Genomic DNA, 54,544 nt, shown 5'->3' on the forward strand with positions numbered 1-54,544 from the left:
AGCAGATATAGCGCCTGCATTGCCCTGTCTGTCATGGTTGGGATGCCCAGAGGGCGTTCCTTTCCATTTGACTTCGGAATAAACACACGCCGTAAAGGCCGTGGCTTATATCCGTGCCGCTTCAACCCATTCGCCGCTTTCCATTTGGCATCGGGTGTATCCCAGAGCACGCGGTCGACTCCCGCCGTGCGCTTGCCCTGGTTTTCAGTAACTCGTCGTACGGCCAGGTACCTAGCCGAACGAGAGCGGGTCAACATTCGTTGCAAGGCTTTCACTCTGCGCCAATTGTTTTCCCGACAAGCCTTCGCAATCCGCACCTGCATCACCCGGACATTCCGCTGAACGCGACACCAGTCGATGTCGTGCCATTGCTGCGGAGCACCGGAAGGCGCAGGCACGGCCGTATGGCTGTGTACTAGCATGCTGCCTTCCTCTCAATTTGCCTGAGCTGAAGACGTACGCATCCCCTGACGGGAATGGACGCTCCCGTCAGGGCTGGATAAATGTGAAATCCAAACCTCGGATTTCTAAGATTGTTGAGACAGGTTCACTCAGAGTTCATGCGACGAAAGACCACGCAGAAGTCTGCCCGGTTTCCCGTGAGGTAATGTTCCAACCCCTATCCGGTCCATTACAGTCCGGCTTTCGCTTTCTCTGCGATCCCATACCCGCACAGCCAACAGTTCACCTTACGGATCCCCTGCCCTAAGGCAGCTGTACGGGCTTACCACGTTCCCCACCTGTCACACGATTGGTTTAGGGCCTACCTTTTCGCCGGTGACCTTGATGACGACGTACCCCCAGCCTCTACAGAGGTATCCGATCACTTTGCCTTTTGGCTCAAGCCTGGTAGCAGTTTCGGCTTGTTTATAATTACGACGTTTATCAGCAGTTCACATATGTTGCCCATGCCAACCAGCCTGGCGCCTCAACCCGGTACTGCTCCGAGCATCTCTGCATTGCCTCGCAGCAAGTGCAGACCCGTTTGGGGGCTACGTTGTTGGAAAAGCTTCACACCTCATCGTTGCCAATGACGCATGTTTTCCTAGGCTATCGTTGGTCGTACAACGAGTCCGCTGCTAACTTGGAGTCAAGCTAGATGGACAATGACAGGCAGAGCTTTCGCTCGAGTCTTCAGATAGATGGGAGCAAGAACTGACATCGCAGCATGCCCTGAGAAGTGTTTCCTCCTGTTTCAAAAGGAGGAGAAAACCCCTGCGGGAATTTTCTCCCGCGCGGGTTGGGTCCTAAAAGGACCGAGGATTTAGTGGGCACTCCAGAGCCAGGTGAACTGGTTCTGTGGTCGAACTTCCGAGCGCTGATCGACCTTGGGCTACCACCGCCGCAGCGGCAAGTCCTTGAAGGTAATGGACTTCTGGGCCGGTTTTGTTTCTCGAGACTGGGTACCCGAGCTTTTTGGTTTTCTTATGAAAACCCTTCAAGATGACCAATACACCTTGAAGCTGAAGACACGCTACGCGTGTCGCACAGAGGCGCTTATAGTAACGGCTTTTCGCCCGTCAGGCTGCCCAGACGTGCGCCATGAATATGTTCGAGAGCCTTTCATGTCCTTATCCGCCCATGTTTCCAACGCCCCGGTAGCCCGAAAGGACGCCGGTGTCGACCCGTATGCCTGGCTGCAGGAACGCGACACAGACGCCGTGCTCGACTACCTCAAGGCCGAAAACCGCTTCCAGGAAGATCAACTCGCCGACCAGGCCGAACTGCGCGAAACACTGTTTCAGGAAATCAAGGGCCGGATCCTCGAGACCGATCTGTCCCTGCCCTCGCCCTGGGGTCCTTACTTGTACTACACCCGCACCACGGCCGGTGACGAGTACCCTCGCCACTACCGCTGCCCGCGCCCGGCGGACGACAGCCTGACCGTGGACGAACACCATGAACAATTGCTGCTGGACCCGAACGCGCTGGCCAATGGCGGTTTCTTTTCCCTGGGTGCCTTCAGCATCAGCCCCGACCACCAGCGCCTGGCCTACAGCCTGGACACGACGGGCGACGAGACCTACACACTGTTCGTGAAAGAACTGTCCAACGACAAAGTCAGTGAACTGTCCTTCGAAAACTGCGACGGCAGCATGACGTGGGCCAACGACAGTCTCACGCTGTTTTTCGGCGAACTGGACGATACCCACCGCCCCCACAAACTCTGGCGCTATCGCCTTGATGGCACCGCCGCCGAAGAAGTGTTTCATGAACTGGACGGGCGTTTCTTCCTGCATTGCTACCGTTCGAGCTCCGAGCGGCAGTTGATCCTGTCTTTGGGCAGCAAGACCACCAGCGAAGTCTGGGTACTGGATGCCGCCCAACCCCAGCAGTCCTTCACCTGCCTGGCGCCACGGGTTGAAAATCACGAATATGACGTCGATCACGGCCTGCTCGACGGCCAATGGACCTGGCTGATCCGCAGCAACCGCGACGGGATCAATTTCGCGCTGTACCAGGCCCCCGACACGGGCGCGGCGCCGACCGAGGCCGACTGGCAAAACCTGATCCCCCACAGCGACACGGTAATGATCGATGGCCTGAGCCTGAATGCCGGCGCCATGACGCTGAGCCTGCGGGAGGGAGGCCTGCCGATCATCGAGGTTCATCCGCAGGACTTGCCGGCTTATCGCGTACAACTGCCGGATGCAGCCTACAGCCTCCATGTGCAGAACAGCCTGGAGTTCGCCAGCGAACACATCCGCCTGCGTTATGAAGCCCTGAACCGCCCGGCGCAGATCCGCCAGTTGGACCTGGCCAGTGGCGAACAGGTGGTCCTCAAGCAAACCCCGGTACTGGGTCCGTTCGATGCCGATGGCTACGTCAGCCAGCGACTTTGGGCTACGGCACCGGACGGCACGCAGGTGCCTATCAGCCTGGTGGCCAAGCGCGAGGCCCTCGGCCAACCGGTGCCGCTGTATCTGTATGGCTACGGCGCCTATGGCGAAAGCCTCGACCCATGGTTTTCCCATGCGCGACTGAGCCTGCTCGACCGCGGCGTCGCCTTTGCCATTGCCCACGTGCGAGGCGGCGGCGAGCTGGGGGAAGCCTGGTACCGCGCCGGCAAGCAGGAGCACAAACACAACACCTTCAGCGACTTCATCGCTTGTGCCGAGCATCTGATCGGCAATGGCTTTACCACTGCCGGACAACTGGCGATCAGCGGCGGCAGTGCCGGTGGCCTGCTGATCGGCGCGGTCCTCAATCAACGCCCGGAGCTGTTCAAGGTCGCGATAGCCGAAGTTCCGTTCGTCGATGTGCTCAATACCATGCTCGACCCGGACCTGCCATTGACCGTCACCGAATATGACGAATGGGGCAATCCGGAGGAGCCGGACGTTTATGATCGGATCAGGGCCTACGCGCCGTACGAAAACGTCCGCGCCCAGGCGTACCCGGCGCTATTGGTGATCGCCGGCTACAACGACAGCCGTGTGCAGTATTGGGAAGCGGCCAAGTGGGTCGCGAAATTGCGCGCCACCAAGACCGATGACAACCCGTTGCTGCTCAAGACCGAACTGGGTGCCGGCCACGGCGGAATGAGCGGTCGCTATCAGGGGTTGCGTGACGTAGCACTCGAATACGCATTTGTGTTGAAGATTTTGGGCAAGGCTTGAGGAACTCTGCTTGAGGGCCGGGTCTTAGCTCCATGAGCTGGGCCCAGCCTTGGCACAATTCAGAACTGTGGGAGCCTGCTCGCTCCCACAGGGATCATCCCACTCTTGCAAAGAACACCAAAAAAGACCGTAAGCCATGCCAGAACCGACCTTACTGAACAATGAAATCCGCGACTGGCTGATGGACTGCGGCCTGTTCGATCAATTGCTGCCTGTCGACTTCGCCGCCGCGTCGGGCTACTTCAGCATCAGCGCCATCGCCCAGGGTGAAGCGATTTTCCGTGAGGGCGATGCCGGCAGCTTCATGTGCATCATCCACACTGGCCAGGTGGCCGTGCAAAAGACTGGTCCCGACGGGCAACCGGTGACCATCGCCACCCTGCGCAGTGGCAGGGCGTTCGGTGAAATGGCCGTGCTGGATGGCGAACGGCGTTCGGCCAGTTGCATCGCCGCCAGTAATTGCCAACTGCTGAACCTGGGCAAGGACTCCCTGGAAAAAATGCTCAACGATGCCCCCAAGGTCGCCGCGAAAATCATCCGCGCCCTCGCCGTCTCCCTCTCCAAGCGCCTGCGCATGGCCGATGGGCAGTTGTTGTCGCAGCAGGTCTAGCGGCACATCTCCCCTGTGGGAGCGGCATCCAAACCGAATGAAGTTCAGCCCCCCGGCGACTTGGCCTTGGGCGGCTTCACCTCCATCCCCGGTAGCGGTTGATCCGGCGGCGGCCTGGGTATCTCGATCGGTGGCAGCAAGGGTGGCCCGTCATTGCCGGAACCAGCCTTGGGCACGCTGCTGGGTGCGACCGGTGGGTAGGGCATCGGAGTGGGGGTACCGGGCGAACCAGGAATGCTGGGTGGGCTGACCGGAATCGTCGGCTGCTGGGCCTGTGCACAACTTATTGAGAGCACCGCCAGGGCAATGGCCGTTAGAATGATGCACTTCATCAGTGGCTCCGTGGCTACTGTCACCTTCAGGCTAGACCCTACCGCACCGGCCCGCCCTCCCTCATGAGATTTCCATGAAACGTTTCGTTCTGCTCGACACCACTCCCATCCCCGACAATGGCGGTGCCCTGTGCCTGTTCGAGTACGGCGAAGACTTCGTCATCAAGATACAGGGCGGTGACGGCGGCCAGCTGATGAACACCCGCATGCACGGCTCCGAGGATGCCTTGGCGCAGATTCCCTGCCGCAAGGTCGCCGGGCGTCCGGACTCACGCGTGCTGATCGGCGGCCTCGGCATGGGATTCACCCTCGCCTCGGCCCTCAAGCATCTGGGCAAGAACGCCGAAGTCGTGGTGGCCGAGTTGGTACCCGGCGTGGTGGAGTGGAATCGCGGCCCCTTGGGCGAAAAGGCCGGGCGACCGCTGGAGGACCCACGCACGGTGATCCGCCTGGAAGATGTAGCCAAAGTGCTGCAAGCTGAGCCCCAGGGTTTCGACGCGATCATGCTCGATGTCGATAACGGCCCCGAAGGCCTGACCCAGAAAGCCAACAGTTGGTTGTATTCGGCCGGCGGCCTGGCCGCCTGCGCGAAGGCCCTGCGTCCCAAGGGTGTGCTGGCGGTCTGGTCGGCCAGTGCTGACCGGCAGTTTTCCGACAAGCTTAAAAAGGCCGGCTTCAAGGCCGAAGAGGTGCAGGTGTTCGCCCATGGCAACAAAGGCACCCGCCACACCATCTGGATTGCCGAGAAACTCAAGGGCTGAGCTAAACTTCGTTCAACCGTCATCAGTCTTATCTACAAAGGTGAACCCATGAGTTCGTCAACACCTCCTTCCAATACCGCGAAGCTGGATCGCATCCTCGCTGACGCCCAGCGCGACCGGGAAATGGGTTACCGCGACAAAGCCCTGAAAATGTACTCCCACGTCTGTGGCCGCTGCGCCCGTGAGTTCTCCGGCAAGCGCCTGAGCGAACTGACCGTTCACCACCGCGACCACAACCATGACAACAACCCGCAGGACGGTTCCAACTGGGAACTGCTGTGCCTGTACTGCCACGACAACGAGCACTCTCGCTACACCGACCAGCAGTACTTCGGCGACGGCTCCCTGAGCACCCCGAAAATCGCCAAGGCGACTCACAACCCGTTTGCGGCGCTGGCCGGGCTGATGAAGAAAGACGAGTAACCGGCAAGGTACCGAGCGCCTGTCAGGCCCTCATCGCGAGCAGGCTCGCTCCCACATTGGAATGCGGTTTCCTGTGGGAGCGAGCCTGCTCGCGATGGCGATGCTACCTTCACCACCCATATTGAAACTGACCCCCTCCCCCATTCCCCGTATAATCGCGCCTTTTCCCAAAGGCACCCCGCCCGTGGCCAACAAACGCTACAGCTGCATCGGTCTGTTCAACCCAAAATCACCGGAAAACGTCGGTTCGGTCATGCGTGCCGCCGGTTGCTACGGCGTGGCGTCGGTGTTTTATACCGGCAAGCGCTATGAGCGGGCCGCCGACTTCGTCACCGACACCAAGAAAGTCCACTACGACATTCCGTTGATCGGCATCGACGACCTGAAGAAGATCCTGCCCCTGGGCTGTGTGCCAGTGGCCGTGGAGCTGGTGGAGGGTGCCCGCCCCCTGCCCGAATACACCCACCCGGATCGGGCACTGTATATCTTCGGCCCCGAAGACGGCTCGCTGGACAAGGACATCCGGGACTGGTGCGAAGACGTGGTGTACATCCCCACCACCGGCTGCATGAACCTGGCAGCTACCGTCAACGTCGTGCTGTACGACCGCATGGCCAAAGGCAACAACACCCGCTCGGGGCCACAATTCCGCTGACCGGTGGGAAATTCCATGGAACGACGGATTCCCTCGGGCAGTCAGTTTTATACCAATTCCCACACTGGAGACAGACCATGAGCGATAACAATCCGTTCGAGCCAATCGAGAGCACGCCGTTCCAATCCCGCCCAGCGCAAAACGTCCACGGTTGGGAACGCGCCGGCTCCCTGGCGGGCGGCGTGCTGATGATGGGCAAGGGCTTGCGTCGTGGCGGCATTATCGGTCTGGCTCAACTGGCAATCGGCGGCATGGCGCTGGCGCGGGGCATCACCGGGCATTGCTCGGCCAAGACGCTGCTGGAGAAGAGCCGCCAGAACCTGAGCGACGCCCGTGTCCGGATCGAGCAGGTCGGCGATGAACTGAGCCGCATGAAGGCCAACGCCGAGGCGGCAACCGGCACGGCTACGGTGACCGGGAATGATTCGTTGGATTCACCGAAGACCGGGCTTTGAACTTGTAGCGCAGCTAAAGGCCAATCGCGGGCAAGCCTTGCTCCCACAGGAACCCCGCTGCCTGTGGGAGCAAGGCTTGCCCTGATGCCAGTCAGGCAAGAATCAGACAGTGCAAAACCTGTGGGAGCAAAGCTTGCCCTGATGCCAGTCAGGCAAGGATCAGACAGTGCAAAACCTGTGGGAGCAAAGCTTGCCCTGATGCCAGTCAGGCAAGGATCAGACAGTGCAAAACCTGTGGGAGCAAAGCTTGCCCTGATGCCAGTCAGGCAAGGATCAGACAGTGCAAAACCTGTGGGAGCAAAGCTTGCCCTGATGCCAGTCAGGCAAGGATCAGACAGTGCAAAACCTGTGGGAGCAAAGCTTGCTCGCGATGGCGGTATTACTGGAGTAACCGGTTATCCAGCACCGTAGACGCACCGCCCAGAATGCTCTCGCTGAGCTGCACGAATTCGCGGGTGTCGACCGTTTCCAGGCGCATCGCCGCCTGCAGCACATCATCGAGCGAGCGTTTGTTACGGGTTTTCAAACGAATTTCCCGATCCAGCTCCTGCAGCAACAGCACCGCCTTGGCGATCATCGCGGGGCTGACCTGTTCGCCGCGCAGGGTCGTCACACCCTGACTATCCCGGGCCAGTCGCTCTTCCAGGGTCTTGTAACGCTCGTCGCTCATGCCGCCGGCGCGGCGCAGCAGCTCGATGGCGTAGTACTCAGCCAGGCCTTCGCTGATCCAGTCACTGCGTTCACGGTCGTGGACACGGGCAAGGGTCTGCACCAACTCCCGCAGCAACGGGCTGGTGCCCCGTTCGCTGACCAGCGGCGGACGGCTGTGCAGGTAAATCGACTCATGGCCGGCCAGGGCACCACGCCACAATGGGTCTTGGGCACCAACGATCAGCAGTTTCGTGGGGTGGCGCGGTATCAGCGCCTGCACCTGCGGCCAGACGAAGGTCAGCAGCGTCAACACGTCCATCCGACGCATGCCCTGGCCCAGGGGCGAGGCCACAGTGACTTCGGTTTCACCCAACCGCGTTCGGCGGCTGCCGAGCTTGCCGGCCAGCATCCACCCCGTGGGACGGTCGAATAACCGCGAAGGGTTGTCGATACGAAAACGTCGCTTGCCGATACGTGGCCAGGGCGTTTCGACGCTTTTCCAGCCGGCGGGCAATTCAACGTCCAGGCGCGCCACCAGTTCGACGCCGTCTTGCTGGTCGAGCCGGGCTGACGGCACCAGGTCATCACCACGTAGCAAGGCCCAGGCAGGGGTCATGCGGGTTTCGAAGGTGCCATTCTTGCGCCCATGGCTGATGCGCACCCGGTAGGTCAAGCTGGACTTGTCGGCGCTCGGGCGCCAGAGGCCTCGCGTGGTTTTACCTGAAGTCAGTTGCCACTGACCGTCCGCCATGAAATCGCTGTAGCGGCTGCCGTCGCCGAGATCGAAATCCAGGCTGCGCACCGCCGAACCTCGAGCCAGGGTCAAGCGCACCTCGGCCTGATCGCTCTGCGGCAACAGGTGCACGTGATAATCCAGATCGACCTTCTGTGCCGCCCATAGCGGGCCGCACACCGCCAGCAGCCCCCCGATCGCCAGCATCCGTTTCAACCCTGCATCCATGGGCTCTCCCGGTGATGCAACGCCCGACGATTCAGCCGGCGCGAAAAATCAGATGATCTTCCCAATCGTCTTCAGGCACGCTGCCTTCGGCCAGCATGCGCCCGGACTGGGAAATACGTTCGTGGTGCACGGCATCGCGGTCGCCACAGACCAGATGGTGCCACAGCGGCAGGTCCTTGCCCTCGCTGACCAGCCGGTAAGCGCAGGTCGGCGGCAACCATTTGAACTCATCGGCCTTGCCCGGCGTGAGCTGGATGCAATCGGGAACGGACTCGCGGCGACGCGGATAATCGGTGCACTGGCAGGTTTTCAGGTCCAGCAGTTTGCAGGCGATGCGGGTGTAGTAGACGCTGTTGTCGTCTTCGTCTTCGAGCTTTTGCAAGCAGCACAGGCCACAGCCGTCGCACAGCGATTCCCATTCCTGCGCATCGAGCTGATCGAGGGTCTTGCGTATCCAGAAAGGTTCGACTTTGGCGGCCATGGCTCAAGTATCAACATCAGGTGGTGAAAAGGCCGACAGTCTAGTGCCGGGACCTCTTCAGGCCAAGCGGCGGCGACTGTCGGTAAGGCGATTGGCCGGAGGCAAACTCCACCCTGTAATCCTGCACAGATCGAAGCCCGCTCCCACAATGGATTTTTTGGGGGGGGTCAATAGCCCCGGGTGAAATCCACTTCCCCGCGCAAGGCCTCGCCGGCCTGGTAGGCACGCAGGTTTTCCAGGAACAGTTGCGTCATCAGCGGCGGCGACGTCGGTGCCGAGCTGTGGCCGGTCAACAGCAAGCCCCATGCCGTCCAGAACGGATGACGCTGCGGCAGCGGTTCCTGACGACAAACGTCGATCACTGCGCCGGCCAGGTGCCCGTCTTTCAAGGCTTGCACCAGGTCCGCGTCCACCACGGCGACGCCGCGTCCGGCGTTGATGAACAATCCGGTGGGCTTGAATTGCTTGAACAGCGCCGCGTCGTACACGTCATGGGTATGCGGCGTATTGGGCAGCAGGTTGATGACGTAATCCACTTCGCCGACCAGACGCGGCAGATCCTTCATCGCCCCGACCTCGACAAAAGGGGCCAGCTCCCTGGCCTCGCTGGCAATGCCATAGAGTTGCACACCAAACGGCACGAGGAACTGCGCCACCCGTTGACCGATATCACCGGTCCCGACGATCAGCGCCTTGCGCCCCGCCAGCCCCTGCCCCTGGCGGTTGTCCCACTTGCGCTCGACCTGGCTGACCAGCCGCGCCAACACCTCGCGCTCATGGCCAAGCATGTAGGTAAGCACGTACTCAGCCATCAACTGACCGAAAATACCTACCGCCCGGGTCAACCGGTAATCGCGTGTCAGCCCCTCGGCCAACAGTGGCGTGATGCCCGCCCAGGTCGATTGCAGCCACTGGGGCCGATGGCCCTGGCGCAGCAGGGTAGCCAGCAGATCGGGCTGGCCAAACCAGACCGGGCAATCGGCGGCCAGCCGGGATAATTCAGCGGAGTCACCGCTGGTCAGCACTTCAATATCGGGCGCCGCCTGGCGCAACAGTTGGGCATATACCGCGTGGTCGTGTTCGGCAATCAGAACGCGCATGAATCAAACCTTTAAAAACAGTGCAGACGAACGCCGACAGAGTGTCGCTCCATCCATGCGGCGATCGTCAAAAAATTCCAATGTGTCTCCAGGGATCCCTGGACGGGTACCCCGGTACGGCGTCAGACCGGGTCGTTGCGTCGCAGCAACTCTTCAGGCAAATGCTCGATGTACTCTTCTTCGGCCGGAGGCATCTGCAGGTGATAACCCTGGGTGTCCAGGTTCTCCAGCACCTTGTTGATGTCCTCCCGGGACAACTGCCGCTCAGGACTCAAAACCAGATCGAAGGCATGGGTCGCCTTGCCAAAGGCCGCCATCAACGGCTCGGGCACGCGCGCCAAGGCATCACTCTTGAGCACATACAGGTACATCTCGTTTTTCTTCGAGCTGCGGTAAATGGAGCAGATACGTTTCAAGGCTGTTCTCCGGCAGTGGCCAGGCTGTCGAGCAACGCCTGGCCCATCAGTTCGCGACGCCAGCCACGCAGCGAATCAGGCAATTGATAAGGTCCCTCGGGGAAGCCGCTCTTGATCAGCGCTTCGAGGGTTTTCTTGCGCAGCATCAGTTCCGGTGCAATGCCCAGGCGTTCGGCTTCAGCTTGCCCCAGGGCCCGCAGACGCTTGACCAGTGCCGCGGCCTCGATGGGCAACGGCTCGGCCACGGCCGGCGGCCATTGCTCGGGCGGCACACTGGCAGCGCGCTTGATCAGATCCAGCAGAAACTCGCCGTCCTGACGCACGGTGCGCGGGTGCATGTCTTCGATTTTCGCCAATGCGCCAAGATTATCCGGCTGGGTGCGGGCCAGGGGCCACAGCGAATGTTCGCGAATGATGCGATTACGCGGCAAGTCACGGGCCCGCGCCTCGCGCTCGCGCCAGGCGCAGAGCTCTCGCAGTACGGCCAGTTGTGCGCGGGAGAGTTTCCAGGCCAGCTTGGCTTCGCGGTACACCTCATCGGGATCGACTTCGCGGCGCAGGTTGGCGACCAGCTCAGCACCATCCTCCAGGACCCAGGCGTACTTCTCATCCGAAAGCCTGGGACGCAGTTGTACGAAAACTTCAGCCAGATGCACCGCATCTTCTGCGGCATAGCTGATCTGTGTTTCGGACAGCGGCCGCTGCAACCAGTCGGAGCGAGTCTCGCCCTTGGGCAACTCGATGCCCAGAACCTCCTGCACCAGCCGCGAGTAACCCATGGAGAAACCCAGGTTCAGGTACGCGGCAGCCAGTTGAGTATCGAACAACGGCGCGGGCAGGCTGCGGGTCAGGCGCAGCAGGACCTCAAGGTCTTCGCTGCAGGCGTGCAGCACCTTGAGCACAGCCGGGTTTTCCAGCAATGCCGCCAGGGGCTGCCAGTTGTCGATGGTCAAGGGGTCGATCAGGAAGGCACGCTTGCCGTCGCCGATCTGCAGCAAACCGGCGATGGGGTAAAAGGTGTCGACCCGCATGAATTCGGTGTCGAGGGCGACGAAGGGCAACTGCTGCCATTCGGTGCAAAACCGACCGAGGCTATCGTTGTCGCGAATCCAGTGAATATCGATGGCCACACGGCTCTCCCTTGAAGAATGGCGCGCAGTATATATCGCCGTCAGCGATTGCGAGCATCCATAGAGCATGAGCCTGAGAGAAATCGCCTGCGCAACGGCAAGAATAGTCCTACATTGAAAACTAACTGGTCTTACGCAACACATAAACCCGCGTCAACGCAAAACCAGGCAGGAAGTCTTGGTGCCACAGCACGTTGAAACCGGCCTGGAGGAACTCGGCCTCGACATCGGCCTTGCCTGCCAGGTTTCGGTGTGGCGGGTGACCAAGTTTGAAACGCCCGTCGATTTGTACCGACACGATAACCGTGTCGCGACTGACCCGAGCAAACTCGCGCAGCAGCGCCAGGCGATGCTCACTGGCACTCACGTGGCGAAACAATTGCAGGCAACAAATACAATCCACCGCGTTTTCCGACAGCCCGATGGTAAACGCCGAACTCGGAAAGGTCTTGACCCGCTTGAGCAATGCGCCGCCATGGTGGGTAAGCGCGTGTTCGAGCATGTCCGCAGATGGGTCCGCCGCCAGGATCACCCGGTTGGCATGTTCGGCCAGCACTGGCCAGAACCGCCCCGCCCCGCACGCCACGTCCAGCACCAGTCCCGGCTCACCGGCCACCTTCAGGGCGTTGCGCACCATGTGCTCATCGCGCCAGAACGCCAGGCGCAGCCGTCGAGGCGCCGGCCGGGAGCAGACTTGCGCATGCTCTTGGTCGTGATGCCTGGCGAACTCAAGTTCGACGGTGGAGGGGGGTAGCCCGGACATACAAACGGCTCTTGGAAAATGGACAGATGACAGGTTAAACGACGCGGCGTGAAAAAAAGGTGTAGGCGATCACTTGCGCGCCAACACACCATCAATCACCGCGCCGCGGCAACCAGCGAACAGATCCAGGTCCCGGTTATAGACCTTGCTGTTGACCTCCAGCAACCCGAGCATCGAGTGGAACAGGTTGTCCTGGCTCAAGGGCTTTTCCCGACTCGACTGCAGGCAATGCGTATCCACTGCGAAGGACTTCTGATAGGCGTCGGAAAACCAGGCGAGCATCGCCACATGTTTCTGCTGCTCCGGAGCAAGCATGTAGGGCGTGCCATGGAGAAACAGGTTGTATTCGCCCAGGGACTCACCATGGTCCGACAGGTACAGCATGGCCGTATCGACCTTGTCCTGATTGGCCCGTAGCAGATCGATCAGGGTCGAAAGGACGTGGTCGGTGTACACCAGCGTATTGTCGTAACCATTGACGATACTTTCGCGACTGCAATTGTTCAGCGCGTTGCTTTCGCAAACCGGCGTGAAATGCTCGTACTCCTTGGGATAACGCTTGAAGTACTCAGGCCCGTGACTGCCCATCTGGTGGAGCACCAGCACGGTGTCCTTGTCCAAGGTGTCGATGAAATGCTGCAGCCCCTGAAGCAGGATCTCATCCCGGCACTCGCTGTTGGCACACAGGGTCGGGTCCTTGAGATTGCTCACATCCTGCAGGGTAACCCGGTCGCAGGTCCCTTTGCAGCCGGACTGGTTGTCCCGCCAGATCACGTCCAGACCGGCGCGCTGGAGCACATCCAGCAGGCCTTCTTCATGCTTGGCCTTGCTGGCGTCGTAGTTCTTGCGGCCCATATTGGAAAACATGCACGGCACAGACACGGCGGTTTCGGTACCGCAGGAATGCACGTCAGTGAAAGCGATCAGGCCGGCCTCGTGATTCAACGTCGGCGTGGTGTCACGGTTATAGCCGAGGATGCCGAAGTTCTCGGCGCGAGCACTCTCCCCTACTACCAGTACGGTCAGGGACTTGCGAGCGTGGGTCTGCCAGGCCGGATTGCGCCTCGCATCCTCGCCCAGCTTGATGAACGGTTGCTTGGCCGACACGACCTGCTCGCGCAGGTAGCCGACCGAAGCACCAATGTAGTTACTTGGCACGATCATCAGGCGCAATTCGTGATGGTTGCGAAACAGGGAAGACAGCCCCTGGTAATTCGCCAGGGCAACCACGCCAATCATCGCCGCCGAAGCCACACCGACCAACAGCTTACTTAACAACTCTTTGGGCCAGCTACGGTACTTGATTGGTGTCTTGAACAATAACCAGGAAGGCAAGATGCCAAGTAACCCGAGATAGGCAAATAACTTCAGCGACAACAGGTCACGGACTTCGGTGGCATTGGTTTCGGCAAAGTTGCGCAGCATGCCGACGTCAATCATCACACCGTATTGGGCCATGAAATAAGCCACGCTGGCGCTGATCAGGAACATCAGCATCAATACGGGCTTGAGCACCGGGCGGAACGCCACGAGCGTCAGCACCAGGTTGAATGCGCAGAGAATCATCACGCCAAAGGCCGCGCACATCAGCAAGCCCCGACCGTCAACTGTCGTAATCGTCAGCAAGTGCTGCCAGAGAACGGCGTTGAAGCCAACTAAAAAAAAGGCACTGGCGAGCAGCGTCACCCACTCCGGGCGCACGGCTTTAATGGTCAGCATGATGGTGGGCGTTTTCCTGAAAGTTGCTTTTTGGAGAAGAAGCGCCTTAGAAAATGTGAAAAATACGTTTTCTACGGCAGCACAGACTTTAGGCAGCCCACCATCAATTTTTCGTGAAAAAGTTGCTATTAAATTATTATTTAAGTGGCAAGCGGCAGGACCATGACCTGCTTGCTGCTTGCAACTGCTTCAAGCCCAATTCAGATACCAGCGCCAGTCCTGCTCCCCCACCTCGCCCATGAACTGACGGTATTCAGCGTGTTTGACCGCCAGGTAAACGCCAAGGAATTCGCCGCCGAAGGCTTCTCGCGCCCAGGCCGAAGCCTCAAGCGCGCGCAGCGCGGTGAGCCAATCGGTGGGCAGTAGTCCGGTCGCTTGTGCATAACCATTGCCTTCAATGGGCGCAGCGGGATCGCACTGCTCCCGTATACCAAGATGGATGCCGGCCAGTATCGCCGCAGCCGCCAGGTACGGGTTGGCGTCAGCGCCGCAGACGCGATGCTCGATGTGCCGCGAAAAAGCCGGACCACCTGGCACCCTCAAGCTCACGGTGCGGTTGTCCACCCCCCAGGTCGCCGAGAGAGGCGCGTAGCTGTTGCTCTGGAATCGGCGGTAAGAGTTGGCGTTCGGACAGAACATCAGTAACGAATCGAGCAGTGTGTCGAGCATCCCGGCTATCGCCCAGCGCAGCAACGGCGTGCCATCGGCGGCCTCGCTGGCAAACAGGTTGTTGCCCTCGCGGTCCGCCAGGCTGACGTGCATGTGCATGCCGGAACCCGCCAGATGATCGAAAGGCTTGGCCATGAAACACGCCACCATGCCATGTCTATGCGCCACGCCCTTGACCAGTCGCTTGTAGCGCACCGCTTCATCCATGGCTTGCAACGCATCGATGCGGTGCTCGAGGGTGATTTCCACCTGACCGGGGGCATATTCGGAAATGGCCGTGCGAGCCGCAATGCCCTGGAGTTTGCAGGCGGCATAAAGGTCCGCCAGGAACGGCTCGATCTGCTCCAGCTCGCGCAAACCGTAGACCTGGGTAGCGCGCGGCCGGCCACCATCGGCATCCCGCGCCGGTTGTGGCCGCCCCTGGCTGTCGCGTTGCGCGTCCAACAGATAGAACTCCAGCTCCGCCGCCATCACCGGGTAATAGCCATCGGCCTGCAAACCCTCGATCACCCGGCTGAGCAGACAACGCGGGTCGGCGATGGCTGCCGGCATGCCCTCCCGAGGATGCATGGCGACCTGCACGGCAGCGGTGGGAATCAGCCGCCACGGCATGCGCTGCAAACTGCCGCTGATGGGATAGGCCCGGCAGTCGATGTCCCCGACATCCCACACCAGCCCCGAGTTTTCCACATCGTCGCCATTGACGGTCAGCCCAAGAATCGTGCTCGGCAGCGGACGACCACTTTCATAGACCGCCAGCAATTCATCCCGATGCAGCAGCTTGCCCCTGGGCACGCCGTTGTTGTCGAGGATGAACAGTTCGAACAGTTCGATATCCGGGTGCTGGGCCAGGAATGCCCGGGCGTGTTCAACGGGCGCGAAAGCAGGATTGGCATTGTTCATTAGAATGCTCGTATTTTCATGTCGGACGGACACCAAGGCGCCGTCAATCTGTGCCCGCAATGAGCGGACGTCGTGAAGGGATCAACAGGAAATACGAATGTCCGGAGGACGGGCATGGCGACAATGCCATAGGGCCCAGAAAGCCAGTTCGGAGGGCAGCGCGGAAAGTGACGGTGCGAAGACAGGCGTGAGTCGACCGACCGGACCGACCTCGGCAAATGATGGGTACAGGAATGCTGCGGGCCGACCGTCCATAAACGCATCACAGTAAACACACCCCGCGAGCGTCCCACGCCGCCCCGGCTCGTTAAACCCGGATTTGATGGAGCGTGGATGGGAATGCGCTAAACAATCCACCTAGTGCCAAAGACGTGCTGTTCGTCGTGTTCCCTACATTATCTGTCCCGTTCCCGACAGCGAAACAGCCCCCACGGCATTCACTTGGGACCATCGTTCCGCTAGGATCACGGATCTTGTTTGCGCAAGATCCGCGCAAGGAGCACAGCGAGAAGCAATGGATGCTAATAAACAGTAATTCTCTCAGAAAGCTCGATATGCAGGACCTCATGGTGTTTAGCGCCGTGTACGAACAAAGCAGTGTCAGCGGCGTGTCCGAGGCACTGTGTGTCAGCCAGTCAACGGTGAGTTACTGCCTGAAGAAACTGCGGACCTGCTTCAAGGACGAACTGTTCATCAATACCCGCACCGGCATGCGCCCCACGTTCAAGGCCGAAGGCATGTACGCTCATGTGCGCACCATCCTGCAAAGCATCAACCTGTGCCACGCCGGTGCCGGCTCCCCCCTGCCGGATCGCCTGGCTGTGCGGACAGGCGATCGAGGCCGGCAGCCGGCTGACGCCTGAACCTCAGCTGTCGAGGATGGCCTTGGCGTAGCAGCCGCGATCCATATCGACGATCTCTACGCTGAACTGCACGCTGAGACCGGCCGGCCATGGGCCCAGGTCCTGGACCACGGTCAACAGACTCTCCCCCAGCTGCTTCTTGATTTCCGGCGAACGACCGCTCAACAACGCCAACTGCACATGCACGAAACCACGCTCGCCCAAACCGGTGCCCACCCGGAAATGCTCGACCTTCACGGCCCGGCTCTTGATGTCCGCCTCCGCGAACTGACCGGACGCCACCAGGGTGTTATTCAAGCGCAACAGTGCGACGTCGGCGTTAAGCTCGGGCAGGTTGGCGGTGTACTCGATGTGCAGGTGAGGCATGTGTTCGACTCCTGTTCGAAATGTGACGACGCGAATTCAGCCGACGCACGATACCCCTACTTGGCGCTCAAGCACAGAACCCTATGGCAAGGGAATTAGCGAAGCGCCACGTACAGCGTTATTGCTTTAACCGACCGCTTGCCCCGATACCCCACGCTCACTCATGAACGCCTCCAGCCGGGAGCGCAACCAGCGCTCCGCCGGGTCACTGTCGACATGGCTCAGCCAGACCATGGACAGGTCCAGGGTCGGGGTCTTGAAGGGGAAGGGTTCGCTGAACAACTGGCCCGAAGCAGCCATGGCGACGGCGGTGTAGTCCGGCAGACTGGCAATCATATCGGTTCCGGCCAGCAACGCCGGCAACGCGCTGTATTGCGGCACGGACAAGACCACCTGACGCTTGCGACCGATCTCGGCCAGCCATTCGTCAGCAAATCCGGCCACGTTCGCGGTATGGGACACCAGCACGTGGGGCCGCGAACAATAATCGTCCAGGGTCAGCGGCGTTTCCGAGGCGTCAGCCCGCAACACGCAAGGCTGGATGTGTCGCAGCAATTTACGCTTGGCATTGGCCGGCAGCCCGCGGGTCTGGCTGATCCCCACGGTGATGTCGCCCGACGCCAGCAAATCGGGAATCCGCCAGTAATCGACGTGCTGGACCACGAACACCACCTGCGGCGCTTCCTGGCGCAGGCTGCGCAACAGCGGTGGCAACAGGCCGAACTCGACATCGTCCGACAGGCCGATGCGAAACGTCATGTTGCTGCTGGTCGGGTCGAAATCGTGGGTCAGGCTCAGGGCCACCGACAGCGAGTCCAATGCCGGCGACAGGTGCTGGATAATCTCCTCCGCCCGCGCAGTGGGCTCCATGCGATGGCCGACGCGGATGAACAACGGATCGTTGAACCGAGCGCGCAATCGGTTGAGGGCCGAACTGATGGCTGGCTGGCCCAGGAACAGCTTTTCTGCCGCCCGTGTCACATTGCGCTCCAGCATCAGCGTTTCGAAAACCACCATCAGGTTGATGTCAGCCTTGCGCAATTCGTTGCGGTTCATGCTTATTGCTCCCGGTTCGAGTCGGTTCGAGCGAACGCTGTCATTATCGGCAATAATTCATAACCATTGGAAACGTATTTCCAATAGCGAAAACTTTCAGCTTGGCTAGGCTTTCGACGACATGTTCAAAAACATGTCTTGAATGAGTCAATCGCAGGGAGCGAACCGATGTATTTTGAAATCTACAGACAGACCCGAGGCAACCAGAGCAGCGGAAAAGGCCAATGGCGCTGGCGCCTGCGCGCAGGTAACCACGAAACGATCGCCAGCGGCGAATCCTATGTGAACAAGGCTGACTGCCTGCATGTCATAGGGCTGATCAAGAACGTCCAGGGCGAGACGCCAGTGAAGGAAATCTGAAGCAGCGTTGCACCATTACCCCCATGAGCTGCTCCGCCGGGCCCAGCCTGTCGAGCAGCTTGTTGCGGCCCATCCAAGTCCCACAGCGAGCATTGCGCGATGGCTACCCATGAGTCCCCTGTCAACTTTGCCCAGAAATACGCCCTGTTCCAGGATCAGTGGGCCCCCAAGGTCGTGGCTGAGATGAACGACTACCAGTTCAAGGTCGCCCGGCTCGAAGGTGATTTCGTCTGGCATTCCCATGCCGACACCGATGAAACCTTCATCGTGCTGGAGGGCGAGCTTCGTATCGATTTTCGCGACGGAGCGGTGACGATAGGCCCTGGCGAGATGTACGTCGTCAAGAAAGGCATCGAACACAAGCCCTGGGCCGCACAGGAAGTGAAAGTGTTGCTGATCGAACCTCGTGGGGTCATCAACACGGGGGAAACCCATGAGCGAACGGCAGACAACGATGTCTGGATCTGACTGGAATCGGCAGCGGAGAATCAGTCGTACTCAGCCTCCTGATGCTCGCCCAACAGGCGCCGCTGGCGAGGTGACGCGGCCGCCAGGACGGCCGGGTTGAATTGCCAGTGCAGGTAAGGCGAAAACTTCTGCGCCACCATGCGTCGGCCATAGTGCACTTGCAGCAGGTAACGCGTGCGGTCGGCGGTCTGGTTGTCGCTGCCGGCATGCCATAACTCGCTACGCAACACCAGCACATCGCCAGCACGACACAACACCGGCTGCGCAGCATGCCCCGACCACTGGGTTTCACCCGCCACGGGTGCCCGCCCCGCCCGGTGGCTGCCGGGGATGACACGGGTCGGGCTCAAGTCGGCATCGATGTCGTCGAGATAGAACTGCGCGGTACAGATCTGCATCGGCAACTCGAAGGCGGGGTCGACCAACAGGCTTGGCGGCAACGCCATCGGCAGGTAATCCAGATGCAGGGGCGCCCCGATGAAACCGGGATGGCAACGCCAGGCCGTCTGGCCGATGACGTGACAATCATCCCCCAAGGCCGCCTCGGCCAGTTCGATCACGCCGTCCACGTCCAGAAATGGCAACCAGAATGGGTCGCGGTTGAAAACGCATTTGTAATGATCGATGACACCGCTGTAGTCCCAGTGCAGGGGTTTGAGCCGGTCGATTGCCTGGCGCACCGCTACGATTTGCGCGGTGTCCAATACTGCCGGCAACAGCACGAAGCCGTCCTGATGCAGGGCCCGCAGGCGGTCACGGGTGAGTGCCGCCTGGGACTTGCGGGTAGACACGGTGGTGCCGACTCAGGTGCGGAAGCGGCCGGTGAGTTCCGCCAGACTCTTCGACAGAGTGGATAGCTGCCGGCTGGCCTGCATGCTCTGGGCGGAATTCTCTGCCGCTTCATTGGACAGGTCGCGGATGTCGGAGATGTTGCGGGCAATCTCCTCGGTAACGCTGCTCTGCTCTTCACAGGCGTTGGCAATCTGCGCAGCCATGTCGTTGATCCGCTGTATCGAGCCACTGGTGCCGCTGAGCACCTGATCGACGCCCGCGGCGCGCTCGACGCTGTCGCGGGCCTTGTCGCTGCCGGCCTGCATGGCTTGCACGGCCTTTGCCACACCGCTCTGCAGCCGTTCGATACGCACCTGGATGTCCTTGGTCGAATCCTGGGTACGAGCCGCCAGGGCCCTGACTTCGTCGGCAACGACGGCAAAACCGCGACCCTGCTCACCGGCCCGCGCAGCCTCGATCGCGGCGTTCAGCGCCAGCAGGTTGGTCTGTTCGGCGATGCCTCGAATCACCTCGAGAACGGCACCGATGCTGGAGGTTTCCTGGGCCAAAGCGCCAATGGTACCCGAGGCGCTTTCCACCTCCTGGGCCAGTTGGCGGATCGACTCAACAGTGCTGCTGACCACTTCGGCGCCGTCACGGGACTGGCTGCTGGCTTGTTTGGCGGCGTCCGAGGCGTTCACCGCGCTGTGCGCCACCTCATGCACGGCCGCGCTCATCTGGGTGGCGGCGGTACTGACCTGATCCAGCGCCGCATGTTCGCTGCTGATCAGTTGATCATTGGTCGCGGCCATACTGGCCATGGTGCGGGCCGCGGCATCGACCTCCCCGGTCACCCGGCCTACCTCGGCAATCAGCGGCTGGAGCTTGTCGAGGAAACGGTTGAAAGCACTGCCAAGCTGCCCCAACTCGTCAGCCGAACGTACTTCAAGGCGCCCCTTCAAATCACCGCCGCCCTCGGCAATCTGCTCGACGCGGTGAAGCAGCCGACGCATGGGATGCAGCACCACAAGCGGCAGGACAAAAACCAGCAGGATGCACCCGAGCAGGCCGATCAACAGAATCCCACCCTGTTGCCGCCCCACCGCCTCGCCATGGTCGATCGCCGCCTGCCCCTCGTTAAGCGACGCCTGATCCTCCAGCTCGCCCAGCTTGTCGATAGCATCGCGCATAGTATCGAACCGGTGTTCGCTGTCGCCGAAACTCAGGGCACTGGCCGCCTGCGGATTGGTCGCGGCCTGCTCGACCACTTGCCGCGACAGCTGCGTCCACTGGGCAAAACTGTCATCGAACTGTTTGACCAGCGCCAGCGCCTCGGCCCCCGGCTGCATCGCCGCGTATTTGTGCACGCGATCATAGGCCTGCTTCATATTCTCGGCATGGCTGGCGCGCAGTGCTTGCACATGGTCGCCCGCATTGCCGACAAGCAGGCTGCGCTCGGCCACAAACGCCTGGTAGAGATCGCGGTCGGCATTAAGCAGCAGACTGATGGCCGGCAGATAACGCTTGGTCAATTCCGTACTGGAGTCAGTCACCTGATCGATGCCACGCACGCCCGTCCAGCCCATCAACACCAACAGCAACGCCAGGAAAGCGATTGGCAAGGTGATTTTCCAGCGAAAGCCCAGGTCGGCGAAAAATCGTGGCATGGGTGTCACTCCTCTTTAAGGTATGCCCTACCTATCGGCAGGATGTGCATTCTGCTAGAGAGACATTAGCCCAATTGTCACAGGGTGGTGACGAACGGTGGAGGGACTTTTTTCTTACGCCCTGCGCCTACGCAATTCAAAGAATCGTCTTACACACCATCTTATTGATGATCTCGGCAGAAAAACCCATAGTTCAGGTGCCGTCGCAAGACGACTCGGGTTTGGCGACTCGAAGACAAATACGCAGAAACCTCCCGCATGTTTGCGGATTGCTTCTGCGCGCAATATGCTGCTTTCCGGTGGCTGTGCGCGGGAGATCTTCGGATCTGCCGGTCTTTCCATTTGTCCCGGTTCGCCAACCTGCGTACAGCCACCACCTTTTTCGTTTGGCGACGATTAAGTTGGCTTCAATCAAATGGAGTTCCAAATGAACAAATACATGGCTCTTACAAGCAATGCCGATGATCAACCTCTCTTCGTCGACACCACTGCTCCTTTACACATATTGCTCGACACGGCAGGCTATAGAATACGCGCTGTAACCCAGCTTTTAGAAAACCTCGCGATGCGAGGAGACATTTCAACCGACGCAATCATACTTCAAGACTTTGCGCAACTGTGCTGCATTCCCTTAAGGGATGGTTGCGACGTGCTAGACGTCATAGCACGACGACTGGATGCAGAACCTGCTTAATAGAAAAGCCCCCAGCAAGCCGCGGGGGACTTGTGCCCCCGACCTCTCATTGCCCGGATACGATTATTCACATAAGCTGATCAGCATGAATACACAGACCTCGGAGGCTCCGATGGCCACCACAAAAAAAGCCGATAAACCGCAGAAAAAAGTCATTCACGACGAGCTGACTTTTCTTGATGTCAGGCAGGCCGCGCGTGATGGGCAAAAAGCATTCGATAAATTTGTAATCACTGGCAAGCTTCCTATTACAAAGTAGGCCTGATGCCAGCCATTAAAATTTCCGCTCTGTTTGAAGAAATACATAACTGGAAAAACTTCGCCGCACACTTTTACAACTACAAAGTATGCGGCGAAATCCCAGCCATCTTCGGCAGGGATGAAGGGCTCGACTTGAGCGAGATGTATCACATTCATCTCGCGAGCACTGAAAAGACACAAATCCGCTGGGCAAAAATGGATAGTCAATACTATCGCACCGCCTTGAAAGACGATCCAGCCAATGACTTCTGGCTGATCTATGCATACGATGATCTCAGAGATGAATATCTGTTGCTGACAATTACTGGACCCGATGCTCATAGTCGTTCGCAATGGGGGTCGTTCTTGCGTACGATTCATCGCGACATCGTGGAGCCTTGGGTATTGGGCAAGATCGTGTTTCCTGATCTGGATGATTAGTCCAGAAACCCAATGGTTATCGTTGATAAATCCCGTACGGTAATGCAGACGTGACGAGGGGGCTTGCTCCATGTGAGTACGGAGCGCTCACAAAGCGGGGTCGCTTTGCAGCCCAGATGTGTCTACTGCTCGACGACATGAACCGCGGAGCATTAAAACGCCAGAAACGAAAAAGCCCCTGAAATGTTCAACCATTTCAGGGGCTTAGTCGTATTCAATAATGGCGGAGAGATAGGGATTTGAACCCTAGGTACTGTCGCCAGTACAACGGATTTCGAATCCGTCCCGTTCGGCCACTCCGGCATCTCTCCAGTGGCGCGCATCATACCAGCACATTCGCCGGAAGCGAACCCCCGAGCGAATTTTTTTCCGTGCTATCAGATGCTTGCGTCGATTACAGCGGTACACCCAGGCGTTGGGCGACTTCTTCGTAGGCTTCGATGACGTCACCGAGGCCCTGGCGGAAGCGGTCCTTGTCCATCTTCTTCTTGGTGGCCTTGTCCCAGAGACGGCAGCCATCCGGGCTGAATTCGTCGCCCAGGACGATGGAGCCATCGCTGAACACGCCGAATTCAAGCTTGAAGTCCACCAGCAGCAGGCCGGCGTCGTCGAACAGCTTGCTCAGCACTTCGTTGACCTTGAGGGACAGTTCCTTCATGCGCGCCAGTTGCTCGGCGGTGCCCCAGCCGAATGCCACGACGTGGGATTCGTTGATGAACGGGTCGCCCTTGGCGTCGTCCTTCAGGAACAACTCGAAGGTGTAAGGATTGAGCTTCATGCCCTCTTCCACACCCAGACGCTTGACCAGGCTGCCGGCAGCGTAGTTACGCACGACGCATTCCACCGGGATCATATCCAGCTTCTTGACCAGGCACTCGTTGTCGCCCAGCAGCTTGTCGAACTGGGTCGGCACGCCAGCGGCTTCGAGCTTCTGCATGATGAAGGCGTTGAACTTGTTGTTCACCATGCCCTTGCGGTCCAGCTGTTCGATGCGCTTGCCGTCGAACGCCGAGGTGTCGTTGCGAAACAGCAGGATCAAGCGGTCAGCGTCGTCGGTCTTGTAAACCGATTTGGCTTTGCCGCGGTAGAGTTCTTCACGTTTTTCCATGATGGGCTCCGCTTGCTAAGTAGATGGGCTAGGCGATATGTCGCCAGTCGAGCCCTGAATCTTGATCGGCCAGTTGCAGCCAGTCCGGGTCGCACCCTAGGGTGTCGACAAAACATTGCCGGGCCAGCTGCGGCAGGTTGTTCTTGCTGCTCAGATGGGCCAGGACCAGGTGTTGCAAGCCCTGCCAGCCCAACTCGGCCACCAGGTACGCCGCCTGGTGGTTGTTCAAATGTCCGCGTTCCCCGCCTACCCGTTGCTTGAGAAAATACGGGTAATAACCACGGGCCAACATGTCGCGACAGTGGTTGGATTCGATCATCAAGGCATCGAGATCCCGATAACTGTCCATGACCCTGTCGCAATACGATCCCAGGTCGGTCAACAAGCCGAAACGCCGCTCGCCGTCGCTGAACACATATTGCGTCGGTTCCCGGGCATCGTGGGCTACGCTGACCACGTCGATATCCAGGGCGCCAATGCGCAGTTGTTCGCCACCGGCCACGAAACCGGCTGGCTCGATGGGTTTGCGCAGCCCTCCCAGCGTTCCGCGGCTGAGGTAGACCGGCAGATTGTAGCGCCGGGACAGCAAACCCACGCCATGCACATGGTCGGCATGTTCATGGGTCACGAGTATCGCGCTCAGTTGCGCCGGATGCACACCCAGACGCAGCAGGCGTTTCTCGGTTTCCCGCAGGGAGAAACCACAGTCGACCAGCACATACGTACCGGCACTGGCTACCAGCGTGCCGTTCCCTTGGCTACCGCTGCCGAGAACGGCAAAACGCATCGGATCAGCCCAGGTTGTCCTGGATCACACCCAACACCTTGCGGGCCACTTCGGCCGGCGCCACGGTATTGATGTTTTTCTCGACGGTCACCTGGACGTTGTCGCCCACCTTGCTCAGGCGAACCTGATAGCGCTCGGCGCGGGCTTCGATTTCTTCCTTGTCCGGCTTGCCGCCGAACAGACCACTGAAGAAGCCGGGCTTCTCGTCTTTCTTCTCGGCTTTTTCGGCGAGGTTGATGTAGTACAGGCCCAGGCTGCGGTTGATATCTTCAACCCGCCATTCGCCCTGCTCCAGCGCACGGCCGACGCTCGACCACGCACGGTCCAGGTCGGAGCCGACGTTGAGCACCGGGTTGCCGCTGCCGTCCTCGGTCAGGCTGACACGGCTCGGCGTGTCGAAATCCCGGGAAGCCAGCATCGAAACCGAACCACCCTGCTCTGCGGAACGGCTCATGCTGGCAAGCATGTCGTCCACCAGCGCAGCGTCGAGACCGGTATTGACCGAACGGTTGGTGAACGCCACGTCGGCGGTGCTGCCGGCAGGACGCTCGGCGCTGACCACATAGATTTCACTGGTGTTGCGCTGCACGCCCGGCTCGATACGCACCCGCACGCGGGACTCACTGTCGCTGGCGACGCCGGCAGCACTCAGGCGCTTGCCCATGGCGGCGGACAGTTCATCGGCATGTTGCCAGGTGGTGGTGAACTCGCCGGTCTGGGGGCGCTGTTCATCGATGCGAAAACCGTTGTCCTGAAAGAACTGGATCGCCACCGGCCAGACTTCGGCCGGAGGATGCTGGGCCATGACCCAACGTGAGTCGCCGCTCTTCTGCAGGGTGTAGTCGCTGGCATCGGCCATGGCCGACAGCGGCTGCGGACGAGGAACCTCGTATTCACCCTTGGCGGTGTCGTCGGCCACGTTACGCGGAATCGGCAGCAGCGGATCCAGGCGCTTGGCGACCTGGACGTCCGGCGGCAGTTGCATCGGTGCAGTCTGTTGCGCGTTCAGGTAATCGCTACCACGATCACGGAAGTAACCTTCCGGGCCCCAGATCCACCCACAGCCACTGGTGCTGGAGATAATCAAGGCAAGTGCGGAAAGTCCGGCAATTCGCTTCATGCGGTGTACTTCCTCAATTAAACCAGGACGCCGGACTGGCGCATGGCCTGCCGCAGCGGTTCGTGACAGGCGTTGCTCAGCCAGGTGAGCGGCAGGCGGATGCCTTCGTGCATCAGGCCCATTTCCACCAGCGCCCACTTCACCGGGATCGGGTTGGCTTCGATGAACAGGTCCTTGTGCAGCGGCATCAGTTTTTCATTGATGGCCCGTGCGGTCTCGGCGTCGCCCTTGAGCGCGGCCTCGCACAGGTCGGCCATTTCCCGCGGCGCGACGTTGGCGGTGACGGAAATGTTGCCCTTGCCGCCCATCAGGATCAGCTCGACCGCGGTCGGATCGTCACCGGACAGCAGGATGAAGTCCTTGCTCACGCCATCGAGGATGGCCTTGGCGCGCTTCAGGTCGCCGGTGGCTTCCTTGATGCCGATGATGTTCGGAACGGTAGACAGGCGAATCACCGTCTCGGCCTGCATGTCGCAGGAGGTGCGGCCCGGGACGTTATAGAGGATCTGCGGGATGTCGACCGCTTCGGCGATGTGCTTGAAGTGCTGGTACAGGCCTTCCTGGGTCGGCCGGTTGTAGTACGGAACGACGAGCAGGCAGGCGTCGGCACCGGCTTCCTTGGCGTTGCGGGTCAGCTCGACGGCTTCGCGGGTCGAGTTGGCGCCAGTACCGGCGATGACCGGAATGCGACCGTTGACCTGCTTGACCACGGCACGGATGACTTCGATGTGCTCGTTGACATCGAGGGTAGCCGACTCGCCGGTGGTACCGACGGCGACAATGGCGTGGGTGCCGTTTTCAAGGTGGAAGTCCACGAGTTTGCTGAGGCTGGCCCAGTCAAGACGCCCTTGTGCATCCATGGGTGTGACCAGTGCCACCATACTGCCCGCAATCATGAAACCGCTCCTGCCGGAAAAAGAGAGCCGTAATGGTACTGGCGCCAAGATGCTTGTACAAGCGAACTCCCATTCCCCTTGGCGATGGTTTTCGCTACCCTTCAGACTTTGATCGGTACCGACACGTTCACAGGCCGGTTCCCAGCCTCCGTTTTCGTCGCCACAAGCCCCGATCCTGCGTTTGTCCCGGCATATTTCCCGTCTGTTGCGGAATACCGTGCAACGCCAGGCACAGGCTTGAGTCGTTCGTTTTCGCAGGCCGCCCCCCTGCAGAATGGCGTAGGTATCGACCGCTCATCGCTTTAGGAATGCTGCATGTCCACCCCCACAGTCCGCGAACAATTCCTTGTCATCAGTGCCCTTGGCGCCAACCCCATGGAGCTGACCAACGTCCTGTGCCGCGCCAGCCATGAAAACCGCTGCGCCGTCGTGACCTCACGCCTGACCCGCCACGGCGAATGCAGTGCGCTCGTGCTTGAGGTTTCCGGCAGCTGGGACGCCCTGGCCCGCCTGGAAGGCAGCCTGCCGGTATTGGCCAAGAAGCACACCTTCACCGTCAACGTGGTGCGCAGCGCAGCGCTGGAAAACCGTCCCCAAGCCCTGCCCTACGTGGCCTATGTGAGCTCGGCCTACCGCCCGGACATCATCAACGAGCTGTGCCAGTTCTTCACGGACCACCACGTCGAGCTGGAAAACCTCACCTGCGACACCTATCAGGCCCCGCAGACCGGCGGCACCATGCTCAACGCCACGTTCACCGTGACGCTTCCGGCCGGCACCCAGATCAGTTGGCTACGCGATCAGTTCCTGGACTTCGCCGACGCGATGAACCTGGATGCACTGATCGAACCGTGGCGCCCACAAAACCCAATGTAAGGAAGCGCCCATGACCGTTGCCATCGACCAGCCGGTTACCGATTTCCAGGCGCCCGCCACCAACGGGCAGACCGTCAGCCTCGCAGCCCTGAAAGGCAAGCAGGTGGTGATCTACTTCTATCCGAAGGACAGCACCCCCGGTTGCACCACCGAAGGCCAGGGCTTTCGCGACCAGTACGCGCAGTTCAAGGCTGCCAACACCGAAGTGTTCGGCGTCTCCCGGGACAGTCTCAAGTCCCACGAGAACTTCAAGTGCAAGCAGGAATTTCCGTTCGAGCTCATCAGCGACAAGGACGAAGCCGTCTGCCAGTTGTTCGATGTGATCAAGCTGAAAAAGCTCTATGGCAAGGAATACCTGGGCGTGGATCGCAGCACGTTCCTGATCGACAAGGACGGCGTGCTGCGCCAGGAATGGCGCGGTGTGAAAGTGCCCGGGCATGTGGATGCCGTGCTCGCGGCGGCTCAGGCGCTCGATAAGGCCTGAGGCTTTTTATTGCCTGTCGGGCCCCATCGCGAGCAGGCTCGCTCCCACAGGGTTCTACACAATCCATGTGGGAGCGAGCCTGCTCGCGATGAGGCCATCAGCCTCACCTGATCAGTCAGCTAGAGCAACGGCGCCACAATCGGTTCCTTGCTCGGCCACGCATCCAGCACAGCCTTGAACAGCGTCGCCAGGGGAATCGCAAAGAATACCCCCCAGAATCCCCACAGCCCTCCAAACAGCAGCACTGCGCAAATGATCGCCACCGGGTGCAGGTTCACCGCTTCGGAGAACAGCAACGGCACCAGCACGTTGCCGTCCAGCGTCTGGATGATTCCGTAGACCGCCATCAGATAGATGAACTGATCGCTCCAGCCCCACTGGAACAGTGCGATCAAGGCCACCGGCACGGTCACCACCACCGTGCCGACATAAGGCACCACCACCGAAATACCCACCAGCAGCGCCAGCAATGCGGCGTAGTTGAGCCCCAGGGCCACGAAGCCGATGTAGGTCACGCCGCCACAGATGAATACTTCGATGACCTTTCCGCGAATGTAATTGGCAATCTGGCGATTCATCTCCTGGGCCACCCGGGTAATCAGCGCCCGTTCACGCGGCAGGTAGCCGCGGACCCAGCGCCCGATCACTTCCCGGTCCTTGAGAAAGAAAAACACCAGGATAGGCACCAGCACCAGGTAAATCATGATGTTCACCAGGAGCGGCAGGCTGGACAACGAAAACGTCAGCGCCCACTGGCCGAATTTGCCGATCTGGCCGCGCACCACTTCGATGGTCTGGAGCACCTGCTCGTCCGATACCAGATGCGGATAGCGCTCGGGTAGCAGCAATAGCAGGGACTGCCATTTGGCGAGCATGCCCGGCAACTCGTTGAACAGCGTCACCAACTGGTGCCAGAGCAACGGCACGATTATCACGACGAACACCACCAACAGCCCCATGAAGAGGGCAAACACCAGGCACACCGCCACGGTTCCGGGCAGCCGCAGGCGCTCCAGCGTCGTGACCAGGCCTTGCATCAGGTACGCCAGCACCATCCCCGCCAGCACCGGTGCCAGCATGCCGCCCAAGGTGAGGACCGCAGTGAACCCCAGGAATAGCAGCACTGCCAGCACCACCGCTTCTTCGTCGGAGAAGTAGCGCTGAATCCAGTCGCGTAACACTTTGAACATTAAAAATCCTTAAGCAACACCATCGGTTATTCAGGCTTTCTTCAGCCAGTAACGGTAGACGCCATTGTCGTCTTCTTCATGCAGCAGCGTATGACCGGCCAGCCGGGCGAAGGTGCGGAAATCACGCTGGGAGCCCGCGTCCGTGGCGATGACCTTGAGCACGGCACCACTGGCCAGGCGGTTGAGCTCCAGCTTGGCCTTGAGCAATGGCAACGGACAATTCAGGCCGCTGGCATCCAGTTCGGCATCGTGGGCTACAGCATCGGTCATTGTTTCACTCCGCAGCAGGTCGTAGAGCCGCCTAGAATATCTGGTCCCGGGGCCGGTGTCCGGCTACAGTAGGGTCTTTGTCGACTAAGGCCCCGTGCATGACATTTCTGCGCCCCACCCTGCTGACGCTCGCTTGCCTGCTCGCCTCACCAGGCTTCGCCGACGACCTGCCGTCACTTGGCGATGCCAGTTCTGCCATTGTCTCGCCGGAGCAGGAACACCAACTGGGTCGCGCCTGGCTGGCCCTGCTGCGCAGCCAGGTCGCACAGCTCAACGATCCACAGCTCAAGGATTACGTCGAGACCAGCGTGTACAAACTGGTTGAAACCAGCCAGGTCAACGACCGACGCCTGGAGTTCATCCTGATCAACAGCCCGCAGCTCAACGCCTTCGCCGCACCTGGCGGGATCGTCGGGGTCAACGGCGGCCTGTTCCTCAACGCCCAGACCGAAGGCGAATATGCCTCGGTGATGGCCCACGAACTGGCTCACCTGTCTCAACGCCACTTCGCCCGCGGCGTCGAAGCCCAGCAGCGCATGCAGGTCCCCATGATGGCCGCGCTGCTGACCGGTATCGTGATTGCCGCCGCCGGCGGTGGTGATGCGGGGATCGCTGCCATTGCCGGCACCCAGGCGGCCGCCATCCAGGAACAACGGCGTTTTTCGCGCCAGAACGAGCAGGAAGCCGACCGCATCGGTATCCAGAACCTGGAAAAGGCCGGCTACGATCCACGCTCCATGCCGACCATGTTCGAGCGGCTGATGCGCCAGTACCGCTTCGACGCCAGGCCACCTGAATTCTTGCTGACCCACCCGGTCACAGAGTCCCGGATCGCCGACACCCGCAACCGTGCCGAACAAGCCAAGCCGGGCGGCATAGAAGACAGCATGCGTTACCAACTGATTCGCGCACGGGTCCAGTTGATCTATGAAGAAACCCCTGGCCTGGGCGCCAAGCGCTTCCGGGCGCAACTGGATGAGAACCCCAAGAACGACGTGGCCCGCTATGGCCTGGCAATTGCGCAGATCAAGGGCGGCCAGTTGAACGAAGCCCGGGGAAACCTCGCGCCGCTACTGGCCAAGTCACCCAACGAAATCATCTACAACCTGGCCCAGGTCGACCTGGACATCACCAGCAACAAGCTGGCCGATGCTCAATCTCGTGTTGACCGGATGCTGGCCCAGTATCCGGGCAATTACCCACTCAATCAGGTGCGTGTCGACCTGCTGCTCAAGCAGAACCGGCCCGCCGACGCTGAAAAAGCTCTGGAAACCCTGCTCAAGACCCGCCCGGACGATCCGGATGTCTGGTACATGGTCGCCGAGACTCGCGGGCTTTCGGGTAACATCATTGGCTTGCACCAAGCCCGCGCCGAGTACTTCGCCCTGGTGGGTGACTACCGCCAGGCCATCCAGCAACTGGACTTCGCCAAACGGCGCGCCGGCACCAACTTCCCGCTGTCGTCACGCATCGATGCCCGACAGCGGGAGCTCATGGAGCAGGAGCGCATGGTGAAGGATATGATGGGCTGAGAAGACAAGTTTCGCGGTCGGCTCTGCCCCTGTGCGAGCCTGCTCGCGAAAGCGGTAGGTCAGCTTGCAGTGATGTGGGATGTGTCGGCCCCTTCGCGAGCAAGCTCCCTCCCACAGAGGGCCTGCTCGCCATTGATTGCCCCATCCATCGGGCACAAAAAAACCGCCTCTCTCGAGGCGGTTTTTCATTGAGCCACTAACCGATCATTCGGCCAGCTTGAAGGTGATAAAGCTCGCACGCCCCTGACGCAGAACCCGCATCGAGACCGAGCGATTCTTCGGCAAGGCCTGGGCGATCTCGGTGAACTCCTTGGTGGAGCCAATAGCCTGGTTGTTCAGGTGCGTGATGATGTCACCAGGTTGCAAGCCGATCAGGGCGGCAGGACCGTCCTGCACCTCCTTGATCACCACGCCACCCTGCAGGTCCAGAGCTTTCTTCTGCTCGGCCGTCAGCTCGACCACTGCCACACCCAGGCGATTGCTGCTGCGCTCAACGCCGGACTTGGGTTGCGATTCCAGCTCGGCGCCCTCTTCAGGAATGGCACCAACCGTCAGTTCAACGTTCTTGCGCTTGCCATCGCGAATCACTTCCAGGTTGGCCTTGGCACCGGCTTTGAGGGCACCTACCAGGTGTGGCAGGTCCGCAGACATGATGATCGGCTGGTCATTGAGCTTCAGGATCACATCACCGACCTGCAGGCCACCCTTGGCAGCCGGCCCACCATCCTGGATCTGCGCCACCAGCGCACCCGCCGGTTTCTCCAGCCCGAACGACTCGGCCAGGTCCTTGTTCACTTCCTGGATGACCACACCCAGCCAGCCGCGACTGACCTTGCCTTCGGTTTTCAGCTGGTTGGACACGTCCATCGCCACATCAATCGGAATCGCGAAAGACACGCCCATGAAGCCGCCCGAACGGGTGTAGATCTGGGAGTTGATGCCCACCACCTCACCGGCCAGATTGAACAACGGACCACCGGAGTTGCCCGGATTGATCGGCACGTCGGTCTGGATGAACGGAACGTAGTTTTCGTTCGGCAGGCTGCGACCGATGGCACTGACGATGCCCTGGGTCACGGTGTGATCGAATCCGAACGGCGAGCCGATGGCCACGACCCACTGACCGGCCTTCAGATCCTGGGACTTGCCGAGCTTGAGCACCGGCAGGTCCTTCCCGTCGATTTTCAGCAACGCCACGTCGGAACGCGGGTCGGTACCGATCAGTTTGGCCTTGAGTTCACTGCGATCGGCCAGGCGCACCAGGATTTCGTCGGCATCGGCGATCACATGGTTATTGGTCAGGATGTAGCCGTCGGGCGAAATGATGAAACCCGAGCCCAGGGACTGTGCCTCACGCTGGCGACCACCGCCAGGCGAACGAGGCTGCTGCGGCATTCCGCGCTCGAAGAACTCGCGCAGCATGGGGGGCAACCCTTCCAGATCCGGCATCTGCTGGTCCGAGACGCGGCGATCCGGTAGCTTCTGGGTGGTACTGATGTTCACCACTGCAGGCGAGGCGTTTTCGACCAACTGGGTGAAGTCAGGCAAGCTGTCCGCCACGGCGGGAACGGCCTGGCCGAGCACCAGCACGGTGGCAAGGATGGAGAAATAGGTTTTCAAGCTTGGTATCGACATACAGCTCCCGTTACGACGAGCAGGGTTAAGCGATATGGAACAAGGAATACCGGTGGAAAGATACGCCGGTGTCATCGTTCCGGAAAAACAGGCAAGGACAGAGCCAAGCAGCTCTGACCTAATAGAAAAAAAACAGAAGTTTTGCAAATGAAAATGCTGACAGGAAGTTTCGGCATTCGATCAGGACCGAACGACCACGGCAGCACTTTACTGAGTCGCCGTGGCATCGGACCGCATCGAAAGCGCAATCCGTTCAGCCGTACCAATAGGGATCTCGCCGACCACGGTCACCATCATTTCACCCTGGGGTGTCGTGAGACGACGCGAGACGGCTGCCGTCGGGCCAAGCTGGGTACGCGTGTCGGTGACAGTCGCGCCGTTCAATGGCTCCAGGAACACCGAGAAACGGGCCAGGCCATCGTCGTACATCAGACTGCTGACCTGAGCGCCGGTCTCCGGGTCCTTGCGCACGGCGCTGTTGGTCAACTCGAAGCCGGGGGGGAGCCAATCCGAATGCCAGGTGGCCTTCGCCACAGCAGCCTTACCGGCGTCCCGGACGACTGCCTTGCACTCGGCACTGGCTTGCAGGTCGCTGTCCACCGGCTCGGCAATGCTCAGGCGCGTGAACTGGAAACGTTCGAGCAACTGCCCCTTGTCGTTAAGCAGCAGGGACTTGAGCGGCAGCCCAGTCTCTTTGTCCAGATGCAGCTCAAAACCGTAACGATGCTGGTCTTTGGGCGTCAGGGAAACGATGACAGCCGGTCGCCCGGCCACGCGCGACTTGCCGATGACGGCAAGGTCGTACCAATTCTTGAGTTTTTGCGGATCGAGCGCACGGGCCGTGCCCTCGGTGTTCCCAACCCCTGAGATCAGGGAGCCACTGACACACTGAGTATTTCCATCAATGCGCAGGACTTCCTGTGCCGAGCCATCCTGCTGCAGCAACCGCTCGCGCACTTTGCCATCCTGGACACGATGCCAGATGTTATGGGTAGAAAAACTACCGTTGCGCTCGTAAACGAAGGTGCCTTGGAAACTTTGCTGTAGCTCGGCCTGGCCCATACGATTCAGCCAGTCCTGAGCCTCATCGGCGTACGCTGGGAAAGCACACCAGCCACCCAGCAGCAGCGTAAATAGAGGTATGGCGCGCAAGGGTTATCCTTAACGGTTTTCCAGACTGGCTGCACGGGCGTAAGGCAATGCGCTTTCAGTCCCTTTCAGGGCAGCTTGTTGGGCATGCTGACGCAGGTAGTTGGGCAGACGCTGATCGTGCCAGCCTGGCTGACCCTGCAAGACACCGTTGACCATGGGACCGGCGGCTTCCGAGCTTTCGCTGTAACCGGCCAATACCGCTGGGCCTTTGACCAGTGGAGCGACCAGGCCTGGCTGGCTGGACTGCTGGGCCATCTGAACTCCGGCTATTTCATCCTGGTTGTACAGACGTACACCGGCCAGAACGGCGACAGTTACCGAGGCGGCCACTGCCAGACGACCCAGGCTACGCCATGGGCTACGGGAAGCTTTAGCCGGTACGGCTTCGTCAGCCAATGCAGCAGAAACGGCCGCAGCGATGTCCAGGCGCGGAAGCAGCAGGTCCTTGTGCATGACAGCCCGGGCGATCTGGTAACGAGCCCAGGTCTCACGGGTTTCAACATCGTCAAAGGCATTCAATACCCGACGTAACTCCAGTTCGTCCGCTTCGTTATCCATCACTGCGGACAGCGATTCCTGCAGGGCTTCACGACTCATGGCGTTCCTCTCTTGGCTGTCGCCGCTGTCTTTAGTTTTCCTGCAACAACGGTTGCAGGGCTTTATCGATGGCCTCCCGAGCGCGGAAGATCCGGGAGCGCACGGTGCCTACCGGACATTGCATGACGCTCGCAATGTCCTCGTAACTCAGACCGTCGAATTCACGTAAAGTTAATGCCGTACGCAAATCTTCAGGCAGTTGCTGGATGGTCCGATGGACGGTGCCCTCGATCTCATCCCGCAGCAACGCTCGCTCCGGGGATTCGAGATCCTTGAGGCCATGATCGCCATCGTAGAACTCTGCATCTTCGGAACTTACATCACTATCCGGCGGCCGACGGCCGCGTGAAACCAGATAGTTTTTCGCCGTGTTAATGGCGATGCGGTAAAGCCACGTATAAAACGCGCTGTCCCCGCGAAAATTACCAAGTGCGCGGTAGGCCTTGATGAAGGCTTCCTGGGCGACATCCTGGGCTTCATGGGTGTCGTGCACAAACCGCACGATCAACCCGAGAATTTTGTGCTGGTATTTCAGCACTAACAGATCGAAAGCTCGCTTGTCGCCGCGCTGAACACGTTCGACCAGCTGCTGATCCTCTTCCTGGGTTAGCATGAACACTCCTCGATAAGCTCGAAGGAGGCTTGCATGGCTAATTGACCGGACTTGCAAACATAGACTCGGGCTTTTCGCAAAAGTTCTCCCCCTTCAAGCAAGTTTCCGGCGCGCTCTGATCCCGGCACGCACGAAAAACGCAGCGCGAGATTCCCCGGCTGCGCGAATAATCTGTCGCCGGGCCTGTCGGCAAGGACTCGTATCGATATCCTGCACCAACCCGACGCTGCTCCCTTTTGCAGACAACCGTCTATTGAACGTAGGCGCTCGGCAAAAGTTCCCGCTATTTACAGTCATTGTTCAAAGCAGACATTGAGCAACCATGATGTGATCGGCCGCGTTTTTCCTCGAAAAAGCGGCCTTGTCTTCCGTCCGCGAGAAAAGCGATCCGACGAAGCGCTTCGCTTTTCTGTCACGCTGGTCTCACATTGCCATGAATGCCCGGCTATTGTGCCGTTCCACCCCTCTATATACTAGTGGGCTGCGTGGCTGCCTGACTCCGCTGAAGCGGATGCCTTGCGCCAACCCCGACCCGGGTCGCCTTGAGCGGAAACCTATCGAATGAGCCTACAGTTCCAACATGATGTTCTGGTAATCGGCAGCGGTGCCGCCGGATTGAGCCTTGCACTGACGTTGCCGGAGCACCTGCGCATTGCAGTGCTGAGCAAAGGCGACCTGGCCAACGGTTCGACGTTCTGGGCACAGGGCGGCGTCGCGGCCGTGCTGGATGACACCGACACCATCGAGTCCCATGTCGACGATACCCTCAACGCCGGTGGCGGCCTGTGCAATCCTGACGCGGTGCGCTTCACTGTCGAGCATAGCCGCGAAGCCATCCAGTGGCTGATCGACCAGGGCGTACCTTTTACCCGCGACGAGCAGTCCGGCACTGAAGACGGCGGATTTGAATTCCACCTGACCCGGGAAGGCGGCCATAGCCATCGGCGCATCATCCATGCGGCCGATGCCACCGGCGCAGCGATTTTCAAGACGCTGCTGGCCCAGGCCCAGCGGCGACCGAATATCGAGCTGCTGGAACAGCGAGTCGCGGTCGACCTGATCACCGAAAAACGCCTGGGCCTGGCCGGCGATCGTTGCCTGGGCGCCTACGTGCTTAATCGCGGCACCGGCGAAGTCGACACCTACGGCGCACGCTTCGTGATCCTGGCGTCCGGTGGCGCAGCCAAAGTCTACCTGTACACCAGCAACCCCGACGGCGCCTGCGGCGACGGTATCGCCATGGCGTGGCGCTCGGGATGCCGGGTAGCGAACCTGGAATTCAATCAATTCCACCCCACCTGCCTCTATCATCCGCTGGCGAAGAGTTTCCTGGTCACCGAGGCCCTGCGCGGCGAAGGTGCGCACTTGAAGCTGCCCAATGGCGAGCGCTTCATGCAGCGCTTCGACGCGCGCGCCGAGCTGGCACCGCGGGACATCGTCGCCCGGGCCATCGATCATGAAATGAAGCGCCTGGGTATCGACTGTGTTTACCTGGATATAAGCCATAAACCCGAGGCGTTCATCAAAAGCCATTTCCCGACGGTGTACGAGCGCTGCCTGGAATTCTCCATCGATATCACCAAACAGCCGATCCCGGTGGTACCGGCAGCGCATTACACCTGCGGCGGCGTGATGGTCGACCAGCAGGGCCGCACCGACGTTCCGGGCTTGTACGCCATTGGCGAAACCAGCTTCACGGGTCTTCATGGTGCCAACCGCATGGCCAGCAACTCACTGCTCGAGTGCTTTGTCTATGCCCGCTCGGCCGCGGCGGACATTCTCGAACAGTTGCCACAGATTGCTATCCCGGCCGCCCTGCCCTCGTGGGACGCCAGCCAGGTCACCGACTCGGACGAAGATGTGATCATCGCCCACAACTGGGATGAACTGCGGCGATTCATGTGGGACTACGTGGGTATCGTGCGTACCAACAAGCGCCTGCAAAGGGCCCAGCATCGGGTGCGCCTGCTGCTGGATGAGATCGACGAGTTCTACAGCAATTATAAAGTGAGCAGAGACTTGATCGAATTGCGCAACCTGGCCCAGGTTGCCGAGCTGATGATTCGCTCAGCCATGGAGCGCAAGGAAAGCCGAGGGCTGCATTACACCCTCGATTATCCGAATCTGCTGCCCGAGGCACTGGACACTATTCTGGTGCCGCCCACCTACGCCGACTGAACCTGAGCCGCACCCGCAGGCGCCGATGAAGATCGGGCGCCAGCGCGTCGCGGGGCACGCACAACGAGCGGATCCGCCGCTCGCCCTTCAAGCGAAAGCGCAATATCACGATCAGTGGCAGTGCCAGGCTGTCGGGGCGCAACTGCACCGCCTGCCAGCCACTGGCCTTGCTCCAGAGCTGCCAGCCATTGACATCCCGACGCAACCCGCGGAATGCCTGGCGATGAGTCAGCAACACGTGGCGCGGTATCGTCCAGGCACCGTGGGCCAGGCACAGCATAACGCCAAGCCCTGTGAACCCTGGCGAGACAGACATCAGGAGCAACGAGCCCAGTGCGAAGAGCTGGGCCAGGCCATAGGCCGCCAGCAGTTGCCCGGAGGCCTGCCAGCGGCATTCGAAGCGATTACTTCGGTTGGACACGGTCCAGGATCATCCGGACCATGCGCTGCAGTTCCGGATCTTCGGATTCGCTGCGCTCCATGAACCAGCCGAACATGTCCTGGTCTTCACATTCGAGCAGGCGGACATAGCAGGCACGGTCCACTTCATTAAGGTGGGGGTAGACCTCTTTCACGAAAGGCACCAGCAAGACATCCAGCTCAAGCATGCCGCGGCGGCTGTGCCAGTAGAGGCGATTCAGTTCTACATCTTCGACCATGGAGCGCTCCTCAAATAGAGCGCAAGTATACAGGCACCGCCGCGGTGAAACAGACGGCTTTGGTCAGTCACCACCGATCCTTTGTGAACTACCCATTTCAAGGGCGCGCCCTTATGATGTCCACCAGACTTTTTACCCTGCGATGACTCATGGCTGATTCCGCTTTTTTCTGCACCCTGTCCCACGAAGGCGTTCTTGCGGTCCGCGGCGTGGACGCCGGCAAATTCCTGCAGGGCCAATTGACCTGCAACCTCAACTACCTGAGCGACAGCCGGGCCAGCCTCGGTGCCCGCTGCACCCAGAAGGGCCGGATGCAGTCGAGCTTTCGAATCCTGCTCGAAGGCGACGGTGTACTGATGGCAATGGCTACCGGATTGCTCGAGCCGCAATTGGCGGACCTGAAGAAATACGCCGTATTTTCCAAATCCAGGCTCACCGACGAAAGCACAGCCTGGGTTCGCTTCGGCCTGGAGAACGCCGACACGACACTGGACCAACTGGGCCTGGCACTGCCGGAAGATATTGATAGCGTGGCCCGCCACGAATCCATGATTGCCATCCGTGTGTCCCCTGGCCGAGTCGAACTGTGGGCTCCTGCCGAACAGGCCGACGCACTGAAAACCCGTCTGCTCGCCACCTTGACCGAGACAGACCTGAACTCGTGGCTGCTGGGCCAGATCCGCGCAGGCATCGGCCAGGTCATGCCTGCCACACGCGAGCTTTTTATTCCGCAGATGCTCAACCTGCAGGCCGTCGGCGGCGTGAGTTTCAAGAAAGGCTGCTACACCGGCCAGGAAATCGTTGCCCGCATGCAGTACCTGGGCAAGCTCAAGCGACGCCTGTATCGCCTGCAACTGGACGCCGGCGAACTGCCGGAACCCGGCACGGCCCTGTTCTCCCCCGCCCACGGGAGCGCCGTCGGTGAGGTGGTGATCGCCGCACACACCGAGCAAAACATTGAACTGCTGGCGGTGTTGCAGGCCGAAGCAGCAGATGAGGGCAGTGTGCACCTCGGTAGCCTGGAAGGCCCGATACTGAAATTGCTGGACCTGCCTTACGAACTGGACCGCGACCGCGAAATCCAGCGCTGATCGCAGCATTTGTGGCAATACCTAGAGAATCGAAATGAGCGATTTGGCGGATAAGGTCCAACGGGACTTGGTAGAGGCCATCGATAACGATGACCTGGTTCTGCCGACATTGCCGGAAGTGGCCCTGCAGATTCGCCGGGCCGCCGAAGACCCGGAAATCAGCGTCAGCAACCTGAGCAAGGTGATCGGCCGCGACACGGCGCTTTCGGCGCGCCTGATAAAAGTGGTCAACAGCCCATTGCTGCGTGCCACCCAGGAAGTCACCGACCTGCACACAGCCATCACCCGACTGGGCGTCAACTACAGCAGTAACCTGGCCATCGGCTTGGTCATGGAGCAGATTTTCCACGCGCGCTCCGAGGTGGTAGAACAAAAGATGCGCGATGTCTGGCGTAGAAGCCTGGAGATCGCCGGCGTCAGCTATGCGTTGTGCCGGACCTATACGCAGCTCAAGCCCGACCAGGCAGCGCTGGGAGGGTTGGTGCACCAGATCGGCGTACTGCCGATCCTGACCTACGCCGAAGACCATAATGAGCTGCTGTCAGACCCGGTCAGCCTCAACCATGTCATCGAAACGATTCACCCTGTGCTGGGGGACAAGCTGCTCAGCGTCTGGGAGTTTCCGGAGAGGTTGGTGAAATTGCCAGGGCTTTACCTGGATTTCGCCAGGGAATCCCGGCAACTTGACTACGTAGACCTGGTGCAGGTCGCTGCGCTGTACTGCTACAAGGACACCGATCATCCCCTTGGCCGAATCGACGTATTCAAGGTGCCATCATTCCAGAAACTGGGCATCGACCCGAGCGACAAGGAACGATGCGCGAATCTGGAAGAAGCGCGGTCGATGTTTTACTAGACCAGGAGGATCACCTGTGGCGAGGGGATTTATCCCCGCTGGGCTGCGAAGCGGCCCTCCGCGTTTTGTCTGATACAACGCAGGGGGGCCGCTTCGCGCCCCAGCGGGGATAAATCCCCTCGCCACAGCCGGGTTCGCTTCAGGATCAGTCTGAGCCAGGGATAAAACTCACCCGCACCTTCAACCCACCCTCTACCCCGTCATGCAGGCTTATCTGGGCCAGATGGGCGCGGCAGATTTCTCCGACGATGGCCAGGCCCAGGCCAGAACCGGCGACCTGCTGGTTGCGCCGGTAGAAACGCTCGAAGACACGGTCGCGCTCGTGCAGTGGAATGCCGGGACCATCGTCCTCCACCTCCAGCACCGCCGGCGCGGCGACCCGTAGAATCACGTTGCCGCCCGAAGGTGTATGGGCCAGGGCATTGTCCACCAGATTGCTCAACAACTCGTTCAACAGCGTTGGTTCACCGCGCAGCCACACCGGCTCGTCGGCTTCCAAGGCCAATGCCACGCCCCGCGCATGAGCCAGCGGCGCCATGGCCATGCCCAGCTCGCGGGCCAACTGGCTGAGATCCAGCAACTGCGCGCCCCCTTCGGCAATGGCCCGCGCACCGTTTTCCACCCGCGCCATGGACAACAATTGGTTGGCCAGATGCGTCAACCTATCAGTGCCCTGGGCTGCGGTTTCCAGGGTCTCCCGCCAGATCGCCGGTTCGCTGGCGCGCAGCCCAAGTTCCAGCCGCGCCTTGAGCGCAGCCAGGGGCGTGCGCAGTTCATGGGCGGCGTCGGCGATAAATTGCGCCTGACGCTCGAACTGCCCGCGCAAACGCTCGGTAAAGTGGTTGAGGGCCCGCACCAGAGGCCACAACTCGTGCTGCACTTCCACCAGTGGCAATGGTCGTAGATCGTCCGACTGGCGCTCTTCCACCGCCGTACGCAAGCGCTCCAGCGGACGCAACGCCGCGCTGACCGCGAACCACACCAACAACAGGGCGCCCACCGCCAGCATGCCCAGACGCAGCAGCGTGTCGGCCATCAGGCCGCGGGCCATGCTGATGCGCGCCTCTTCGGTTTCCGCCACACGGATTTCCGCCATGCCGTTCATGTTCGGCTCGCTCACGGCCTTGAGCAGACTGACTACCCGCACATCCTGGCCCTTATAACGGGCGTTGTAAAAGCGCGCCAGCGCCGGGTAATCGTCCGTGCGCGGGGTGCCGGGCGGTGGGCCGGGAAGGTTTTCGTAGCCGGAGATCAGCTTCTTGTTGATGTCATTGACCTGATAATAGATGCGCCCGGCGCTGTCGTAGGCAAAGGTGTCCAGGGCTACGTAGGGCACATCCGCGCTCAGACTGCCGTCGCGTTGTGACAAGCCTGCGGCGATGGTTCGGGCCGAGGCCAGCAAGGTCCGGTCATAGGCGGTATCCGCCGCTGCACGACCGTTCCAATAGGCGCTCAGGCCGCTGGCCAGCATCAACACCACCAGCAACAGCGCCAGGTTGCGCAGGAGTCGCCAGCGCAGGCTGTCGGGTTTATGCATCGCGGGTTTCCAGCAGATAACCCAGGCCCCTGAACGTCACGATCGCCACGGCATGCCCGTCGAGTTTCTTGCGCAGGCGGTGAACGTATATTTCGATCGCATCAGGACTGGCTTCCTCGTCCAGACCGAACACTTGGGCGGCAAGCTGCTCCTTGCTCATTACCCGCCCCGGCCGTGCGATCAACGCCTCCAGCACGGCTTGCTCGCGGGACGTCAGGGCCAACAGTTCATCGTCCAGGGTAAAGCGACGGGTATCCAGATCATAGATCAGACCGCCACAGCGCTGCTGGCGTTCGCCGCCCAGTACGCTACGCCGTAACAGCGCCTTGACCCGAGCCTCAAGCTCAGTGAGTTCGAAAGGTTTGGCCAGGTAATCGTCGGCACCGAGGTTGAGGCCATGCACCCGGTCCTTGACGTCGCTGCGAGCCGTCAGCATCAACACCGGCAGGGTTTTCCCCCGGGCCCGCAAGCGCGCCAGCACTTCAAAGCCGTCCATGCGCGGCAACCCGACGTCGAGTACCGCAACCGCGTATTCCTCACTGCTCAGTGCCAGATCGGCGGCAACCCCGTCATGCAGCACGTCCACGGTCAAACCGGTGCTCTTGAGCGCCTGGGCAACGCTTTCGGCAAGCTGCAAATGGTCTTCGACGAGCAGAACACGCATGGTTTTTCCTCGATTCAGGAATGGTCGACGCCATTCACTGGCGCGAAGTTTACAGCCGCATCCGCTGCTGTGAAGCCAAAAAACATCCTGAAAGCTTTTGAAAGGTTAGCGAAAGGTTGGGCTATTAGAGTCCTGTTACGGACAGTCTCGACTGCCGATCGCCTTACACAATCGCGAACGAGAAACGCCCCGATGCGTTTTCACATAAGAACAATAAAGCGGAGTATCCCCATGCTGTCCATGCAGCCCCAGGCGCCTATGCCTGCTCGCTTTTCCCGCCCCAACCCACCCCCTCGTGGCCAGTGCCGCCAGCGAATACCCGGACATGTACCGGTGGGTCAGCTATAGATTCAAGTTCCTGTTATGGACCTGTTGCCTGATCCAAAGGGTTCGGCAGCGCAAAGACTGCAACACACAACAACAACTCCTGTGGAGACGAGAATGAACCTATCACTGCGTAAAGTAGCCCTGGCCGTCGGATGCCTGATGTTCGCCGGACAATTGCTCGCCGAACCGAAACGCCCGGAGTGCATCGCCCCCGCAGCGCCCGGCGGTGGTTTTGACCTGACCTGCAAGCTGGCGCAAAGCGCGCTGGTAAACCAGAAACTGTTGACCAAACCGATGCGTGTCACCTACATGCCTGGCGGTGTCGGCGCGGTAGCCTATAACGCCGTGGTCGCGCAACGCCCGGCGGACGCCGGCACGTTGGTGGCCTGGTCCAGTGGTTCACTGCTGAACCTGGCACAGGGCAAGTTCGGTCGTTTCGACGAAACCAATGTGCGCTGGCTGGCAGCCGTGGGCACCAGCTACGGCGCCATTGCGGTGAAAAGCGATTCGCCCTACAAGAACCTCGACGATCTGGTACAGGCCTTGAAGAAAGATCCTGGATCCGTCGTCATCGGTTCCGGCGGCACTGTCGGCAGCCAGGACTGGATGCAAACCGCACTGGTCGCCAAGGCCGCCGGTATCGACCCACGCAAACTGCGCTACGTGGCGCTCGAAGGCGGCGGTGAAATCGCCACCGCCCTGCTTGGCGGTCACATCCAGGTGGGCAGTACGGACATTTCCGACTCCATGCCCCACATCATGAGCGGTGACATGCGCCTGCTGGCAGTGTTCTCCGAGAAGCGCCTGGACGAGCCTGAAATGAAAGACATTCCCACCGCTCGCGAGCAAGGCTACGACATTTTGTGGCCGGTGGTGCGCGGCTTCTACCTCGGGCCGAAGGTGAGTGACGAGGACTACGCCTGGTGGAAAGACGCGTTCGACAAGCTGCTGGCTTCCGAAGAGTTTGCCAAGTTGCGTGACCAGCGCGAACTGTTCCCGTTCGCCATGACCGGCCCGGAACTGGACACCTACGTGAAGAAGCAAGTGGCCGATTACAAGGTGCTGGCCAAAGAGTTCGGCCTGATCCAGTAACCGTCTCTGTTCTCGCGGCGGCGCCGGCTCCCCCGGCGCTGCCCAGGAGTTAGTCATGCTCACCCTCCAACGTATTTTTGCCGCGGTGCTGTTGCTGGTCTGTATTGGCCTCGCGCTGATGGCCTGGCCGTACCAGGCCGCTTTTTCCTACGAACCAGTCGGCCCTCGTGCCTTTCCCTTGCTGATGCTGGGACTGATGGGCCTGGCACTGCTGTACATGGTGTTCCGTCCTGTTCCCATCGTGCACAGCGAAGACGAACCGCAACTGGACCGTGAAACCCTGCAAAAGATCGGCATCTGCGTGGTGCTGTTACTGGTATTCGCCGGAACCTTCGAGCCCTTGGGCTTCATCCTCTCCAGCATCCTGATCGGGGTGCCGATGGCTCGCCTGTATGGCGGCCGCTGGGTGCCGAGCGTGGTGATCATCAGCCTGATGGCCATCGGTCTTTATCTGTTGTTCGACAAGCTGATGGACGTGCCGCTGCCCCTGGGCCTGCTCGACGTCCTGGAGAATTGATATGGATACCCTGAATTATCTCGGCCAGGGTTTCGGTGTCGCACTGACGCCTTACAACCTCGTCACCGCGCTGACCGGCACTCTGATCGGCACCGTGGTCGGCCTGCTGCCCGGCCTGGGCCCGATCAACGGCGTGGCGCTGCTGATCCCGATTGCGTTTGCCCTGGGCCTGCCGCCGGAATCGGCACTGATCCTGCTGGCGGCGGTGTACCTGGGTTGCGAATATGGCGGGCGCATCAGCTCGATCCTGCTCAACATCCCCGGAGAAGCCTCCACCGTGATGACGACCCTCGATGGCTATCCGATGGCCCGCCAGGGCCTGGCCGGTGTGGCGTTGTCGCTGTCGGCGTGGAGTTCGTTCATCGGTGCATTCATTGCCACATGCGGCATGGTGCTGTTCGCCCCGCTGCTGGCCAAATGGGCGATTGCCTTTGGACCGGCGGAATATTTCGTCCTGATGGTGTTCGCCATCGTCTGCCTCGGCGGCATGGCGGGCGACCGACCGCTCAAGACGTTCATCGCGGCGTTGATCGGTCTGTTCCTGTCTTCTGTCGGAATCGACGCCAACAGCGGCGTGTACCGCTTCACCGGTGACAGCGTCCACCTGGCCGACGGCATCCAGTTCGTCGTGCTGGTATTGGGTCTGTTCTCTATCAGCGAAATCCTGCTGATGCTGGAAAAAACCCATCACGGCCAGGAGGCGGTGAAAGCCACCGGACGGATGATGTTCAACTTCAAGGAAGCCTCGTCGGTGTTCGTCGTGAACCTGCGTTGCGGCGTGCTTGGTTTCATCATGGGCGTGCTGCCAGGCGCCGGTGCAACGCTGGCCAGTGCCGTGGCCTACATGACTGAAAAACGCATCGCCGGCACCAGCGGCACCTTCGGCCAGGGCGACAAGCGCGGCCTCGCTGCCCCGGAAACCGCCATCGGCGGCGCAGCCTGCGGTGCGCTGGTGCCGATGCTGACGCTCGGCGTTCCCGGCTCGGGCACCACGGCGGTGATGATCGGCGCGCTGTCGCTGTACAACATCACTCCGGGCCCACTGTTGTTCCAGCAACAGCCGGACATCGTCTGGGGTCTGATCGCGTCGTTGTTCGTTGCCAACATTATGCTGGTGGTCCTCAACATCCCGATGATCCGCGTGTTCACCCGCATCCTGGCAGTGCCTAACTGGGCACTGGTGCCGGTCATCGCCATCATCACCGGCATCGGTGTCTACGCGGTTCACGCCACCACGTTCGACCTGTTCCTGATGATCGGCATCGGCATCTTCGGCTACATCCTGCGCAAGCTGGACTTCCCCCTGTCGCCTGTGCTGCTGGGCTTCATCCTCGGCGGTCTGATGGAGCAAAACCTGCGGCGTGCGCTGTCGATTTCCAACGGTGCATTGGAAATCCTCTGGTCGAGCCCGATCACTCTCGGCTGCTGGATCCTGACGGCGATCATGCTGTTAATGCCACTGCTGCGGATCTGGCGTCGCCGCAGCGCCCAACGACGCGCCGTGGCCGATGCCTGAAGCGACCTTCAGACAATGGTGGGGAACACCGCTGGTCGGCTTGGCCGGCGGTTACCTGGCCAGCCTGATCGGCTGGCCTTTGCCCTGGATGGTCGGCTCGTTGCTGGCGATCATCCTGGTGCGCTGCCTGACTCCGTGGCAGTTGATGGAAATCCCCGGGGGCCGTAAATGCGGCCAATGGGTAGTGGGCATCGGTATTGGCCTGCATTTCACCCCGGTGGTGATGGAACAGGTCCTGAACCACTTTGGCCTGATCTTCTTCGGCGCACTGATCACCAGCGTGTCCAGCGTGGTGAGTGTGTGGCTGATGCGCCGCACCGGCGAAGACCGCGCCACGGCTTTTTTCTCCAGCATGCCGGGCGGTTCCGGCGAAATGGTCAATCTTGGCTCGCGCAATGGTGCGGACCTGAGCCGCGTCGCCGCGGGCCAGAGCTTGCGAGTCCTGGTGGTGGTGCTGTGCGTGCCTGCTGCCTTCAAATACCTGTTGGGCGAAGGCGCACCGGTGCAGCACGCCACCACCGTGGATTGGCTGTGGCTGGCGCTGTTGCTCCCGGCGGGCGCCCTGCTCGCCTGGATCTGGGAACGCCTGCGTCAACCCAACCCATGGCTGTTCGGGCCGCTGCTGGTGAGTGCGGCGGTCAGTATCGGCTGGGACCTGCACATCGGCCTGCCCAATGGCGGCAGCCAGATTGGCCAGTGGCTGATCGGCAGCGGCCTGGGTTGTCATTTCAACCGGCAGTTCTTTCGACGAGCTCCGTCATTCATGGGGCGTACCCTGATTGGCACGGTGTTGACGATGCTGATCGCCACCCTGGCGGCCCTGGGCCTGAGCACCCTGACCCGCCTGGACCTGCGCTCACTGACCCTCGGCATGATGCCCGGCGGCATCGCGGAAATGAGCCTGACGGCAGAGACGCTGCAATTGTCGGTGCCGCTGGTGACGGCATTGCAGGTGATGCGGCTGCTGTTCGTGCTGTTTCTGGCGGAGCCGTTGTTCAGGTATTGGATGCGACGACCGGGTCCCGACTGATCATTCGTGTCGCCCTTTTCGCGAGCAGGCTCGCACATTGATCTGTGCCAGCGCCGCACATCCTCTGTGGGAGCGAGCCTGCTCGCGATGAGGCCCGCACTGTCGAACACTTAAACTGGCGGCAACCGCCAATCGATCGGCGTCTCGCCGTGCTGTTCGAGAAACTTGTTCGTCCGGCCAAAATGCCCGCATCCCAGGAAACCACGATAAGCCGACAACGGGGACGGGTGGACTGAGGTCAGCACCAGGTGCTTGGTGGCGTCGATCAGTTTCTGCTTGCTCTGGGCATGGGCGCCCCATAGCAGGAACACCAGATGCGGCTGATGCGCACTGACCACTTCGATGACCCGGTCGGTAAAATGTTGCCAGCCCTTGCCCGCATGGGCGTTGGCATTGGCGCGTTCCACGGTCATGGTGGTATTGAGCAGCAGCACGCCCTGGTCGGCCCAGCTTTGCAGGTAGCCATGGTTGGGGATGTCGATGTTCAGGTCGCGCTTCAGCTCCTTGAAGATATTCACGAGTGATGGTGGCGCCGGTACGCCCGGCTGCACCGAAAAACACAGGCCGTGGGCCTGGCCCGGACCGTGATACGGGTCTTGCCCCAGGATCACGACCTTGACCTTGTCCAGAGGCGTGGAATTGAGGGCATTGAAAATCAACGAAGCCGGCGGATAGATCTCCTTGCCGGCGGCGTACTCCTGGCGCAGGAACTCGCGCAACTCTGCCATGTAGGGCTGGTCGAACTCGGCACGTAGCGCCTGCTTCCAGCTCGGTTCGAGTTTGATACGTTCGTCAGCAGTCATGATTGCACCCGGTAAAAACAATGGGCGCACCCTAGGAAAGCCTACATGGCTTGTCAATTGATCTGACGCAGAACCGGCACTTTCCCACGCAGCGTTCATACTGAATATTCAATTTCTGATCGAGGTCACGATGAATCTGCACTTCGAAGAGCTCACGGGCATCACTGGGGCCCGTATCGGCATCGCTACCCTGGACGCCGAAAAATCCTTGAACGCCCTGTCCTTGCCGATGATCAACGCGCTGCGCGATCGTCTTGATGCCTGGGCCCGGGAACCGCAAATCGTTTGTGTATTACTGCGTGGCAACGGCGCCAAGGCCTTCTGCGCGGGCGGCGAAGTTCGCAGCCTGGTGGAAGCCTGCCGCGCCCATCCCGGCGAAGTACCGCCGTTGGCGGCGCAGTTCTTTGCAGCGGAATATCGCCTGGACTTCAACTTGCACACTTATCCCAAGCCTTTGCTGTGCTGGGGGCACGGCTATGTGCTCGGCGGCGGCATGGGCCTGTTGCAGGGCGCAAGCACCCGGATCGTCACACCGAGCAGTCGCCTGGCGATGCCGGAGATCAGCATTGGTTTATACCCGGATGTCGGCGCCAGTTGGTTCCTGTCGCGTCTGCCGGGCAAGCTCGGGCTGTTTCTTGGGCTGACCGGCGCCCACATGAACGCCCGGGATGCCATCGACCTGGGCCTGGCCGACCGATTCTTGCTGGACGAGCAACAGGACGACTTGATCGAAGGCCTGCTGCAGCTCAACTGGCAGGAACAGACCGACATGCAACTCAACAGTCTGCTCAAGGCCTTGCAGCGCGAAGCCCTCGACCGGTTACCCGAAGCCCAATGGTTGCCACGTCGACAGCAAATCGACGAATGGCTGGATGTCAGCGACGTGCGCTGCGCCTGGAAGGCCCTCAGCCTGCTGGTGGATCATCCGGATCCGCTGATCGCCCGGGCCGCCAGGACCATGACCGAAGGCTCACCGCTGACCGCTCATCTGGTCTGGGAGCAGATCGCCCGGGCACGGCACTTGTCCTTGGCCAGCGTGTTTCGCATGGAATACACACTGAGTCTCAATTGCTGCCGACATCCTGAATTCAGCGAAGGCGTGCGGGCCCGGTTGATCGACAAGGACCAGAAACCCCACTGGCACTGGCCGGACATCAACCATGTGCCTGAAGCGGCGGTGGAGGCGCATTTCCACAAAGCCTGGGAGGGGCGGCATCCGCTTGCGGATCTGGCCAATGAGTAGAAGTCCCGAGCGAAACCGGGTGGGAGCGAGCCTGCTCGCGATAGCGGCGTATCAGCCAACTTTAATGTCACTGACCCGACGCTTTCGCGAGCAGGCTCGCTCCCACAGGTTTTGTTGCAGGCAAAAAAAAACGGCGCTCGATGCGCCGCTTTCAATAATCTGAAGATCAGCGGTGACTGTCCCGTCCATCATGATCGCCCCGACCGCGCCGATCATGCCCGCCACGCCGATTATCATCCCAACCACCCCGGTCACGGCCGTCCCAGCCGCCCCGACTCGGATAAGACCGATAGGCCGCCCGCGGCGGTGAATAGTAGTGAGGGCCGGGTTGATAGTAGCGCGGTGCCGAATAGTAGCGTGGCGCCGGTTGGTAATACCTGGGTGCCGAATAGTAGCGCGGCGCCGAGTAGTAGCTCCCACCACCGTAATAGACCGGCGCTGGTGAGGTATAGACCTCGGAACGGTAATAGCTCGAGTCTCCGTCGTAGTAAGGCACGCAGGCCGAAAGAGTCAAACCGAGAAACGCAATGAGCAGCAGTCGTCGATACATGGCGGCCTCCTGGACCGCGGATGGGCCACATCAGCGACGCTGATGGGCGGCAGCCGCCTTTCGGCACTGTCGATTAATCTGACAACAAAAACGGAATCTGGTGCGATTTCGCAATAAGTTGAAACATGTAGCGTTTTGCCCGTTTCGCCCCCCCCCCGCCACAGCGTGTCCGCCACAAATCCCGTCGCCATCTCCTACAAGCCACTAAACTGAATCCATCCGATCGCAGCTCAGGGAATCGCCATGCCGCCCCGTTCGCCGTTGTATTCCCAACGCAAACCGCTCCTGACACTGGCGATACTGTTGGGGACGGGCTTTCTGGTGATTTCGCTGCTGGGCTATTACGTCGCCCACACCTCGATACGGGACCACCTGCTGAAGGTCCTGTACCTGAATCTTGTGATTGGCCTGCTGGTAACGCTAGTGGTACTGGCGGTGCTATGTCGGATCATCAGCGGCTATCAACGCCGCATCGACGCCCAGGCAACGCTCGACAGCCTGACCGAATTGCCAAACCGTCGTGGCTTCGACCTGCTGGCCGTGCAAGCCCTGCACGAAGCCCAGCGCGAGCCCAAACCCTTGACGGCGCTGCTGATGGAGCTGGACGACTTCAAACGGCTGGACACCACCCACGGTCACATCGTCAGCGACCAGCTGCTGAGCGGATTTGCCCGCGACCTGAGCGATAGCCTGCGGCATTCGGACATCGTGTGTCGCTGGAGTACCGACACCTTTGTCGTCCTGCTCAAGGACACCGACGGACAGACAGGTCTGAAAATCGCCGAAAAGATTCGTCAGCACATCGAGAGGCAGCGCTATTTCTGCAGTGGCAAGCAACTGTTGGCGACCATCAGCATCGGCCTCACCACCTTGCAAGAGAATGACACCTTGCACAGCCTGCTGTCGCGGACCGATCATGCGCTGCAACGTGCCCGACAGAACGGAAGCAACCGAACCTGCGTTGAGATGCCTCACTCCAGTTATGAATAAACCCGACCTGTGCCCTGCCTGCGGCAGCTCCAATGACTGCACCCTGGCCAACCCGAAAACAGCCGACCGAACCTGCTGGTGTTACGGCGTGAGTATCGACCCGGCCGTGCTCGAGGCACTGCCGGTCGAGCTGCGCGATCAATCCTGCCTGTGCCCGCGCTGTGCCCAGGTCGAAAGCCAATTGCGCGCCAAGCAGCCGCCGATCGCGTAAGATTCCCGCCCTCCGCTCCCTGGCCTGAATTGCCCCATGCGTGTCGACCGTTTCCTCAGCAATCTGCCGCGCTTCAATCGCCAACAGGTCCGGTTGTTGTTGGTGGCGCGCCGGGTGCGCATCGACGGACAGGTGATCAGCGACCCGCACGCCCAGGTCCGCGAGTTCAGCCGCGTAGAAGTCGACGACGAACTGCTGCAGGCAGGCCGAGCGGCGCGGTATTTCATGTTGCATAAACCTGCTGGCTGCGTCAGTGCCACGCGCGATCCGCAGCATCCCACCGTGCTCGATTGGCTGAACGAACCGGACAAGGACGACCTGCACATCGCCGGGCGCCTGGATTTCAACACCACCGGGCTGATGCTGATCACCAATGACGGCAGTTGGTCGCGACGCCTGACCCAGCCGCAAACGAAGCTGCCAAAGGTCTACTACGTCGAGACCGAGCAGACCATCACTGCCGACTATGCCGTCACCTTCGCCCGTGGCTTGTACTTTGCCTTCGAAGACCTCACCACCCAGCCGGCGGAGCTGACGCTGCTGGGTCCGAACTCGGCGCGGCTGAGCATCGTCGAAGGACGCTACCACCAGATCAAGCGCATGTTCGGCCACTTCGACAACAAAGTGCTGCGCCTGCACCGCGAACGCATGGGGCCGCTTTCGCTGGATGCAGATCTCGAGCAGGGCCAATACCGCGCCTTGACCCCAGAAGAGGTCTGCCTGATCTGAGCCGATGACCGCCGGGCAGAAGTGTCGAACAATTTTCAAAAGGACACTTGCGCAACGGCCGTCCCCCTGCTTGAATCAAACCGTCGGCCGAAATGTGACCGATGAGTCACCCCATACCTCTAAGAAACTTTTTGTCGGCCAGAACCCTCTGGTTCCGCCTTGCCCGCCGACAGACTGCCCGCCTAATAACAATACCCGTCGACCGGTTCCATTGGATCGACCTGGGCCTGATCTTCCAGGCGAATGCCTACCTGTCACATTGCCCGTGCAATCTCATTGCGCGCATACCCGCTTGCCAGGAGTCTATGACATGAGGCCAGAAATCGCTGTGCTGGATATACAAGGTCAGTATCGGGTTTACACGGAGTTCTATCGCGCAGACGCCGCACAAAAGACCATCATTCTGGTCAACGGCTCGCTGGCCACTACCGCGTCGTTTGCACAGACCGTCAAGAACCTTCATCCGCAATTCAACGTCGTGCTGTATGACCAGCCCTACGCGGGCAAGTCCAAGCCCCACAACCGGCACGAGAAGATGCTGACGAAGGAGGTCGAGGGCCAGATCCTGCTGGAGCTGATCGACCATTTCGCCGCCGAACACGTGCTGTCATTCTCATGGGGTGGTGCCGCCACGTTGACCGCGCTGTCCCACCGTCCACGGCGCATTGAAAAAGCAGTGATCAGCTCATTCTCACCGGTTCTCAACGCGCCGATGCGCGACTACCTCGAGCGTGGCGTCGATTACCTGGGCAACCTGGACGGCGACCGCGTGGGGCATCTGGTCAACAGCACCATCGGCAAACATCTGCCGCCGCTGTTCAAGCGCTTCAACCATCGCCATGTCAGCAGCCTGGCCGAGCATGAGTACGGGCAGATGCATTTCCACATCAGCGAAGTGCTCCAGAGCGACCTGTGCTGCTACGCAAGGGCGGCGAAAAACATCAACGTGCCGGTGCTGTTCCTGAACGGTGAATGGGACGAGTACACCTCGGCCGCCGATGCCAGGCTGTTCGCCGACTATGTGCAACACAGTACGTTCAGCACGCTGCAAGCCACCGGGCACTTCCTGGACATGGAACACAAGGCCGCCTTCCGGGATAGCCGCAACGCCTTGCTGGGCTTCCTCAAGCCGGGCCACCACGAAAGCCGACCACGCTACAGCCAGGTGCAGGGCTACCATGCACTGGCAATCTGAAACCGCGTCCTCGCGAGCAAGCCCCGTCCCCTCGACAATGGGGCTTGCTCGCGAATGACCGCTCTGGTTTGAGGCTTGGATGGACCGGGAACCTCACCGCAAGCAAAGAAAAACTTCAAATCCGCGCCCACATCTGGTACAAAGTCAGCCGCTCTGAGCGGGTGTCGTATAATGGCATTACTCCAGCTTCCCAAGCTGATAACGAGGGTTCGATTCCCTTCACCCGCTCCAATCGAATTCGGGTCTCGCGTCGTGGTGGTTTTGACGGGGGATAAAAAAACCGGCACTGGATGGCCGGTTTTTTTTGGTCTTGAATTTGGGGAATTGCAACGCGTCCTAATCCAATAGCGATGCACTCCCTTGGCTAAAACTTTCCGAAGCCTGGGACGTCGACCCTGGGGCTTTTATTCTCGGAGAGGCAGTTGCCCCCATCCACCACGAGAACCTCACCGGTAATGTAGCTGGACTCCGGGGAAGCCAGAAAAGCCACCGCCGCAGCGACTTCATCCGGTCTACCGGCACGCCCGACGGGAACGTACTGCGCTGCGCTCATTTCCTCCGCTGTGCTGGACTGCGTCGCGATCCAACCGGGAGCAACAGCGTTCACGGTGATACCGTATGGCGCGACTTCCAGCGCCAGGCTCATGTTCATACCCACCATTCCCGCTTTCGCCGCCGCATATGCGGCCTCGCCAGGGTTGCTGACACGGGTACCGGTCGTCGAACTGATCTGCACGATGCGTCCGTAACGACGATTCTGCATCTCCGGCAACACCGCACGGGTCAGCAAAAATGCAGTGGTCAGATTACGGGCAATCGCGGTGTTCCACGTCTCGACGCTCATAGTGGCCACTTCAGAGAACGTTTCAGCGTCACCCTGAATCGCCATACCGGCGTTGTTCACGAGTATGTCGATTCGCCCCCATAGCGATTCAGCCCAGATCACCAATTCGTCGACCTGAGCCGGCTGAGTAAGATCGGCAGTGCGTCCTTGCACCTCATAACCTGCCGCGCCCAACTGCGCGACTCGATCATGGATGCGGTCACTGCTGCCGGTGATGATCAACCTTGCACCTGCGTCCCCAAGCCGCCGCGCGATGGCCAGACCAATTCCATGTTCGCTGCCGGCGCCACTGACCAATGCGACCTGACCACTCAAGTTCTTGAACATTGCGCTGCTTCACAAGGGATTGTCTGGAAGACCAGAGTAGCCGCTAGGCACACTTTGGCGCCGGCATATTTATAGACCTATCATCAATGCATGTGAGCACACCTTTTCGTGTATCAGCTACTGGTCGGGCTGTGTATGTACAGAGAGGAGAGCACGATGAACAACGAACTGGCAGTACCTGAGACAAAAGGTGTTTCGGTGACATTACTCGCAACGGTTGACCTCGGTGCAGAGATCGAGGGCATGGAGGGACGCCAACTCAGAATGCGCATGGTAACCATCGAACCTGGTGGCGTCTTCGGGCCGCTTCACAACCATAAAGACAGGCCCGGCACCGTCTACATACTGCAAGGAACAATCACTGACCATCGAAATGGAGTTGCCACGGACTATGGGCCGGGAGTGGGTTGGCCAGAGGACAGGAACACCACACACTGGCTTGAAAACAGAGGCACGATTGCCGCGACGGAGATATCGGTCGATATCGTCAGGCAAGCGTAAGCGAGGCCCGACATCTCGACTGAATGATTCAGGCACCAGGCAAATGCCCCAACGGCAACGCCCCCGGGGTCTTCACGGTATGAATTGCAAAGTTACTGCGGATATCACTGACACCCGGCAGTTTGAGCAGTCGCCCCGTAAGAAAGCGGTCGTACGCCCGTAGGTCCGGCACCACCACCTGCAGCAGAAAGTCCGACTCTCCCGATACCAGGAACGCTGAAATAACCTCCGGCAATGCCGTGACAGCCTGGTAAAACGCTTCGGCTTGTTCATCGTTATGCCGTTCAACCTTGATACCGACAAAGATCGTCAATCCAAGGCCCACTTCGTCGCGGTCAAGGATGGCTTGGTAGCCGCGAATCACGCCGGCCTCTTCGAGCATCCGCAGGCGGCGCAGGCACGGTGAAGGTGACAGACCGATTTCCTCGGCCAATTGCACATTGCTCAGGCGACCGTCGCGTTGCAACGCGGAGAGGATCTTGCGATCGAAGGCATCGAGTTTCATGGTTTGGCATTATCCAATTTCTTTTGCTTGCTCATTGGCAGGTTATGCCAACTTTTGCCAACTTAGAAGCTGACTTCGCAACCACCTGCCCTGCCCTCCCACCTTAGACTGGCACTCTCAAATGTTATGGAGGAGGCGTGGCATGGCAGAGTTCTGGTTGTTCCTGATGGCCTTGACGGTGGTGTACCTGTTGCCGGGCCCCGACATGATTCTGTTGCTGCAAACCGGTGCACGTCAGGGTAAAGGCCCGGCACTGGCGACGGCGGTGGGGTTGGGAATCGCTCGGGGATGTCATGTCGCATTAGCCGCACTGGGGCTCTCGGCATTGTTCAAGACCGCTCCCT

Annotated in this window: 60 protein-coding genes, 2 tRNA genes and 3 pseudogenes (2 of these 65 running past the window's edge); 31 read left to right on the top strand and 34 right to left on the bottom strand. The window is 60.3% G+C overall.

The window, feature by feature from the left end; genetic code table 11:
- Window positions 1-422: the 5' portion of a group II intron reverse transcriptase/maturase gene (gene ltrA / locus AD665_RS17330; RefSeq protein ID WP_053192961.1), read on the bottom strand. It extends 1,276 nt beyond the left edge of the window; only the first 422 of its 1,698 coding nucleotides appear in the window; the start codon lies at window positions 420-422; its stop codon lies beyond the left edge, outside the window.
- A gap of 1,143 nt (window positions 423-1,565) precedes the next feature.
- Between ltrA and AD665_RS17335 the strand changes: the two genes are divergently transcribed.
- Window positions 1,566-3,620, top strand: coding sequence for a S9 family peptidase (locus AD665_RS17335; protein ID WP_053192963.1), 2,055 nt, complete (start codon window positions 1,566-1,568; stop codon window positions 3,618-3,620).
- A 136-nt stretch (window positions 3,621-3,756) separates the two neighbouring features.
- On the top strand, window positions 3,757-4,230 hold the full coding sequence (locus AD665_RS17340; RefSeq protein WP_024780412.1) for a cyclic nucleotide-binding domain-containing protein: 474 nt from the start codon (window positions 3,757-3,759) through the stop codon (window positions 4,228-4,230).
- A 44-nt stretch (window positions 4,231-4,274) separates the two neighbouring features.
- Here the strand turns inward: AD665_RS17340 and AD665_RS27010 are convergent, their stop codons facing one another.
- Complete coding sequence (locus tag AD665_RS27010) at window positions 4,275-4,562, bottom strand: hypothetical protein (RefSeq protein WP_080686279.1); 288 nt, start codon at window positions 4,560-4,562, stop codon at window positions 4,275-4,277.
- 74 nt (window positions 4,563-4,636) lie between these two features.
- Here AD665_RS27010 and AD665_RS17345 point away from each other — a divergent pair, with 74 nt between their 5' ends.
- The 4 genes from AD665_RS17345 (at window position 4,637) to AD665_RS17360 (ending at window position 6,856) form a co-directional block, all read left to right on the top strand.
- On the top strand, window positions 4,637-5,323 hold the full coding sequence (locus AD665_RS17345; RefSeq protein ID WP_024780411.1) for a spermidine synthase: 687 nt from the start codon (window positions 4,637-4,639) through the stop codon (window positions 5,321-5,323).
- 48 nt (window positions 5,324-5,371) lie between these two features.
- Window positions 5,372-5,746 (top strand): YajD family HNH nuclease, encoded by a 375-nt coding sequence (locus tag AD665_RS17350; RefSeq protein WP_053192965.1) that lies wholly within the window; start codon window positions 5,372-5,374, stop codon window positions 5,744-5,746.
- Window positions 5,747-5,930: 184 nt separating this feature from the next.
- Window positions 5,931-6,401 carry an RNA methyltransferase gene (locus AD665_RS17355; protein ID WP_003198862.1) on the top strand — a complete coding sequence of 157 codons (471 nt, stop codon included), beginning with the start codon at window positions 5,931-5,933 and terminating at the stop codon, window positions 6,399-6,401.
- Between the two features lie 77 nt (window positions 6,402-6,478).
- Window positions 6,479-6,856: a YgaP family membrane protein gene (locus tag AD665_RS17360; RefSeq protein ID WP_053192966.1), complete on the top strand. Its 378-nt coding sequence runs from the start codon at window positions 6,479-6,481 to the stop codon at window positions 6,854-6,856.
- Window positions 6,857-7,235: 379 nt separating this feature from the next.
- Here AD665_RS17360 and AD665_RS17365 read toward each other — a convergent pair whose 3' ends face one another.
- From AD665_RS17365 to AD665_RS17395, 7 genes are all read right to left on the bottom strand, one after another.
- Complete coding sequence (locus AD665_RS17365; RefSeq protein WP_024780409.1) at window positions 7,236-8,468, bottom strand: hypothetical protein; 1,233 nt, start codon at window positions 8,466-8,468, stop codon at window positions 7,236-7,238.
- A gap of 31 nt (window positions 8,469-8,499) precedes the next feature.
- Window positions 8,500-8,949 (bottom strand): YcgN family cysteine cluster protein, encoded by a 450-nt coding sequence (locus AD665_RS17370; protein WP_024780408.1) that lies wholly within the window; start codon window positions 8,947-8,949, stop codon window positions 8,500-8,502.
- A 167-nt stretch (window positions 8,950-9,116) separates the two neighbouring features.
- The gene (locus AD665_RS17375) at window positions 9,117-10,049 is read right to left on the bottom strand and encodes a D-2-hydroxyacid dehydrogenase (RefSeq protein WP_024780407.1); all 933 of its coding nucleotides are present in this window, start codon (window positions 10,047-10,049) and stop codon (window positions 9,117-9,119) included.
- A 122-nt stretch (window positions 10,050-10,171) separates the two neighbouring features.
- Complete coding sequence (locus tag AD665_RS17380) at window positions 10,172-10,465, bottom strand: YcgL domain-containing protein (RefSeq protein WP_024780406.1); 294 nt, start codon at window positions 10,463-10,465, stop codon at window positions 10,172-10,174.
- Window positions 10,462-11,595 carry a ribonuclease D gene (gene rnd / locus AD665_RS17385; RefSeq protein ID WP_024780405.1) on the bottom strand — a complete coding sequence of 378 codons (1,134 nt, stop codon included), beginning with the start codon at window positions 11,593-11,595 and terminating at the stop codon, window positions 10,462-10,464. Before rnd ends, AD665_RS17380 begins: the two co-directional genes overlap by 4 nt.
- A 121-nt stretch (window positions 11,596-11,716) precedes the next feature.
- Window positions 11,717-12,358, bottom strand: a complete 642-nt coding sequence (locus AD665_RS17390; protein ID WP_024780404.1) for a class I SAM-dependent methyltransferase — start codon at window positions 12,356-12,358, stop codon at window positions 11,717-11,719.
- 69 nt (window positions 12,359-12,427) lie between these two features.
- Complete coding sequence (locus tag AD665_RS17395) at window positions 12,428-14,077, bottom strand: phosphoethanolamine transferase (protein ID WP_024780403.1); 1,650 nt, start codon at window positions 14,075-14,077, stop codon at window positions 12,428-12,430.
- On the opposite strand from AD665_RS17395, the gene AD665_RS27415 reads away from it, so the two are divergent.
- The gene (locus AD665_RS27415; protein WP_155254760.1) at window positions 14,067-14,243 is read left to right on the top strand and encodes a hypothetical protein; all 177 of its coding nucleotides are present in this window, start codon (window positions 14,067-14,069) and stop codon (window positions 14,241-14,243) included. The genes AD665_RS17395 and AD665_RS27415 overlap by 11 nt on opposite strands.
- A gap of 23 nt (window positions 14,244-14,266) precedes the next feature.
- Here the strand turns inward: AD665_RS27415 and AD665_RS17400 are convergent, their stop codons facing one another.
- A complete protein-coding gene (locus tag AD665_RS17400) occupies window positions 14,267-15,649 on the bottom strand; it encodes a glutamine synthetase family protein (protein WP_024780402.1) in 1,383 nt (460 codons plus the stop codon).
- 518 nt (window positions 15,650-16,167) lie between these two features.
- Between AD665_RS17400 and AD665_RS17405 the strand changes: the two are divergent.
- A pseudogene (locus tag AD665_RS17405) lies at window positions 16,168-16,443 on the top strand (LysR family transcriptional regulator); the annotation flags it as partial.
- A 72-nt stretch (window positions 16,444-16,515) separates the two neighbouring features.
- Here the strand turns inward: AD665_RS17405 and AD665_RS17410 are convergent.
- Window positions 16,516-16,878 carry a 5-carboxymethyl-2-hydroxymuconate Delta-isomerase gene (locus AD665_RS17410; protein ID WP_024780400.1) on the bottom strand — a complete coding sequence of 121 codons (363 nt, stop codon included), beginning with the start codon at window positions 16,876-16,878 and terminating at the stop codon, window positions 16,516-16,518.
- Window positions 16,879-17,004: 126 nt separating this feature from the next.
- The gene (locus tag AD665_RS17415) at window positions 17,005-17,934 is read right to left on the bottom strand and encodes a LysR substrate-binding domain-containing protein (RefSeq protein ID WP_024780399.1); all 930 of its coding nucleotides are present in this window, start codon (window positions 17,932-17,934) and stop codon (window positions 17,005-17,007) included.
- Window positions 17,935-18,102: 168 nt separating this feature from the next.
- On the opposite strand from AD665_RS17415, the gene AD665_RS17420 reads away from it, so the two are divergent.
- On the top strand, window positions 18,103-18,294 hold the full coding sequence (locus AD665_RS17420; RefSeq protein WP_024780398.1) for a YegP family protein: 192 nt from the start codon (window positions 18,103-18,105) through the stop codon (window positions 18,292-18,294).
- 99 nt (window positions 18,295-18,393) lie between these two features.
- A complete protein-coding gene (locus AD665_RS17425) occupies window positions 18,394-18,762 on the top strand; it encodes a cupin domain-containing protein (RefSeq protein WP_024780397.1) in 369 nt (122 codons plus the stop codon).
- A 20-nt stretch (window positions 18,763-18,782) separates the two neighbouring features.
- On the opposite strand, the gene AD665_RS17430 is transcribed toward AD665_RS17425, so the two are convergent.
- The 3 genes and pseudogenes from AD665_RS17430 to AD665_RS28190 form a co-directional block, all read right to left on the bottom strand.
- Window positions 18,783-19,553 carry a phytanoyl-CoA dioxygenase family protein gene (locus AD665_RS17430; RefSeq protein WP_024780396.1) on the bottom strand — a complete coding sequence of 257 codons (771 nt, stop codon included), beginning with the start codon at window positions 19,551-19,553 and terminating at the stop codon, window positions 18,783-18,785.
- 12 nt (window positions 19,554-19,565) lie between these two features.
- On the bottom strand, window positions 19,566-20,354 hold the full coding sequence (locus AD665_RS28185) for a methyl-accepting chemotaxis protein (protein ID WP_371921424.1): 789 nt from the start codon (window positions 20,352-20,354) through the stop codon (window positions 19,566-19,568).
- A 69-nt stretch (window positions 20,355-20,423) separates the two neighbouring features.
- A pseudogene (locus tag AD665_RS28190) lies at window positions 20,424-21,200 on the bottom strand (HAMP domain-containing protein); the annotation flags it as partial.
- Window positions 21,201-21,627: 427 nt separating this feature from the next.
- On the opposite strand from AD665_RS28190, the gene AD665_RS27890 reads away from it, so the two are divergent.
- From AD665_RS27890 to AD665_RS17445, 3 genes are read left to right on the top strand one after another with little or no spacing between them, the layout of a single operon-like run.
- The gene (locus tag AD665_RS27890; RefSeq protein WP_024780394.1) at window positions 21,628-21,894 is read left to right on the top strand and encodes a hypothetical protein; all 267 of its coding nucleotides are present in this window, start codon (window positions 21,628-21,630) and stop codon (window positions 21,892-21,894) included.
- The gene (locus tag AD665_RS27420) at window positions 21,878-22,153 is read left to right on the top strand and encodes a hypothetical protein (RefSeq protein ID WP_152978988.1); all 276 of its coding nucleotides are present in this window, start codon (window positions 21,878-21,880) and stop codon (window positions 22,151-22,153) included. Before AD665_RS27890 ends, AD665_RS27420 begins: the two co-directional genes overlap by 17 nt.
- 5 nt (window positions 22,154-22,158) lie before the next feature.
- Window positions 22,159-22,575 carry a type II toxin-antitoxin system YafO family toxin gene (locus tag AD665_RS17445; RefSeq protein ID WP_024780393.1) on the top strand — a complete coding sequence of 139 codons (417 nt, stop codon included), beginning with the start codon at window positions 22,159-22,161 and terminating at the stop codon, window positions 22,573-22,575.
- Window positions 22,576-22,796: 221 nt separating this feature from the next.
- Here the strand turns inward: AD665_RS17445 and AD665_RS17450 are convergent.
- The 5 genes from AD665_RS17450 to dapA form a co-directional block, all read right to left on the bottom strand.
- Window positions 22,797-22,886 (bottom strand) — tRNA-Ser (locus AD665_RS17450).
- 83 nt (window positions 22,887-22,969) lie between these two features.
- Complete coding sequence (gene purC / locus AD665_RS17455) at window positions 22,970-23,683, bottom strand: phosphoribosylaminoimidazolesuccinocarboxamide synthase (protein WP_016963914.1); 714 nt, start codon at window positions 23,681-23,683, stop codon at window positions 22,970-22,972.
- A gap of 28 nt (window positions 23,684-23,711) precedes the next feature.
- Window positions 23,712-24,470 carry an MBL fold metallo-hydrolase gene (locus tag AD665_RS17460; protein WP_024780392.1) on the bottom strand — a complete coding sequence of 253 codons (759 nt, stop codon included), beginning with the start codon at window positions 24,468-24,470 and terminating at the stop codon, window positions 23,712-23,714.
- Between the two features lie 4 nt (window positions 24,471-24,474).
- Entirely contained in the window at window positions 24,475-25,590 is a 1,116-nt protein-coding gene (bamC, locus tag AD665_RS17465) for an outer membrane protein assembly factor BamC (RefSeq protein ID WP_024780391.1), read from the bottom strand.
- A 17-nt stretch (window positions 25,591-25,607) separates the two neighbouring features.
- Window positions 25,608-26,486, bottom strand: a complete 879-nt coding sequence (gene dapA, locus AD665_RS17470) for a 4-hydroxy-tetrahydrodipicolinate synthase (RefSeq protein ID WP_024780390.1) — start codon at window positions 26,484-26,486, stop codon at window positions 25,608-25,610.
- A 315-nt stretch (window positions 26,487-26,801) separates the two neighbouring features.
- Between dapA and AD665_RS17475 the strand changes: the two genes are divergently transcribed.
- Both AD665_RS17475 and AD665_RS17480 read left to right on the top strand, forming a co-directional pair.
- The gene (locus AD665_RS17475) at window positions 26,802-27,362 is read left to right on the top strand and encodes a glycine cleavage system transcriptional repressor (RefSeq protein WP_024780389.1); all 561 of its coding nucleotides are present in this window, start codon (window positions 26,802-26,804) and stop codon (window positions 27,360-27,362) included.
- Between the two features lie 10 nt (window positions 27,363-27,372).
- Window positions 27,373-27,846, top strand: coding sequence for a peroxiredoxin (locus AD665_RS17480; protein ID WP_053192970.1), 474 nt, complete (start codon window positions 27,373-27,375; stop codon window positions 27,844-27,846).
- Between the two features lie 119 nt (window positions 27,847-27,965).
- On the opposite strand, the gene AD665_RS17485 is transcribed toward AD665_RS17480, so the two are convergent.
- Together AD665_RS17485 and AD665_RS17490 are read right to left on the bottom strand one after the other, a co-directional pair.
- On the bottom strand, window positions 27,966-29,036 hold the full coding sequence (locus AD665_RS17485; RefSeq protein ID WP_024781283.1) for an AI-2E family transporter: 1,071 nt from the start codon (window positions 29,034-29,036) through the stop codon (window positions 27,966-27,968).
- Window positions 29,037-29,066: 30 nt separating this feature from the next.
- Window positions 29,067-29,306, bottom strand: a complete 240-nt coding sequence (locus AD665_RS17490; protein ID WP_024781284.1) for a sulfurtransferase TusA family protein — start codon at window positions 29,304-29,306, stop codon at window positions 29,067-29,069.
- Window positions 29,307-29,404: 98 nt separating this feature from the next.
- On the opposite strand from AD665_RS17490, the gene AD665_RS17495 reads away from it, so the two are divergent.
- Window positions 29,405-30,838: a M48 family metalloprotease gene (locus AD665_RS17495; RefSeq protein WP_053192972.1), complete on the top strand. Its 1,434-nt coding sequence runs from the start codon at window positions 29,405-29,407 to the stop codon at window positions 30,836-30,838.
- Between the two features lie 204 nt (window positions 30,839-31,042).
- Here AD665_RS17495 and AD665_RS17500 read toward each other — a convergent pair whose 3' ends face one another.
- From AD665_RS17500 to rpoE, 4 genes are all read right to left on the bottom strand, one after another.
- Window positions 31,043-32,473 (bottom strand): DegQ family serine endoprotease, encoded by a 1,431-nt coding sequence (locus tag AD665_RS17500; protein WP_024781286.1) that lies wholly within the window; start codon window positions 32,471-32,473, stop codon window positions 31,043-31,045.
- Between the two features lie 207 nt (window positions 32,474-32,680).
- A complete protein-coding gene (locus tag AD665_RS17505) occupies window positions 32,681-33,625 on the bottom strand; it encodes a MucB/RseB C-terminal domain-containing protein (protein ID WP_024781287.1) in 945 nt (314 codons plus the stop codon).
- Window positions 33,626-33,634: 9 nt separating this feature from the next.
- Window positions 33,635-34,222 (bottom strand): sigma-E factor negative regulatory protein, encoded by a 588-nt coding sequence (locus AD665_RS17510; protein WP_024781288.1) that lies wholly within the window; start codon window positions 34,220-34,222, stop codon window positions 33,635-33,637.
- A gap of 31 nt (window positions 34,223-34,253) precedes the next feature.
- Entirely contained in the window at window positions 34,254-34,835 is a 582-nt protein-coding gene (gene rpoE, locus AD665_RS17515; protein ID WP_003172477.1) for an RNA polymerase sigma factor RpoE/AlgU, read from the bottom strand.
- 561 nt (window positions 34,836-35,396) lie between these two features.
- Here rpoE and nadB point away from each other — a divergent pair.
- On the top strand, window positions 35,397-37,013 hold the full coding sequence (gene nadB, locus AD665_RS17520; protein ID WP_024781289.1) for an L-aspartate oxidase: 1,617 nt from the start codon (window positions 35,397-35,399) through the stop codon (window positions 37,011-37,013).
- On the opposite strand, the gene AD665_RS17525 is transcribed toward nadB, so the two are convergent.
- Complete coding sequence (locus AD665_RS17525; protein ID WP_053192974.1) at window positions 36,982-37,434, bottom strand: protein YgfX; 453 nt, start codon at window positions 37,432-37,434, stop codon at window positions 36,982-36,984. The genes nadB and AD665_RS17525 overlap by 32 nt on opposite strands.
- Window positions 37,418-37,672, bottom strand: a complete 255-nt coding sequence (locus tag AD665_RS17530; protein ID WP_003184348.1) for an FAD assembly factor SdhE — start codon at window positions 37,670-37,672, stop codon at window positions 37,418-37,420. Before AD665_RS17530 ends, AD665_RS17525 begins: the two co-directional genes overlap by 17 nt.
- A 149-nt stretch (window positions 37,673-37,821) precedes the next feature.
- Here AD665_RS17530 and ygfZ point away from each other — a divergent pair, with 149 nt between their 5' ends.
- Both ygfZ and AD665_RS17540 read left to right on the top strand, forming a co-directional pair.
- Window positions 37,822-38,763, top strand: coding sequence for a CAF17-like 4Fe-4S cluster assembly/insertion protein YgfZ (ygfZ, locus tag AD665_RS17535; RefSeq protein ID WP_024781291.1), 942 nt, complete (start codon window positions 37,822-37,824; stop codon window positions 38,761-38,763).
- A 34-nt stretch (window positions 38,764-38,797) separates the two neighbouring features.
- Window positions 38,798-39,619 (top strand): HDOD domain-containing protein, encoded by an 822-nt coding sequence (locus AD665_RS17540; RefSeq protein ID WP_024781292.1) that lies wholly within the window; start codon window positions 38,798-38,800, stop codon window positions 39,617-39,619.
- A 145-nt stretch (window positions 39,620-39,764) separates the two neighbouring features.
- Here AD665_RS17540 and AD665_RS17545 read toward each other — a convergent pair whose 3' ends face one another.
- Both AD665_RS17545 and AD665_RS17550 read right to left on the bottom strand, forming a co-directional pair.
- Window positions 39,765-41,156, bottom strand: a complete 1,392-nt coding sequence (locus tag AD665_RS17545) for a sensor histidine kinase (protein ID WP_024781293.1) — start codon at window positions 41,154-41,156, stop codon at window positions 39,765-39,767.
- Entirely contained in the window at window positions 41,149-41,820 is a 672-nt protein-coding gene (locus tag AD665_RS17550) for a response regulator (protein WP_024781294.1), read from the bottom strand. The genes AD665_RS17545 and AD665_RS17550 overlap by 8 nt, the downstream gene beginning before the upstream one ends.
- Before the next feature lie 441 nt (window positions 41,821-42,261).
- On the opposite strand from AD665_RS17550, the gene AD665_RS17555 reads away from it, so the two are divergent.
- From AD665_RS17555 to AD665_RS17570, 4 genes are read left to right on the top strand one after another with little or no spacing between them, the layout of a single operon-like run.
- Window positions 42,262-43,239, top strand: a complete 978-nt coding sequence (locus tag AD665_RS17555) for a Bug family tripartite tricarboxylate transporter substrate binding protein (protein WP_024781295.1) — start codon at window positions 42,262-42,264, stop codon at window positions 43,237-43,239.
- Between the two features lie 55 nt (window positions 43,240-43,294).
- On the top strand, window positions 43,295-43,756 hold the full coding sequence (locus tag AD665_RS17560; RefSeq protein WP_024781296.1) for a tripartite tricarboxylate transporter TctB family protein: 462 nt from the start codon (window positions 43,295-43,297) through the stop codon (window positions 43,754-43,756).
- A gap of 1 nt (window position 43,757) precedes the next feature.
- Window positions 43,758-45,272 carry a tripartite tricarboxylate transporter permease gene (locus AD665_RS17565; RefSeq protein ID WP_024781297.1) on the top strand — a complete coding sequence of 505 codons (1,515 nt, stop codon included), beginning with the start codon at window positions 43,758-43,760 and terminating at the stop codon, window positions 45,270-45,272.
- Complete coding sequence (locus AD665_RS17570) at window positions 45,265-46,302, top strand: AbrB family transcriptional regulator (protein ID WP_053192975.1); 1,038 nt, start codon at window positions 45,265-45,267, stop codon at window positions 46,300-46,302. Before AD665_RS17565 ends, AD665_RS17570 begins: the two co-directional genes overlap by 8 nt.
- A gap of 110 nt (window positions 46,303-46,412) precedes the next feature.
- Here the strand turns inward: AD665_RS17570 and ung are convergent, their stop codons facing one another.
- Entirely contained in the window at window positions 46,413-47,105 is a 693-nt protein-coding gene (ung, locus tag AD665_RS17575) for a uracil-DNA glycosylase (protein ID WP_024781299.1), read from the bottom strand.
- A gap of 130 nt (window positions 47,106-47,235) precedes the next feature.
- Between ung and AD665_RS17580 the strand changes: the two genes are divergently transcribed.
- On the top strand, window positions 47,236-48,348 hold the full coding sequence (locus AD665_RS17580) for an enoyl-CoA hydratase/isomerase family protein (RefSeq protein ID WP_024781300.1): 1,113 nt from the start codon (window positions 47,236-47,238) through the stop codon (window positions 48,346-48,348).
- A 166-nt stretch (window positions 48,349-48,514) separates the two neighbouring features.
- Here the strand turns inward: AD665_RS17580 and AD665_RS27020 are convergent, their stop codons facing one another.
- Window positions 48,515-48,898 (bottom strand): hypothetical protein, encoded by a 384-nt coding sequence (locus AD665_RS27020; protein WP_080686296.1) that lies wholly within the window; start codon window positions 48,896-48,898, stop codon window positions 48,515-48,517.
- A gap of 384 nt (window positions 48,899-49,282) precedes the next feature.
- On the opposite strand from AD665_RS27020, the pseudogene AD665_RS17590 reads away from it, so the two are divergent.
- The 5 genes and pseudogenes from AD665_RS17590 to AD665_RS17610 all read left to right on the top strand — a co-directional run.
- A pseudogene (locus tag AD665_RS17590) lies at window positions 49,283-49,888 on the top strand (GGDEF domain-containing protein); the annotation flags it as partial.
- Entirely contained in the window at window positions 49,881-50,099 is a 219-nt protein-coding gene (locus tag AD665_RS17595) for a cysteine-rich CWC family protein (RefSeq protein ID WP_053192979.1), read from the top strand. The pseudogene AD665_RS17590 and the gene AD665_RS17595, both read left to right, overlap by 8 nt.
- A 36-nt stretch (window positions 50,100-50,135) precedes the next feature.
- The gene (locus tag AD665_RS17600) at window positions 50,136-50,828 is read left to right on the top strand and encodes a pseudouridine synthase (RefSeq protein ID WP_053192980.1); all 693 of its coding nucleotides are present in this window, start codon (window positions 50,136-50,138) and stop codon (window positions 50,826-50,828) included.
- Window positions 50,829-51,138: 310 nt separating this feature from the next.
- A complete protein-coding gene (locus AD665_RS17605; RefSeq protein ID WP_053192982.1) occupies window positions 51,139-52,023 on the top strand; it encodes an alpha/beta fold hydrolase in 885 nt (294 codons plus the stop codon).
- A 157-nt stretch (window positions 52,024-52,180) separates the two neighbouring features.
- Window positions 52,181-52,254: transfer RNA gene (locus tag AD665_RS17610), tRNA-Gly, on the top strand.
- Window positions 52,255-52,387: 133 nt separating this feature from the next.
- Here AD665_RS17610 and AD665_RS17615 read toward each other — a convergent pair.
- Entirely contained in the window at window positions 52,388-53,194 is an 807-nt protein-coding gene (locus AD665_RS17615) for an SDR family NAD(P)-dependent oxidoreductase (protein ID WP_053192984.1), read from the bottom strand.
- A 156-nt stretch (window positions 53,195-53,350) separates the two neighbouring features.
- Here AD665_RS17615 and AD665_RS17620 point away from each other — a divergent pair, with 156 nt between their 5' ends.
- Window positions 53,351-53,695 (top strand): cupin domain-containing protein, encoded by a 345-nt coding sequence (locus AD665_RS17620; protein ID WP_024781307.1) that lies wholly within the window; start codon window positions 53,351-53,353, stop codon window positions 53,693-53,695.
- A 28-nt stretch (window positions 53,696-53,723) separates the two neighbouring features.
- Here the strand turns inward: AD665_RS17620 and AD665_RS17625 are convergent, their stop codons facing one another.
- Window positions 53,724-54,200 (bottom strand): Lrp/AsnC family transcriptional regulator, encoded by a 477-nt coding sequence (locus AD665_RS17625; RefSeq protein ID WP_053192987.1) that lies wholly within the window; start codon window positions 54,198-54,200, stop codon window positions 53,724-53,726.
- Window positions 54,201-54,342: 142 nt separating this feature from the next.
- Between AD665_RS17625 and AD665_RS17630 the strand changes: the two genes are divergently transcribed.
- Window positions 54,343-54,544, top strand: the 5' portion of a protein-coding gene (locus tag AD665_RS17630; RefSeq protein ID WP_053192989.1) for a LysE family translocator. 428 nt of this gene lie beyond the right edge of the window; only the first 202 of its 630 coding nucleotides appear in the window; it begins with the start codon at window positions 54,343-54,345; its stop codon lies off the right edge, out of view.

It is taken from the genome of Pseudomonas corrugata, from assembly GCF_001269905.1.
Lineage (GTDB): Bacteria > Pseudomonadota > Gammaproteobacteria > Pseudomonadales > Pseudomonadaceae > Aquipseudomonas > Aquipseudomonas corrugata.

Coding starts and splice junctions, on each gene's coding strand:
- AD665_RS17415 (WP_024780399.1), bottom strand. CDS start 17,934: ATGAACCGCAACGAATTGCGCAAGGCTGACATCAACCTGATGGTGGTT.
- AD665_RS17480 (WP_053192970.1), top strand. CDS start 27,373: ATGACCGTTGCCATCGACCAGCCGGTTACCGATTTCCAGGCGCCCGCC.
- AD665_RS17555 (WP_024781295.1), top strand. CDS start 42,262: ATGAACCTATCACTGCGTAAAGTAGCCCTGGCCGTCGGATGCCTGATG.
- AD665_RS17425 (WP_024780397.1), top strand. CDS start 18,394: ATGGCTACCCATGAGTCCCCTGTCAACTTTGCCCAGAAATACGCCCTG.
- AD665_RS17600 (WP_053192980.1), top strand. CDS start 50,136: ATGCGTGTCGACCGTTTCCTCAGCAATCTGCCGCGCTTCAATCGCCAA.
- AD665_RS17545 (WP_024781293.1), bottom strand. CDS start 41,156: ATGCATAAACCCGACAGCCTGCGCTGGCGACTCCTGCGCAACCTGGCG.
- AD665_RS17375 (WP_024780407.1), bottom strand. CDS start 10,049: ATGCGCGTTCTGATTGCCGAACACGACCACGCGGTATATGCCCAACTG.
- AD665_RS17460 (WP_024780392.1), bottom strand. CDS start 24,470: ATGCGTTTTGCCGTTCTCGGCAGCGGTAGCCAAGGGAACGGCACGCTG.
- AD665_RS17495 (WP_053192972.1), top strand. CDS start 29,405: ATGACATTTCTGCGCCCCACCCTGCTGACGCTCGCTTGCCTGCTCGCC.
- AD665_RS17395 (WP_024780403.1), bottom strand. CDS start 14,077: ATGCTGACCATTAAAGCCGTGCGCCCGGAGTGGGTGACGCTGCTCGCC.
- rpoE (WP_003172477.1), bottom strand. CDS start 34,835: ATGCTAACCCAGGAAGAGGATCAGCAGCTGGTCGAACGTGTTCAGCGC.
- AD665_RS27890 (WP_024780394.1), top strand. CDS start 21,628: ATGAACAAATACATGGCTCTTACAAGCAATGCCGATGATCAACCTCTC.
- AD665_RS17605 (WP_053192982.1), top strand. CDS start 51,139: ATGAGGCCAGAAATCGCTGTGCTGGATATACAAGGTCAGTATCGGGTT.
- ung (WP_024781299.1), bottom strand. CDS start 47,105: ATGACTGCTGACGAACGTATCAAACTCGAACCGAGCTGGAAGCAGGCG.
- bamC (WP_024780391.1), bottom strand. CDS start 25,590: ATGAAGCGAATTGCCGGACTTTCCGCACTTGCCTTGATTATCTCCAGC.
- AD665_RS27420 (WP_152978988.1), top strand. CDS start 21,878: ATGCAGAACCTGCTTAATAGAAAAGCCCCCAGCAAGCCGCGGGGGACT.
- AD665_RS17625 (WP_053192987.1), bottom strand. CDS start 54,200: ATGAAACTCGATGCCTTCGATCGCAAGATCCTCTCCGCGTTGCAACGC.
- AD665_RS27010 (WP_080686279.1), bottom strand. CDS start 4,562: ATGAAGTGCATCATTCTAACGGCCATTGCCCTGGCGGTGCTCTCAATA.
- AD665_RS28185 (WP_371921424.1), bottom strand. CDS start 20,354: ATGGCCAGTATGGCCGCGACCAATGATCAACTGATCAGCAGCGAACAT.
- AD665_RS17335 (WP_053192963.1), top strand. CDS start 1,566: ATGTCCTTATCCGCCCATGTTTCCAACGCCCCGGTAGCCCGAAAGGAC.
- AD665_RS17580 (WP_024781300.1), top strand. CDS start 47,236: ATGAATCTGCACTTCGAAGAGCTCACGGGCATCACTGGGGCCCGTATC.
- AD665_RS17530 (WP_003184348.1), bottom strand. CDS start 37,672: ATGGTCGAAGATGTAGAACTGAATCGCCTCTACTGGCACAGCCGCCGC.
- AD665_RS17475 (WP_024780389.1), top strand. CDS start 26,802: ATGTCCACCCCCACAGTCCGCGAACAATTCCTTGTCATCAGTGCCCTT.
- AD665_RS17340 (WP_024780412.1), top strand. CDS start 3,757: ATGCCAGAACCGACCTTACTGAACAATGAAATCCGCGACTGGCTGATG.
- AD665_RS17565 (WP_024781297.1), top strand. CDS start 43,758: ATGGATACCCTGAATTATCTCGGCCAGGGTTTCGGTGTCGCACTGACG.
- AD665_RS17370 (WP_024780408.1), bottom strand. CDS start 8,949: ATGGCCGCCAAAGTCGAACCTTTCTGGATACGCAAGACCCTCGATCAG.
- AD665_RS17595 (WP_053192979.1), top strand. CDS start 49,881: ATGAATAAACCCGACCTGTGCCCTGCCTGCGGCAGCTCCAATGACTGC.
- purC (WP_016963914.1), bottom strand. CDS start 23,683: ATGGAAAAACGTGAAGAACTCTACCGCGGCAAAGCCAAATCGGTTTAC.
- AD665_RS17490 (WP_024781284.1), bottom strand. CDS start 29,306: ATGACCGATGCTGTAGCCCACGATGCCGAACTGGATGCCAGCGGCCTG.
- AD665_RS17445 (WP_024780393.1), top strand. CDS start 22,159: ATGCCAGCCATTAAAATTTCCGCTCTGTTTGAAGAAATACATAACTGG.
- AD665_RS17345 (WP_024780411.1), top strand. CDS start 4,637: ATGAAACGTTTCGTTCTGCTCGACACCACTCCCATCCCCGACAATGGC.
- AD665_RS27415 (WP_155254760.1), top strand. CDS start 14,067: ATGGTCAGCATGATGGTGGGCGTTTTCCTGAAAGTTGCTTTTTGGAGA.
- AD665_RS17540 (WP_024781292.1), top strand. CDS start 38,798: ATGAGCGATTTGGCGGATAAGGTCCAACGGGACTTGGTAGAGGCCATC.
- AD665_RS17400 (WP_024780402.1), bottom strand. CDS start 15,649: ATGAACAATGCCAATCCTGCTTTCGCGCCCGTTGAACACGCCCGGGCA.
- AD665_RS17560 (WP_024781296.1), top strand. CDS start 43,295: ATGCTCACCCTCCAACGTATTTTTGCCGCGGTGCTGTTGCTGGTCTGT.
- ygfZ (WP_024781291.1), top strand. CDS start 37,822: ATGGCTGATTCCGCTTTTTTCTGCACCCTGTCCCACGAAGGCGTTCTT.
- AD665_RS17500 (WP_024781286.1), bottom strand. CDS start 32,473: ATGTCGATACCAAGCTTGAAAACCTATTTCTCCATCCTTGCCACCGTG.
- AD665_RS17390 (WP_024780404.1), bottom strand. CDS start 12,358: ATGTCCGGGCTACCCCCCTCCACCGTCGAACTTGAGTTCGCCAGGCAT.
- AD665_RS17570 (WP_053192975.1), top strand. CDS start 45,265: ATGCCTGAAGCGACCTTCAGACAATGGTGGGGAACACCGCTGGTCGGC.
- AD665_RS17410 (WP_024780400.1), bottom strand. CDS start 16,878: ATGCCTCACCTGCACATCGAGTACACCGCCAACCTGCCCGAGCTTAAC.
- AD665_RS17620 (WP_024781307.1), top strand. CDS start 53,351: ATGAACAACGAACTGGCAGTACCTGAGACAAAAGGTGTTTCGGTGACA.
- AD665_RS17365 (WP_024780409.1), bottom strand. CDS start 8,468: ATGGATGCAGGGTTGAAACGGATGCTGGCGATCGGGGGGCTGCTGGCG.
- AD665_RS17420 (WP_024780398.1), top strand. CDS start 18,103: ATGTATTTTGAAATCTACAGACAGACCCGAGGCAACCAGAGCAGCGGA.
- AD665_RS17485 (WP_024781283.1), bottom strand. CDS start 29,036: ATGTTCAAAGTGTTACGCGACTGGATTCAGCGCTACTTCTCCGACGAA.
- AD665_RS17550 (WP_024781294.1), bottom strand. CDS start 41,820: ATGCGTGTTCTGCTCGTCGAAGACCATTTGCAGCTTGCCGAAAGCGTT.
- AD665_RS17360 (WP_053192966.1), top strand. CDS start 6,479: ATGAGCGATAACAATCCGTTCGAGCCAATCGAGAGCACGCCGTTCCAA.
- nadB (WP_024781289.1), top strand. CDS start 35,397: ATGAGCCTACAGTTCCAACATGATGTTCTGGTAATCGGCAGCGGTGCC.
- dapA (WP_024780390.1), bottom strand. CDS start 26,486: ATGATTGCGGGCAGTATGGTGGCACTGGTCACACCCATGGATGCACAA.
- AD665_RS17615 (WP_053192984.1), bottom strand. CDS start 53,194: ATGTTCAAGAACTTGAGTGGTCAGGTCGCATTGGTCAGTGGCGCCGGC.
- AD665_RS17350 (WP_053192965.1), top strand. CDS start 5,372: ATGAGTTCGTCAACACCTCCTTCCAATACCGCGAAGCTGGATCGCATC.
- AD665_RS17510 (WP_024781288.1), bottom strand. CDS start 34,222: ATGAGTCGTGAAGCCCTGCAGGAATCGCTGTCCGCAGTGATGGATAAC.
- AD665_RS27020 (WP_080686296.1), bottom strand. CDS start 48,898: ATGTATCGACGACTGCTGCTCATTGCGTTTCTCGGTTTGACTCTTTCG.